At 71.4% G+C, this 40,602-nt stretch carries 36 protein-coding genes and 1 pseudogene; 18 read left to right on the forward strand and 19 right to left on the reverse strand.

Going from position 1 to position 40,602, the window contains the following annotated elements; all coding sequences use genetic code 11:
* Positions 1-3: 3 nt before the first annotated feature.
* The 7 genes and pseudogenes from ACFFCA_RS15050 to ACFFCA_RS15080 form a co-directional block, all read right to left on the reverse strand.
* Positions 4-3,330, reverse strand: a complete 3,327-nt coding sequence (locus tag ACFFCA_RS15050) for a glucodextranase DOMON-like domain-containing protein (protein WP_375486191.1) — start codon at positions 3,328-3,330, stop codon at positions 4-6.
* Between the two features lie 17 nt (positions 3,331-3,347).
* Complete coding sequence (locus ACFFCA_RS15055) at positions 3,348-4,181, reverse strand: putative protein N(5)-glutamine methyltransferase (protein WP_375486193.1); 834 nt, start codon at positions 4,179-4,181, stop codon at positions 3,348-3,350.
* Between the two features lie 8 nt (positions 4,182-4,189).
* Entirely contained in the window at positions 4,190-6,460 is a 2,271-nt protein-coding gene (locus tag ACFFCA_RS15060) for a SpoIIE family protein phosphatase (RefSeq protein ID WP_375486195.1), read from the reverse strand.
* Positions 6,457-7,068: a biliverdin-producing heme oxygenase gene (locus ACFFCA_RS15065; RefSeq protein ID WP_375486197.1), complete on the reverse strand. Its 612-nt coding sequence runs from the start codon at positions 7,066-7,068 to the stop codon at positions 6,457-6,459. Before ACFFCA_RS15065 ends, ACFFCA_RS15060 begins: the two co-directional genes overlap by 4 nt.
* A gap of 56 nt (positions 7,069-7,124) precedes the next feature.
* Positions 7,125-7,718 (reverse strand): TMEM165/GDT1 family protein, encoded by a 594-nt coding sequence (locus ACFFCA_RS15070; RefSeq protein ID WP_375486199.1) that lies wholly within the window; start codon positions 7,716-7,718, stop codon positions 7,125-7,127.
* An 88-nt stretch (positions 7,719-7,806) separates the two neighbouring features.
* On the reverse strand, positions 7,807-8,325 hold the full coding sequence (locus ACFFCA_RS15075) for a neutral/alkaline non-lysosomal ceramidase C-terminal domain-containing protein (protein WP_375486261.1): 519 nt from the start codon (positions 8,323-8,325) through the stop codon (positions 7,807-7,809).
* Positions 8,302-9,735: pseudogene (locus ACFFCA_RS15080) on the reverse strand (neutral/alkaline non-lysosomal ceramidase N-terminal domain-containing protein); the annotation flags it as partial. The gene ACFFCA_RS15075 and the pseudogene ACFFCA_RS15080, both read right to left, overlap by 24 nt.
* Positions 9,736-9,804: 69 nt before the next feature.
* On the opposite strand from ACFFCA_RS15080, the gene ACFFCA_RS15085 reads away from it, so the two are divergent.
* Genes ACFFCA_RS15085 through ACFFCA_RS15095 form a run of 3 tightly spaced genes read left to right on the forward strand, consistent with a single transcriptional unit; the run spans position 9,805 to position 12,537 of the window.
* On the forward strand, positions 9,805-11,040 hold the full coding sequence (locus tag ACFFCA_RS15085; protein WP_375486201.1) for an amino acid deaminase/aldolase: 1,236 nt from the start codon (positions 9,805-9,807) through the stop codon (positions 11,038-11,040).
* Positions 11,041-11,069: 29 nt separating this feature from the next.
* Entirely contained in the window at positions 11,070-11,618 is a 549-nt protein-coding gene (locus ACFFCA_RS15090; protein ID WP_375486203.1) for a GNAT family N-acetyltransferase, read from the forward strand.
* 16 nt (positions 11,619-11,634) lie between these two features.
* Positions 11,635-12,537: an NADP-dependent oxidoreductase gene (locus ACFFCA_RS15095; protein WP_375486205.1), complete on the forward strand. Its 903-nt coding sequence runs from the start codon at positions 11,635-11,637 to the stop codon at positions 12,535-12,537.
* Between the two features lie 33 nt (positions 12,538-12,570).
* On the opposite strand, the gene ACFFCA_RS15100 is transcribed toward ACFFCA_RS15095, so the two are convergent.
* Complete coding sequence (locus ACFFCA_RS15100; protein WP_375486207.1) at positions 12,571-13,011, reverse strand: nitroreductase family deazaflavin-dependent oxidoreductase; 441 nt, start codon at positions 13,009-13,011, stop codon at positions 12,571-12,573.
* A 132-nt stretch (positions 13,012-13,143) separates the two neighbouring features.
* Here ACFFCA_RS15100 and ACFFCA_RS15105 point away from each other — a divergent pair, with 132 nt between their 5' ends.
* Positions 13,144-14,610 carry a YdiU family protein gene (locus ACFFCA_RS15105; RefSeq protein WP_375486209.1) on the forward strand — a complete coding sequence of 489 codons (1,467 nt, stop codon included), beginning with the start codon at positions 13,144-13,146 and terminating at the stop codon, positions 14,608-14,610.
* Positions 14,611-14,621: 11 nt separating this feature from the next.
* On the opposite strand, the gene ACFFCA_RS15110 is transcribed toward ACFFCA_RS15105, so the two are convergent.
* From ACFFCA_RS15110 to ACFFCA_RS15130, 5 genes are read right to left on the reverse strand one after another with little or no spacing between them, the layout of a single operon-like run.
* The gene (locus ACFFCA_RS15110; RefSeq protein ID WP_375486211.1) at positions 14,622-15,149 is read right to left on the reverse strand and encodes a sarcosine oxidase subunit gamma; all 528 of its coding nucleotides are present in this window, start codon (positions 15,147-15,149) and stop codon (positions 14,622-14,624) included.
* Positions 15,139-17,739 (reverse strand): 2Fe-2S iron-sulfur cluster-binding protein, encoded by a 2,601-nt coding sequence (locus ACFFCA_RS15115; RefSeq protein WP_375486213.1) that lies wholly within the window; start codon positions 17,737-17,739, stop codon positions 15,139-15,141. Before ACFFCA_RS15115 ends, ACFFCA_RS15110 begins: the two co-directional genes overlap by 11 nt.
* The gene (locus tag ACFFCA_RS15120) at positions 17,736-18,017 is read right to left on the reverse strand and encodes a sarcosine oxidase subunit delta (RefSeq protein ID WP_375486215.1); all 282 of its coding nucleotides are present in this window, start codon (positions 18,015-18,017) and stop codon (positions 17,736-17,738) included. Before ACFFCA_RS15120 ends, ACFFCA_RS15115 begins: the two co-directional genes overlap by 4 nt.
* 10 nt (positions 18,018-18,027) lie before the next feature.
* Entirely contained in the window at positions 18,028-19,272 is a 1,245-nt protein-coding gene (locus tag ACFFCA_RS15125; RefSeq protein ID WP_375486217.1) for a sarcosine oxidase subunit beta family protein, read from the reverse strand.
* Positions 19,269-21,731: an FAD-dependent oxidoreductase gene (locus tag ACFFCA_RS15130; RefSeq protein ID WP_375486219.1), complete on the reverse strand. Its 2,463-nt coding sequence runs from the start codon at positions 21,729-21,731 to the stop codon at positions 19,269-19,271. The genes ACFFCA_RS15125 and ACFFCA_RS15130 overlap by 4 nt, the downstream gene beginning before the upstream one ends.
* Positions 21,732-21,781: 50 nt before the next feature.
* Between ACFFCA_RS15130 and ACFFCA_RS15135 the strand changes: the two genes are divergently transcribed.
* Positions 21,782-22,573 carry an IclR family transcriptional regulator gene (locus tag ACFFCA_RS15135; RefSeq protein ID WP_375486221.1) on the forward strand — a complete coding sequence of 264 codons (792 nt, stop codon included), beginning with the start codon at positions 21,782-21,784 and terminating at the stop codon, positions 22,571-22,573.
* A gap of 11 nt (positions 22,574-22,584) precedes the next feature.
* On the opposite strand, the gene ACFFCA_RS15140 is transcribed toward ACFFCA_RS15135, so the two are convergent.
* The 3 genes from ACFFCA_RS15140 to ACFFCA_RS15150 are packed head-to-tail and all read right to left on the reverse strand — an operon-like array spanning position 22,585 to position 25,312.
* Entirely contained in the window at positions 22,585-23,769 is a 1,185-nt protein-coding gene (locus tag ACFFCA_RS15140; protein WP_375486223.1) for an aromatic ring-hydroxylating dioxygenase subunit alpha, read from the reverse strand.
* Entirely contained in the window at positions 23,766-24,968 is a 1,203-nt protein-coding gene (locus ACFFCA_RS15145) for an NAD(P)/FAD-dependent oxidoreductase (protein ID WP_375486225.1), read from the reverse strand. The genes ACFFCA_RS15140 and ACFFCA_RS15145 overlap by 4 nt, the downstream gene beginning before the upstream one ends.
* The gene (locus tag ACFFCA_RS15150; RefSeq protein WP_375486227.1) at positions 24,965-25,312 is read right to left on the reverse strand and encodes a bifunctional 3-phenylpropionate/cinnamic acid dioxygenase ferredoxin subunit; all 348 of its coding nucleotides are present in this window, start codon (positions 25,310-25,312) and stop codon (positions 24,965-24,967) included. The genes ACFFCA_RS15145 and ACFFCA_RS15150 overlap by 4 nt, the downstream gene beginning before the upstream one ends.
* 294 nt (positions 25,313-25,606) lie before the next feature.
* Here ACFFCA_RS15150 and ACFFCA_RS15155 point away from each other — a divergent pair, with 294 nt between their 5' ends.
* From ACFFCA_RS15155 to ACFFCA_RS15175, 5 genes are all read left to right on the forward strand, one after another.
* Positions 25,607-26,614 carry an ABC transporter ATP-binding protein gene (locus tag ACFFCA_RS15155; RefSeq protein ID WP_375486229.1) on the forward strand — a complete coding sequence of 336 codons (1,008 nt, stop codon included), beginning with the start codon at positions 25,607-25,609 and terminating at the stop codon, positions 26,612-26,614.
* Between the two features lie 4 nt (positions 26,615-26,618).
* Positions 26,619-27,353, forward strand: coding sequence for an ABC transporter permease (locus ACFFCA_RS15160; protein WP_375486231.1), 735 nt, complete (start codon positions 26,619-26,621; stop codon positions 27,351-27,353).
* A 7-nt stretch (positions 27,354-27,360) separates the two neighbouring features.
* Entirely contained in the window at positions 27,361-28,170 is an 810-nt protein-coding gene (locus ACFFCA_RS15165) for an ABC transporter permease (RefSeq protein WP_375486233.1), read from the forward strand.
* The gene (locus ACFFCA_RS15170; RefSeq protein WP_375486235.1) at positions 28,170-29,180 is read left to right on the forward strand and encodes a glycine betaine ABC transporter substrate-binding protein; all 1,011 of its coding nucleotides are present in this window, start codon (positions 28,170-28,172) and stop codon (positions 29,178-29,180) included. The genes ACFFCA_RS15165 and ACFFCA_RS15170 overlap by 1 nt, the downstream gene beginning before the upstream one ends.
* An 89-nt stretch (positions 29,181-29,269) precedes the next feature.
* Entirely contained in the window at positions 29,270-29,764 is a 495-nt protein-coding gene (locus tag ACFFCA_RS15175; protein ID WP_375486237.1) for a DUF1992 domain-containing protein, read from the forward strand.
* A 31-nt stretch (positions 29,765-29,795) separates the two neighbouring features.
* Here ACFFCA_RS15175 and ACFFCA_RS15180 read toward each other — a convergent pair whose 3' ends face one another.
* On the reverse strand, positions 29,796-30,242 hold the full coding sequence (locus tag ACFFCA_RS15180; RefSeq protein WP_375486239.1) for a DUF1810 domain-containing protein: 447 nt from the start codon (positions 30,240-30,242) through the stop codon (positions 29,796-29,798).
* 55 nt (positions 30,243-30,297) lie between these two features.
* Here ACFFCA_RS15180 and ACFFCA_RS15185 point away from each other — a divergent pair, with 55 nt between their 5' ends.
* From ACFFCA_RS15185 to ACFFCA_RS15210, 6 genes are all read left to right on the forward strand, one after another.
* Positions 30,298-31,518: an MFS transporter gene (locus ACFFCA_RS15185; protein ID WP_375486241.1), complete on the forward strand. Its 1,221-nt coding sequence runs from the start codon at positions 30,298-30,300 to the stop codon at positions 31,516-31,518.
* 258 nt (positions 31,519-31,776) lie between these two features.
* Positions 31,777-32,481: a hypothetical protein gene (locus tag ACFFCA_RS15190; protein WP_375486243.1), complete on the forward strand. Its 705-nt coding sequence runs from the start codon at positions 31,777-31,779 to the stop codon at positions 32,479-32,481.
* 84 nt (positions 32,482-32,565) lie between these two features.
* Positions 32,566-33,966 carry a hypothetical protein gene (locus ACFFCA_RS15195; protein ID WP_375486245.1) on the forward strand — a complete coding sequence of 467 codons (1,401 nt, stop codon included), beginning with the start codon at positions 32,566-32,568 and terminating at the stop codon, positions 33,964-33,966.
* Positions 33,963-34,829, forward strand: coding sequence for a hypothetical protein (locus tag ACFFCA_RS15200; RefSeq protein WP_375486247.1), 867 nt, complete (start codon positions 33,963-33,965; stop codon positions 34,827-34,829). Before ACFFCA_RS15195 ends, ACFFCA_RS15200 begins: the two co-directional genes overlap by 4 nt.
* Before the next feature lie 258 nt (positions 34,830-35,087).
* On the forward strand, positions 35,088-35,681 hold the full coding sequence (locus tag ACFFCA_RS15205) for a hypothetical protein (protein WP_375486249.1): 594 nt from the start codon (positions 35,088-35,090) through the stop codon (positions 35,679-35,681).
* Between the two features lie 42 nt (positions 35,682-35,723).
* The gene (locus tag ACFFCA_RS15210) at positions 35,724-36,659 is read left to right on the forward strand and encodes a hydroxymethylglutaryl-CoA lyase (protein ID WP_375486251.1); all 936 of its coding nucleotides are present in this window, start codon (positions 35,724-35,726) and stop codon (positions 36,657-36,659) included.
* Positions 36,660-36,691: 32 nt separating this feature from the next.
* Here the strand turns inward: ACFFCA_RS15210 and ACFFCA_RS15215 are convergent, their stop codons facing one another.
* Positions 36,692-37,144 (reverse strand): YiiD C-terminal domain-containing protein, encoded by a 453-nt coding sequence (locus ACFFCA_RS15215; protein ID WP_375486253.1) that lies wholly within the window; start codon positions 37,142-37,144, stop codon positions 36,692-36,694.
* 36 nt (positions 37,145-37,180) lie between these two features.
* Between ACFFCA_RS15215 and ACFFCA_RS15220 the strand changes: the two genes are divergently transcribed.
* The gene (locus tag ACFFCA_RS15220; protein WP_375486255.1) at positions 37,181-38,146 is read left to right on the forward strand and encodes a carbohydrate kinase; all 966 of its coding nucleotides are present in this window, start codon (positions 37,181-37,183) and stop codon (positions 38,144-38,146) included.
* Here ACFFCA_RS15220 and ACFFCA_RS15225 read toward each other — a convergent pair.
* Positions 38,121-38,924 (reverse strand): hypothetical protein, encoded by an 804-nt coding sequence (locus ACFFCA_RS15225; RefSeq protein ID WP_375486257.1) that lies wholly within the window; start codon positions 38,922-38,924, stop codon positions 38,121-38,123. The two genes, ACFFCA_RS15220 and ACFFCA_RS15225, sit on opposite strands and share 26 nt — an antisense overlap.
* A gap of 140 nt (positions 38,925-39,064) precedes the next feature.
* Here ACFFCA_RS15225 and ACFFCA_RS15230 point away from each other — a divergent pair, with 140 nt between their 5' ends.
* Complete coding sequence (locus ACFFCA_RS15230) at positions 39,065-40,516, forward strand: hypothetical protein (protein ID WP_375486259.1); 1,452 nt, start codon at positions 39,065-39,067, stop codon at positions 40,514-40,516.
* Positions 40,517-40,602: the final 86 nt, after the last annotated feature.

A 40,602-nucleotide genomic window follows, 5' to 3' on the forward strand; every position in this document is an offset into this window, starting at 1 on the left:
GGATCAGGGGACGGGGACGCCCCGCAGCACGACCGACCCCTTGGTGGGATCGAGCTCGGTCGCCTGGCTGACGCCCGTCGGGGTGATCGTGTCCATCACCTTCGGCACCGTGTTCGGGTCGGACGAGCAGATCGCCGCGGTACCGCCGGCTGCGCAGACCCCGAAGTTGTACGGCTGCGGCGTCGGCGCGAAGGTCCGCGCCTGGTCCTGGCCACCCTGGCCGTCCTGCCCGGTGAGGGCCAGCGTGAACGTCCAGCCGCTGGTCGGGGTCCCGAACACCGACTGGGGCACGGAGATGGTGATCGTCTTGGAGGCCTGGGAGGCCACTACCGCGGCCGAGCCCACCTGCCCGCCGCTCGCGTCGACCCACACGGGTGCCGCGAAGCCCTGCACCTCGAGGCGCTGGGTCCACGCGTCGGCCGGCGCGATCGTGTAGTTGCGCGAGCTGGCCGTCGCCGCGGTCGACGTCGTGCCGGTGGGCTGATGGACGTAGACGTCGAGCAGCTGGGCGCCCAGCGAGCTGCCGAAGGTCGGGGTCAGGTCGCGCAGCGTCGTGCGCAGGTAGACGGTGCTGTCCTTCGTCACCACCTGGAAGCGGGTGATGTCGAAGGCCCCGTCGTGGAAGTCGCCGGCCGTCGGGTACTGGTACGTGCCTGGGCCGTGGTCGTCGCCCGTCGGGTCGGCGGTGTCGAGCACCGTCTTGCCGCCCACCAGGTCACCGACGACGCTGGTCTGCGCGTACCCGGTACCGGTCGACGTGGTGGCCGTGGCGGTGATGACGTCCGCGCCGAAGCCCACCGGCACCGACACCGAGTACGCCCCGGTGCTCGCGGCGGTGGTCGCCGCGAACGACGTCGTGCCGCCGGAGTCGGTGGCCGTGGAGCTGACCACGACGCGCGCGCCCGGCGCGGTCGTGCCGGTGACCGTCACCGTGCCCGACGCGCTCGCCCCGGAGGCAGGGGAGGTGATCGTGGTGGGCACGTTGGCAGGCGGCCCGTGCCGGACGTAGCGCTGCGTGGTGATGTCGGGGCGGTCCCCGATGCGGCCCCGTCCGAGGTCGCCGATCAGGCGCAGCTGCTGGGCCTGCGCCCAGGTCAGCGGGGACGCCGACCCGGCTGCGTGGCCGTCCTGGAAGCCGATGGACGCGGTGGTCGGGTCGCTGCCGTACGGGTCGGCCGCCACGTCGGCGTTCTCCCAGGCCTGCTCCGGCACGAGGCCCACGCCGGACGCGGAGCGCCGGATGAACGCGAGCTGCGAACGGGCCAGGCCGGTGTCGCCCAGCGCCAACGCCGACTCGGCCCGCTCACCCGACAGCACCGGCCACAGGTGCCCGCTGCCCGAGTCGGTCGTGGGCCAGGGCTGGCCCTCCTTCGGGCAGTCCGTCGGGTCGGCGACGTGGCAGTCGCCGTACCCGTCGACGCTGCCGTTCTTCGCGTCCTGCCCGTAGCGGTAGTAACCCGTGCCGCTCGGGGTCGTCTTGGCGAGCTGCTTGTCGAGCACGGCCAGGGAGTTGACGACGTCCGGGTCGGAGGCCGGCAGCTCGCCGAGCCGGACGAGTTCCTGGAAGCCGCCGTCGACGACCGAACGCTGGTCGGCGGTCACGCTGCCGTTGCCGAGGCCGTAGGTGGTGGCCGCGTTCGGGTCACCGTCCTTGGTCAGGCGCAGGAAGTACGGCTTGGGGCTGTACGGGCCGGTCGTGGTGACGGTCTGCGACTTGATCGTGCGCTGGAACTGGTCGGCGGTGGCCTGGTAGACGCGAGCTCTGGCGAGATCGTCGGTGTCGCCGAAACCCTTCGCGATGGTGGCGGCTGCGGTCAGCCCGGCGATCTCGGCGGCGATGGTGGACGGCGAGTAGCCCGACTGCTCCTCCCACCGCTCGTTGCCGAACGACGGGCCGTGCGCGACGAGGAAGTTCGCCGCCGGCACCACGTGGTCGCGGTACAGCGCGCGGTCGCGGGACAGTCCGGTCAGGTAGGTCATCAGGATGGGGTAGGCGGTCTCGTCGAGCTGGTCGCCGCCGGTGTCGGGTGCGACCTTGCCGTTGAGCAGCGAGTTGCGCGGCATCCGCCCGTCGGGCTGCTGCTGGCGCTCGAACAGGAAGCGGGTGGCGGCGCGTGCGCTGGCCACGTCGCCGTCGGCGAGGAAGCCGGTGACCCCCTCGTACAGGTCACGCGCGAAGACCTCGCGGTAGGACCCGAAGTACACGGGTTTGCCGCCCACCAGGTCTCCGGCGCTCACCGCCTGGCCCCAGGGGCTGGCCAGCGAGGCGACGAGGGCGCCGGGGAAGGTCTTGTCCTCGCTCGCCTTGAGGACGTTGGCGCTGAGGTAGTAGGACCGCAGGTCCGCGCGTGAGACGTGGCGCCCGGGCCGCCGCAGACCCGCGTCGTAGCGCGACCAGCCACGCAGGTACCGGGCCGCCGTGCGCCGGTAGGGATCGCGCAGCGACGCGGCCGCCGTCGAGCGGGCGCCGGACTGCGTGCGGCCGAACCCCAGCCCCAGCGTGATGTCCCGGCCGCCCCGCGGGGTCACGTCGGCAGTGGCGACGACGTGCCCGTCCGGCGCGTTCGCGTACGTCGGCGACAGCCGGTGCGTCGCGTCCAGCTGGGTCAGCCCGTCCGAGGCCGAGCCCGCGTAACCGACCGACGCCGAGCGCAGCGACGGCGAGTCCAGGGCCATGAAGGTGGGCACCGCGTAGTCGCGGTTGACGGCCTGGCTGACAACGCCGGTGTCGCCGACGACCGGAACGCCGCGGGCCACCGCGCCGGAGTCCGCGCCGCCGTTCGCGCTCCCGCCGCCGCCGTTGCCGTTGACGTGCGCGTCGAGCCGCACGTAGACGTTGAGGTGGGCCCGGGACCGCACCGACGTGTGCACGAGGACCGTGTCGCGCTCGGGGTCGGCCAGGTAACTGGTGGTCAGCCGGTAGCCGTGGGCCTTGCTGGTCGCGACGACCGTGCACTCCATGCCGGACGGGTCGGCGTGCACGGTGTAGGTGGTGTCGCGCTGCTGCAGGTCGGTGAAGGTGCGCCCGTCGGACACGACGTACTGCATCGACTGCACGTTCGTGTTGTCGATGGTCGGCTCGTAGACGTCGGACAGCACGCCGTCGGCCACGGTGAACCACACCTTGGAGCCGGTGCCGTGCGCGGTGCCGACGCAGTCCTTGCGGGCGAGGTCGAAGCGGGACAGCTGGCCGGGCCCACCCGGCGCCGCGGCCGGGGCCGCAGCGGCGGTCGTGGCCTGGGCCGTGGTCGGGACGGTCACCAGGCCGGCGACGGCGACCACCGCGGCGAACAGGGCGAGCGCGCGACGGCGCACGGGAACAACAGGCACGGGGGGCTCCTCGACGTCTACGGCGCGGCCCGCTGATTGTTCGCGCGCCGAACTTGCCAAGTCAATGGGTCAGGGTGTCTCGTCCCGAGCACCACGGTGGCGCCGAGCTCGTCGTTGCTCTCGACGCGTGACGCCAGCCCCGCGGCGGCCATCAGGGCGACCGCCGTGTCCTGCTGGCGGTCGCTCACCTCGATGTACAGCGTGCCGCCGGGCGCGAGCCAGCGCGGCGCACCGGCAACGACCCGGCGGTGGACGTCCAGGCCGTCCGGGCCACCGTCGAGGGCCGTGACGGGCTCGTGGTCACGGGCCTCGGCGGGCAGCAGCGGGAGCTCGCGGGCGGGCACGTACGGTGCGTTCGCGAGCAGCACGTCGACGCGGCCGTGCAGCACCCGCGGCAGCGGCTCGTACAGGTCACCCTCGTACAGCTCCGTACCTTTTGGTACGTTACGGCGCGCGTAAGCGAGCGCGACCGGTTCGAGCTCGGCGACGTGCAGTTCGGCCACCTGTTGCGGCGTGCGTTTCGTCAACGCGGCGAAGGCGGCGCCCAACGCGCCCACGCCCGCGCACAGGTCGAGCACGACCGGTGCCGGCGGGCTGATGCGGACGGCGGTGCGCACCAGGAACTCGGTCCGCCGTCGCGGTACGAAGGCCCCGGGAGCGACGGCGAGGCGCAGCCCGCAGAACGCGGCCCAACCCAGGACGTGTTCCAGCGGCGCCCCCGCGACGCGCTGCCGGACCAGGTGGTCGAGCTCGGCCTCGGTCGTCGCCGCGTCGAGCAGCAGCTCGGCCTCGTCCTCGGCCCACACGCACCCGCCGACCCGCAGGCGGTGGACCACGACGTCGCGGTCCACCGGGCGGGCTAACCCTCGCCGATGCGGTGCAGGGCGAGCACGGTGGTGTCGTCGGTGATGGTCGCCCGACCGACCGCAGTGAAGATCTCCCGGGCGGACGGACGGCTGTCGAGGCCGCCGATCAGAGCACCGACGCGGCTCAGGCTGTCGTCGATGTCCTCGTCCCGACGCTCGATGAGACCGTCGGAGTACAGGATCAGGCCGCCGCCCATCGGCACGTCGAACTCGCGGGAGCGGTACGTCGCTCCGCGGACGCCCAGCGGCGGGCTGATCGTCACGGGGGCGCCGACCGGCGCGTCGGACCCACCGGAGAGCAGGTACGGACGCGGGTGCCCGGCGATGACTCCCTCGGCCTGCCCCGTGGCCCGGTCGATGCGCGCGACCGCAAGGGTGGCGAAGGCGCCGGGCAGCGTGTCGATCGCGAAGGCGTTGAGCCGCTCGACGGCGTGCTCGAGAGCAGTGTCGTCGAGCAGGTAGGCGCGCAGGGCGTTGCGCAGCTGCGCCATCGTGCCGGCTGCTCCGATGCCGTGGCCGGCGACGTCGCCCAGGACCACGGCCAGCCGACCGTCGCGCAGGACGATCGCGTCGTACCAGTCGCCGCCGATGCGCCCGCCCGCGGCCGGCTCGTAGTGCGCGGTCAGCTGCCAGCCGTCGACCCTCGGCATGGGCGGCAGCAGGCTGCGCTGCAGCGTCTCGGCCAGGCGCGACTCGGTGCGCATGCGGGCGTACAGCGACTCGACGAGGTGATGGCGCAGATCGCCCACGACGGCGGACTCGCTGGGTGCCCAGGCCACCGAGCGGCCCTTGACGACCTCGCGCCAGCGCTCGAAGGACTTGCGCGGGCTGAGCCGGACGTGATCGCCCTCCTGCTCGGCGATGGCCTTGTTGTGCGGGTCGCCGCCCCAGTCGATCGAGTGGGCGTACTCGCCGCGCAGCCACAGGATGAACTGCCCGTCGGGCAGGTTGACGGCCATCAGGCCGCTCACCTCGGACGGGTCGACCTCGACGTCGATCGCGCTGTGGATGACCGAGTCGGTCGCCACGACGTCGTCGCCGACCCCGCGTGCCCACGACGCGAGCGTGCGCACGACGGCGTCCGGCGGCACGCGGCCGGCCGACCGGGTCTCACCCTGCACGAAAGCCACGACGCCGTCGGCGGGAACGAGGTCCAGCAGGTCTGGGGCACCGAACAGACCCTCGAGCAGCGGCACGGACTCGTCGACGGTGGTGGCCGTCAGCTTGGCCAGAACCGCCTGCCCGGCCAGCCGCAGCCGCAACTCGTCGTCCTCGGCCTGGTCGACCAGGCGCAGCGACAGCGCGGACCCGAGGAACTCGGCCGCCGCCCGCACGCCGTACGGCGGGGTATGGGTGGACGAGTAGTGGTGACAGGCGATGAGGCCCCACAGCTTGCCGTCGCGAAGCAGCGAGATCGACATCGAGGCGCGCACGCCCATGTTCTGCAGGTACTCGACGTGGATCGGCGAGACGCTGCGCAGCGTCGAGTGGGTGAGGTCCTGCGGACGGTCGGTCGGCGGGACGATCGGGGCGGGCGTGTAGTTGACGTCCGAGATCAGCCGGATCCAGTTCTTCTCGTACAGCGCCCGGGCCTGCGGCGGGATGTCCGAGGCCGGGTAGTGCTGGCCGAGGAAGGAATTCAGGTCGTCACGCTTGGCCTCGGCCACGACCTCGCCGTTGTACTCGTGGTCGTAGCGGTAGACCATGACGCGGTCGAACCCGGTCAGCCCGCGGATCGAGGCGGCCGTGATGTCGTAGAGCTCCTGCAGGGACGCCGCGCGGTTGAGGTCGCCGACGGCGCTGCGCGCGGCCTGGTAGGTGTTCGGGAACGAGATCGGGCGTGGCCCCTCGGCCGGCTCGAACTCGACCAGCAGCTCACCCTCGCCGCGGTACAGGATCGCGTCGAAGAGGATCGAGCGGCCGCGGACCTCGATCTCGACCTCGACGGGGTTGCGTTCGCGCAGGTCGCCGAAGGCGGACGTGACCCGTCCGAGTCGGGTGCCCACCCGCTCGCCGAAGGCCTCGCCGATGGTGTGACCGACCACGTCGTCGAGCTGACGGTCGAGCAGGTCGGCCACGTTGGACGACACCTGGCGCACCGTGAGCGACGGTTCGCTGACGACCAGCAGCACGCCCCGCGGCTGCACGCTGCCGGGGATGTGGATGGGTTCGCGCGCGCAGTTGTCGAGGTCGATCGGCGTGCCCACCGGCACGAAGACCGGCGGCTCGTCACCCCTCGGCACACCGCCCAACCCCGTGCTCATGCCACGGCCTCGCGAGCCAGCGGAGCAGTCCAGGCCTCGAGCGCGCCGAACGCCGCGACGCCCGCGTTGACGACCCGCTCGGTGCGCAGCTCGTCACCGCCCGCCCAGCTCTCGAGCCGGTCCTGGAACTGCTTCCACATCGGGCCGGGCCCCTCGTCGTACGGGGCGAAGAACTCGAGGTGCAGATCGGGGTGACGCCGGCGCAGCGCGCGGGTGATGACCGCGCCGCCGAGGGTGGAACCTTCGGCGACGTACAGCCAACCGAGGACGGCGGCGGTGTCGGCGACCTCGACGAACGGCGGCGCGGCGACCTCGGTGCTGCCGCCGAGCACCTCGACGTCGCGGGCCAGCCGGTGAGCACGCCGCCGGCGCGACCAACGCAGCGACGCCGACTCGTCGAGATGCTGGGCGGCCCAGCTGTCGATCACCGGTTCGGTGCCGGCCCAGAACGCGTGCAGGGAGGTCAGGACGTCACGCAGACGCGCCGGATCGAGCGCGTGGTCCGCCAGGTCCAGACGGGCTTCCACGCACTCGTGGGTGGCTGCAGTTCGCTCCTTGAGCAACCGCGCGACCGTCGTCAGCCCTGCCTCCTCGTCCGGTTCGTTCACCGAGAGTGACAGCGTAACCGGACGAGATCGAAAAGGATGCGTCTTGCTCGCCCTCGTCAGCCGGTGACGGCGGTGACCAGGCTGTAAGCGGCCAAACCGACCATCACGATCGCCGCGAACCGGACAATCCAGGCGATGGGCAGTACGCGCAGCAACGACTTGCCGCCCCAGATCGCCACGAGCGCCACCGCCCACAACGCCAGCACCGCGCCCACCCCGACCGACACGGGGTCGGCGTACTTGGCGGCGAGGTTGGCCGTCAGGATCTGCGTGAGGTCGCCGAACTCGGCAACCATGATGACGCCGAAGCCGACGCTCGCGATCTTCCAGAACCCTGCCCCCTCGGGCACGTCCTTCGCGTCGTCCTCCTCGTCGTCGCCGCCGGACGCCTCGCGCCACAGCAGGACGGCGCCGAGCAGGAACAGCACACCGACGACGGCCTCGACGGGCCGGCGTGGCAGCAGGGCGATCAGCGACCCGGCGGCGACGGCGATGACGACGTGGACCACGAACGCGGCGGCGATGCCGCTGAACACCCAGCGGGCGGGGTACTTGGTGGCGAGAACGAGGGTCGCGACAGCGGTCTTGTCGGGCAGTTCGGCGACGAAGATCAGGCCGAACACCGTGGCCGCCACGGCGACATCGAACACGACAGCGGCTCCGTTCGGGGGCGGCGTGGGCGCCAGACACGACGGCCGGCCCGGGAGGGTCCCGTTCGGAAGAGACTTTACTGTCGTGTCAGTCGACCGCGAACTCGCGGGTGAGGCCGTCGAAGGCGCGCAGGGCGCCGCCCCGTTCGCGTGCCGTACCGAGATGCCGCAACCGGTACCAGCCGGGTCGCACGTCACCCGGCACGTCCCACGTGATCGTCACCCGCGAGCCGTGGCGGCCGACGCGCTGCCACCGCACCCGCGTGCTCCAGTCGCCGTCGTCGGCCACCGTCACCCAGCCGTCCGCCTCGTTGCGCTGCACCTCGAGGAACGTGTCGCCCCGACGTACGTCGTTGGCCAGGTGCGCACCGACGAAGACCGCGGTGACCGTCTCGCCGGGGGCGTAGCGCGTCCGGGGCTCGATGACGACGCGGCCGTAGTCACCCGCGATCGGTTCGTCGTGCGCGGGCCGGCGTCGCCACCGCGCGGGCCGCCGGGACGCATCGCGGGGCGCCGGACCGGCAGGGGCCGGCACGCCGTCGACCATCGCGCGGGCGAGACCCACCGCGGTCTGGGTGAAGGCGCCGAGTTCCCAGCGCCCGAACATCGTGCTTCCGGCCTCGTAGCGCTGGCCGTCGTACTCCTCGGGCGTGGTGACGTAGTGGATGTAGGCGTTGACGTAGCCCGCGACGAGCACGTCGCCCACCTCGGCGCCGACCACCTCGGCCACCGCGCGGCGCAGACGCAGGCCCGCGACGATGGTCACCTCGCCCGGGATGCCGATCAGGTAGAGCCGACCGATGCGCACGAGGTGGACCGGCACCCGCTCGGCGACCATCGGGTGCACCTTGTTGACCCACTAGGCGGGCAGCACCACGGCCTTCGGGGCGTGCGCCTCGCGCAGCCGGCTCGAGGCGCGGAACCAGACCCCTCGGGACACCGCGTTCCACACCGGGTTGGCGGTGCCCTGGCGGAACCCGGCGAAGCCCGGCCCCTCGTCGGTGCCGGCGAACTGTGCCGCCGCGGCGACGACAGGTCCGGTGCGGTGCGCCCGCCCGTCGCCGGTGAACTCCGCCGCCACCTCGACGTCACCGAGGTCGACGTAGGTCATGCGCGTGTCGATGAGCGCCTCGAGCGGGTCGGCATCCTCGCAGACCAACGCGGCCGCCGCCTCGTACTGTCGCAGGCCGATGAGCCGGGTGTTCTCGACCTCGTCCTCGGTGGGACCACTGCCCGGCGCCAGGTTCAGGTTCGGCGACATGTCACCGGCGTTGGTCTGGGCGAACGCGGTGACGATGCCGGGGTCGGCGTCGGCGCGGTAGTCGACGCCGGCGACCAGCCGTTCCCAGTGGTACGCGGCGTAACCCTTGTTGTCCGAGCTGATCAGGTCGTTGGTGTTGGTCATGCTCGTGCCGTGGGTGGCGAACCAGTTGATCAACCCGACGAGCACGCCGCCGCGTTCGACGCGCAGCACCGTGGTGAGCGGGTCGACGGCGTCCGGGAAGTGCGCCCGGTCCGCGGGTGGATCGAGGTCGAAGGAGCTGCGCGAGCGGTTGGTGCTGGCGCCGTGCAACTCGCCCTGGGTAAGCCGCAGCTCGGCCGGAGCCACGTCGTCGTGCGCGCGGGTGATCGCCGCCATCGTCCCGTCGACGACGGCCGCGAACGTGACGGGCCGGAACCCGCCCGTGTTCGAGTTGTAGGTGGCGTGGTGCGAGTAACCGCCCGGGCCGCAGTGCGTGTGCGTGGCCGCGAGCAGCAGGTTGTCCTCGCCGTAGAGGTCGCCGTACCGCGCGGCCAGTCGACGCAGCACTTCCCGGGTGACGCTGTCCATCGGCAGCGGCATCTCGTTGACGACGAGCAGCAGCCGGACGTCCCCCGCCACCAGGACGAAGGCGCGTGAGCGCAGCCGCAGGTGGATACCGGCGGTCTGCTGGTCGGCCTTGCCGTACCCGAGCATCCCGCACTCGGCGGCCTCGCCGGTGATGTCGGCGACGCCTCGTCCGGCCAGGAAGGTCATGCAGACTGCCTACTAAAGCCGGGTGGCCTTGTCGATCCGAAGCTCCCGCACCTGCACTACGGTCGTGGCGTGCCCGCCACCATTCCCCTGGACGAGGTGCAACCGGCCCGGTCGAACGACTTCGCCGCACTCACACGCGCCACGGCCGACCTCGACCCGCCGTACGCGGTCGTCGACCTGCCCGCCCTGCGGCGGAACGCTCTGGACCTCGTGCGGCGCGCCAGCGGGACGCCCATCCGATTGGCGTCGAAGTCGGTACGCAGCCGGGCGTTGACGACGTCGGTGCTGGCCCTGCCCGGCTACCAGGGCGTGCTCGCCCTGACTCTCGCCGAGGCGTTGTGGCTGGCGTCGGGCGACGACGGCGTCGAGGACGTGGTCGTGGCGTACCCGACCGCCGACCGCGGTTCGCTGCGCCGCCTCGCAACGGACGAACTGCTCGCCGCACGGGTGACGTTGATGATCGACTCGACCGAGCACCTGGACTTCCTGACCGATGTCGTCGGCAGGACCGGGCCACCCCTGCGCCTCTGCCTGGATCTCGACGCGTCGTTGCGGCTGGCCGGTGGCCGCGTGCACCTGGGCGCGCGGCGTTCGCCGTTGCACAGCCCCGCCGACGCCGCGGCGCTGGCGCGCGAGGTCGTCCGTCGCCCGCGGTTCCGGCTCACCGGCCTCATGTCCTACGAGGCGCAGATCGCCGGCGTCGGCGACGACCCGGCGGCGTCGCCGGTGCGCAAGGCCGCCATCCGGGGCATGCAGCGCGCCTCGATCCCCGAGCTACGGACCCGCCGTGCCGAGGTGGTCGCCGCGGTCCGCGAGGTCGCACCACTGGAGTTCGTCAACGGTGGCGGCACCGGCTCGCTCGAGACCACGTCGGCCGAGCCGGCCGTGACCGAGGTCGCGGCGGGCTCCGGGCTGTACGGGCCGGCGCTGTTCGACACCTACCGGCACTTCCAGCCCGTTCCGGCCGCGTTCTTCGCCCTCTCCGTGGTGCGACGCCCGTCGCCCACGATCGCCACGGTCGGCGGTGGCGGTTGGGTCGCGTCCGGGACGCCCGGCTTCGACCGGCTGCCCGTCCCCGTCTGGCCGGCCGGCCTGCACCTCACCGCCACCGAGGGCGCGGGCGAGGCGCAGACCCCGCTGTTCGGCGACGGTGCGGCCGGCCTGCGCGTCGGTGACCGCGTGTGGTTCCGGCACACCAAGGCGGGCGAGCTCTGCGAGCACGTCGACGAGCTGCATCTCGTGGACGGCGACCGCGTCGTAGCCACCGTACCGACGTACCGCGGCGACGGCCATGCGTTCCTCTGACCCTGCATCGGCCTGACTAGGGTCGAGGCGTGTCGACCGCTCCGGACCTCGAGCCGCTGACCTTCCGTGCCGCCACGGCGGACGACGTCGCCGACGTCCTCGCCCTCGTACGCCTCGCCTACCGGGGTCCGGAGTCACGTCGGGGCTGGACGAGCGAGGCCGAGCTGCTCGACGACGAGCGCATCGACACCGCCGGCGTGCTCGCCAAGATCACCGCCCCGTCCGGGCTGGTGCTGCTGGCCGCCGCGCCCGCCGACCCGCTCGTGGCCTGCTGCGAACTCGTGCAGCGCTCGGCGTCGGTTGCGTACTTCGGCATGTTCGCCGTCCGGCCCGCCGCGCAGTCCGCCGGTCTCGGTCGGGTCGTGCTGGCCGAGGCCGAGCGTCACGCGCGCACGACCTTCGGCGTCTCGACGATGGAGATGACGGTGATCGGGCAGCGGGTCCCGCTCATCGAGTGGTACCTGCGACGGGGTTACGTCCTCACCGGCGAGCACCGGCCGTTCCCCTACGACGAGCTGGTCAACGGCCGCGCACTGCGCGACGACCTCTATTTCGAAGTCCTCAGCAAGACCTTGTGACCGTAGGGAGTCTGTCGTGCAGGCCGTGCAGTTCAGCCGCTTCGGCGGCCCCGAGGTCCTGGAGATCGTCGACCTGCCCGATCCGCACGCGGGCCCGGGCGAGATCCGCATCCGGGTCCGGGCCGCAGGAGTCAACGCCAGCGACTGGCTGAAACGCCAGGGCCTCATGGACCCGGACCTCCCGCAGACCCTCGGTTACGAGGCGGCGGGCATCGTCGACGAGGTCGGCGACGGCGTCCCGGCCGTGTCCGCGGGCGACCACGTCTTCGGGGCCTCGATGTACGGAGCGGCCCAGGCCGAGCTCGCCGTGCTCTCGTACTGGGCCGCGGTCCCCGAAGGTCTCGCCTGGGCCGAGGCGGCGGCCATCCCCGCCGCGGCCGAGACCGCGGCGCGCGCACTCGACCAGCTCGAGGTGCAGGCCGGTGACACCGTGCTGATCAACGGGGCCTCCGGCAGCGTCGGCAGCGCCGCGGTGCAGCTGGCCCGCGAGCGCGGCGCACGCGTCATCGGCACGGCCAGCCCCGCGACGCACGACATGCTGCGCACGCTCGGCGCCGAACCGGTCGCCTACGGCGACGGGATGCTGGCGCGCATCCGCGACGTCGCGCCGTCGGGCATCGACCGGGCCCTGGACGTCGCGGGCAACGGCGTCCTGCCGGAGTTCGTGACGTTGACCGGGGCGACGGCGCGGGTGCTCACCGTGGCCGACTTCGCCGGCGCGCAGCAGACCGGCGTCCGGTTCAGCCGCGGCGACACGGGCCGGGCCACGTACGCGCTCGCCCAGGTCGCGGGGCTGGCTGCGCAGGGCCGGTTCTCCGTCCCCGTCGGCCGCACCTTCCCGCTCGCGGACGTCGCCGAGGCCCATCGGGTCGGCGAGGCCGGCACCGTCCGCGGCAAGCTGGTGCTGCTCGTCGGGTGAACCGAGGATGCCGAACGCGGAACGCGGAAAGTCTCAGACGGGTTCGGCGACGAACACCGGGATCAACCGGTCGGTCTTCTCCTGGTAGTCGGCGTAGTCCGGGTAGGCCTCGACCGACCGGTTCCACCACTGCGTGCGCTCGTCGCCGTCGACGAGGCGGACGTGGTAGTCGTGCGGCTCGGGTCCGTCCTGGATCTCGACCGTCGGGTTGTCGCGAAGGCTGAAGAACCACTCGGGGTGTTCCGGCGCCCCGCCCTTGGACGCGACGAGCGCGTAGTTCCCGCCGTCCTCGACGCGCATCAACGCGATCTTGCGGATCTTTCCGGACTTGCGACCGAGGTAGGTGACGACGACGACCGGCAGTCCGCGGTCGAGCAGCGTGTTGGCCTGCGTTCCGCCGGACTTCTCGTAGGTCTCGACCTGCTCCCGTACCCAGTCGTTCGGGCTGGGCTCGTACTCACCTGTCAGCGGCATCGCGTCCTACCTTCGTCTCGTCCTCGACCTCGACCCGGCCTGCGCCGGGCCTCGTCCGACCCTACGTGCATGCAGTCGGGGGTCGGCGACGTCACCCGCTGCGTCAGTGCGTCCGTGCGTACCGTTGCTCCTGTGACCGGTTCGGCGACGTCCACCCTGCACCTGGGCGACCGGTTCGCCCGCGACCTGCCCGAGCTCGCGCTCCCGTGGCAGGCGGAGGACGCCACCGACCCGAACCTGCTCGTACTGAACGAGGCGCTGGCCACCGAGCTCGGCCTCGACCCGGACTGGCTGCGCAGTCCCGACGGGGTGCGGCTGCTCGTCGGTGCCGCCCTGCCCGAGGGCGCCGCCCCGGTCGCGCAGGCCTACGCCGGCCATCAGTTCGGCAACTACAGCCCGCGGCTCGGGGACGGGCGGGCCCTGCTGCTCGGTGAGTTCGTCGACCCGGCGGGCCACCTGCACGACCTGCACCTGAAGGGCTCCGGGCGCACCCCGTTCGCCCGTGGCGGCGACGGACTGGCCGCGGTCGGGCCGATGCTGCGCGAGTACGTCATCAGCGAGGCGATGCACGCCCTCGGCATCCCCACCACCCGCGCCCTGGCCGTCACGGCGACCGGCGAGCACGTGTTCCGGGAGACCGTCCTGCCCGGAGCCGTCCTGGCCCGCGTGGCGAGCAGCCACCTGCGCGTCGGCACCTTCTCCTACGCACGGGCGACGGGCGACCTCGAGCTGCTGCGACGGCTCGCCGACCACGCGATCGTCCGCCACCACCCCGAGGCGGCGTCCGCCGAGCGTCCCCACCTCGCGCTGCTCGAGGCCGTCGTTTCGGCCCAGGCCGAGCTGGTCGCCCGCTGGATGCTGGTCGGGTTCGTCCATGGGGTCATGAACACCGACAACGTGACCATCTCCGGCGAGACCATCGACTACGGGCCGTGTGCGTTCATGGAGGTATACGACCCGGCCACCGTCTTCAGCTCGATCGACGCGGGCGGGCGGTACGCCTACGGCAACCAGCCGGGCATCGCGCAGTGGAACCTGGTCCGCCTCGCCGAGGCGCTGCTGCCCCTGCTCGGCGCCGACCAGCCACAGGCGGTGGCCGTGGCGCAGGAAGCGCTGAGCGGGTTCGTGGGTCATTACAACCGGGCCTGGACGGCCGGCGTCCGCGCCAAGCTCGGGCTGGCCGACGAGGTCCCCGTCGAGGTCGTCACCGCCGTGGCCGACGACCTGCTGACCTTGCTGCACGAGGGCCACGTGGACTGGACGTCGTTCTTCCGCGCGCTGGGCACGGCCGCCCGGGGCGACGTCGAACCGGCCCGCAGTTCGGTGCTCGACCTCACCGGGATCGACGGGTGGACGCGCCGCTGGCGCGCGCTGGGCCCGGACGCCGACGCGATGGACCGCGTGAACCCGGTCTACGTCCCACGCAACCACCTGGTCGAGCAGGCGCTGTCCGCGGCGAGCGACGCCGTCGACCTCGGGCCGTTGCGGCAGCTGCTGGTCGCCGTCCGTGACCCGTACACCGCACGACCGGGTCTCGAGCGCTTCGCCGAGCCCGCCCCGACCGAGTTCGGCGCCTACCGCACCTTCTGCGGCACCTGAGGGTCTGCCGGTCAGTCGAGGTCGGTGCTCGCGTCCTCGAGCCAGCGGGCGAGGTAGGACGCGAACGACGAGCGGACGAGCAGCAGGATCGCCTCCGGCTCGACCAGGACGATCACCCCCGTCTGCGCGAGCAGGGTCGACACGCACGTTCCCACCGGTGCGACCGACGGGTCGAGGTCGATGGCGCACCCGCGCGCGAGCACGTCGCGCGCCCGGGGGCCGGTGAGTTCGACCGCCGTGCGCTGCCCCGAGACGTCGGTGACCACGCCGAACTCGCGCAACGTCGTGGTCCGCGACCCAAGGTCGGCCGTCGGGGTGAGGACCAGCCACTCGTCCGGGCCGAGGCGCAGCACCTGCTCGACCTGGCGCCGCTGGCTGGCGTGCGAACCCTCCGCGCCGAGCACGAGCCGCCGCAGGTCGCGCGGCGTGCGCACGCTCAGCTGCCCGAGCAGCGGACGCTCGCGCGCCGCCACGCCGTCGGCGTGCAGCTGCCAGTCCGCGAGTGGGCTGCGTGCGACCAGGTCCAGGTCAACCGTCACGGCGGGCGTTCTCCTTGTCGAACAGCACCGGTTCGGTGACCGTCACCGGGGTCAGCACGTCCTGCGACCAGGCGTACAGGCGCTCACCGATCCGTTCACGGCCCGACCGGACGAGGGCGAGGGCGAACGTGGACCCGAGGGCGACGCTGTCGTAGCTGGAGCTGACGTGTCCGAGCATCGGCACCGGTATCGCGGTGACGTCCGCGTCGGCGATCACCTGCGCGCCCTCGTCGATGGACACGGTCGGGTCGAGCGGTAGCAGCCCGACGAGGTGCTTGCGGTCCGGACGCAGGTTCTCGGGTCTGCCGAAGGACCGCTTGCCGACGAAGTCCGGCTTCTTCTTCGACACCGCCCACGCCAGCCCCAGGTCGTGCGGCGTCACCGTGCCGTCGGTGTCCTGGCCGATGATCGGGTACCCCTTCTCGGCCCGCAGCACGTGCATCGCGTCGGTGCCGTAGGGCGTGATGCCGTACGGGGCGCCGGCCGCGACGACCGCCTCCCACAGGGCGAGCCCGTACCAGGACAGCACGTTCAGCTCGAAGGCCAGTTCGCCGCTGAAGCTGATGCGAGCCACCCGCACCGGCACGCCGCCGATCGTGGTGTCCTGCCAGCTCATGAACGGGAACCCCTCGGCGGTGACGTCGAGATCCGGTGCCAGCGCCCCCACCACGGCCCGCGACTGCGGGCCGACCACGGCGATCGTGGCCCAGTGCTCGGTGACCGATGTCAGCGAGACGGACAGCGTGGGCCACTCGGTCTGGGCGAGGTCCTCCATCCAGTCCAGTACCGCCGCCGCGTTGCCGGTGGTCGTCGTCAGCACGTACTCGGTCTCACCGGTGCGCATCACGGTGCCGTCGTCGAACACCATGCCGTCGAAGCCGCACATGACGCCGTACCGGCAGCGCCCGACCTTCAGGGTGCTCATCATGTTCGTGTAGACGCGGTCGAGGAATTCACCGGCGTCGGCACCCTGCACGTTGATCTTGCCCAACGTCGAGGCGTCCATCATGCCGACCGTCGCACGCGCGGCACGCGTCTCGCGCAGCACCGCGGCGTGCGCGTCCTCACCCGGTTGCGGGTAGTACTGCGGACGCTGCCACTGCCCGACGTTCTCGAAGGCGGCGCCGGCATCCACGTGCCACGCGTGCATCGCCGTCGTGCGCACCGGGTCGAACAGGTCACCCCGGTCGCGGCCGGCCAGCGCCGCGAAGGCCACGGGCGCGAAGGGCGGCCGGAAGGTGGTGTGGCCCAGCTGGGTGACGTCGAGCTGCAGCGCCTCGGCGGTGATGCCGGCAGCGAGCAGGCCCGAGGTGCGGCCCTGGTCGTGGGCCGTGCCGATGGTGGTGTAGCGCTTGACGTGCTCGACGGAACGCAGGCCCGCCCCGGTGGCGCGCAGCACGTCGCCGACGGTGGCGTCGCGCTGCAGGTCGACGAAGCGGCTGTCCGGGCCGTCCGGATCCGGCAGGGGCACCGACCACACCGCCGCGCCGCCGGTCGGCAGCCCGTCGCCGTTCGCCGCGCCGACGACGCGCACGCCCGGCACCGTGGTCGCGGGCCGCAGAGCAAGGAGGTCCGCGTCCCACGCCAGGGCACCGCGGGCCTGGCTGTACAGCTGCGCGGCCGGGCTCCAGCCGCCGGACACCAGCAGCGCGTCGCACACGAGCTGCTCACCGCTGCTCAGCCGGACGCCGGTCACCCGTTCGGTGCCCAGCGCCTCGCTGACCAGGACGCCGTCGCGTGCGTCGACCACGCGGACGTGCGCGCCCGCCGCACGCAGGTCGTCGACCACATCGACGGTTCCGTCGTGGGCGGTGAACACGACGACCCGGTCGCCCACCAGCACGCCGAACCGATGGAGATAGGTGCGGGCGGCGCCGGCGAGCAGGACGCCGGGCAGGTCGTTGTTCGCGAACGCGATCGGCCGCTCCTGCGCACCGGTGGCCACGGCGACCTCGCGCGCGCGGATGCGCCACACCCGCTGGCGGGTCGCGGCGGTCTCCGGCCTCTTCTCCACGGCCAGGACGAGGTTGTCGTCGTACCAGCCGAAGGCCGTCGTGCGGGTGAGCACCCGGACGGCGGTGAGATCGGGCAGGTCGGGGCCCGCGGCCGTGCCGAGGGTCGCGCCGCCGAGCTCGGGCTGGTCGTCGACGAGCAGGACGCGACGACCACCCTCCGCGGCCTCGCGGGCGGCGGCGGTGCCGGCCGGTCCACCGCCGACGACGAGCACGTCGCAGTGCGCGTGCACCGAGTCGTAGCGGGCGGGGTCCTCGACGTCGGCCAGCGCACCGCGACCGGGCAGCCCGCGGGCGACGACGCCGTCGACGAGTTCGACCGTGGTCGCGGTGAGCATCGGTTCGGGGAACGGGGTGTCGACCTGCACGAGAGCACTGGCCTCGTCGCTGCCCGCGGCCATGACGCCGCGCGGGCGCCCGAGCGCGACACTCGTCGCGATGCGCGTGACGTCGTTCGCCAGCAGCGCCGACGCCAACGTGTCGCCGTGGAAGCCCTGGTACCGCACACCGTCGAAATCGAAGGCGATCTCGGCGGCACGATCGACCCGCCCGTACCCGTCGACCCGCCGCATGCTCATGCGCGCAGCTCCGGACGCGGCTCGCCGATGCGGTAGACGGCGAGGAACTGGTGGGTGGCGGTGTCGCGGACCGCGTTGAACCAGCGGCGGCAGCCAGCGCTGTGCATCCAGCGCTCGGCGAACGGCCCACGGGGGTTGTCGCGGAAGAACAGGTACTGCGCCCAGTCCTCGTCGCTGAGGGCTGCGGGGTCCTCGGGGTAGGCCACGTGGGCCTGCCCGCCGTAGTGGTACTCGGCCTCCTCGCGCGGGCCGCAGTACGGACACTCGATCAGCTGCACGGCGTCCCCATCAGTGGGCCACCGCGGCGGCGCCGTGCTCGTCGACCAGCGCGCCGGTCGTGAACCGCTCCAGGGTGAACGGCGCGACGAACTCGTGCGGCTTGTCGTGGGCGATGGTGTCGGCGAAGCACCAGCCGACGCCCGGCGTGGCCTTGAAGCCGCCGGTACCCCACCCGCAGTTCAGGTACAGCTCGTCGACCGGCGTCTGCCCGACGATCGGAGACGCATCGGGAGTGACGTCGACGATGCCTGCCCAGGTGCGCAGCAGGTGGGCACGGGCGAAGACCGGGAACAGCTCCAGCGCCGCGGCCATCTGGCGCTCGATGATGTGGAACGCGCCGCGCTGGCCGTACCCGTTGAAGCTGTCGACGCCGGCGCCCATGACCAGCTCACCCTTGTGCGCCTGAGACACGTACACGTGCACCGCGTTCGACATGACCACCGTCGGGTGCACGGGCTCGAGCAGCTCGGACACCAGCGCCTGCAGCGGGTGCGACTGCAACGGCAACCGGATACCTGCCATACCTGCGAGTACGGACGAGTGGCCGGCCGCCGCGAGGGCCACCTTGCCGGCGGCGATGGGTCCGCGGTCGGTCTGCACGCCGACGACCCGACCGCCCTGCACGTCCAGGCCGGTGACCTGGCAGTTCTGGATCAGGTCGATGCCGTACTCGTCGGCGCGGCGGGCGAAGCCCCACGCCACGTAGTCGTGCTTGGCGATGCCCGCCCGCGGCTGGTACGTCGCACCCATGACGGGATACCGCACGTCGGGCGAGGTGTTGACGATCGGGCACAGCTCCTTGACGCCGGCCGCGTCGACCCATTCCGCGTCGACGCCGTTGAGCCGGTTGGCGTTCACCCGGCGCACCGAGTCGCGCACGTCCTGCAGCGAGTGCGCGAGGTTCAGCACGCCGCGCTGGCTGAACAGGATGGGGTAGCCGAGGTCGTCCTCGAGGCCCTCCCACAGCTTGAGCGAGTGCTCGTAGATGGCCGAGCTCTCGTCCCAGAGGTAGTTGGACCGGATGATGGTGGTGTTGCGGGCCATGTTGCCGCCGGCCAGCCAGCCCTTCTCGAGCACCGCGACGTTCGTGATGCCGTGGTTGCGGGCCAGGTAGTAGGCGGTCGCCAGCCCGTGCCCGCCGCCGCCGACGATCACCACGTCATAGGACTTCTTGGGCTCGGGATTGCGCCAGAGGAAGTCGGGCTGCTCGGGCAGCGCCTCGGGCCGGCTCGGCTCCGCCAGGTGGCTGCTCATGCCCGGATGCGGGTCATGTCGGGGTCGACCAGCGGCTCGGCCGAGACGACGGCGGGCACATCGCGATCGAAGTAGCGGATGGTCAGCGCGGTACCGACGGCGGCGTGTTCGACCGGCAGCCAGGCGTAGGCGACACCACGGCCGATGGTGTAGCCGTACGCGGCGCTCGTGACATACCCGATGGTACGGTCACCCGCGAGCACCGGCTCCTTGCCCAGGACGTGGTCGGCCGGGTCGGTCAGCGTGAGGCAGGTCAGCGCGCGGCCGACGTTGTCCTTGCGCTTGGCCACGGCCTCCCGCCCGACGAACTCCTCCTTCTCCAGACGCACCGCGAATCCCAAGCCGGCCTCGTAGGGGTCGTGCTCGAAGGTCATGTCGGTGCCGAAGGACCGGTAGCCCTTCTCGAGGCGCAGGCTGTTGAACGCACCGCGACCGGCGGCGATCACGCCGTGTTCCTGGCCCGCGTCCCACAGCGCGTCCCACAGGGCCGCACCGTGGTCGGCGCTCGTGTAGAGCTCCCAACCCAGCTCGCCGACGTAGGACATCCGCAACGCGGTGACCGGCACCGTGCCGACGTCGAACCGGGCGGCACGGAAGTACTTCAGACCGGTAGCAGAGATGTCGGCGTCGGTGAGCGGCGCCAGCACGTCACGGGCCCGCGGGCCCCACAGGCCGATGCAGCACGTACCTGGCGTGACGTCACGGACCTGCACCGAGCCGTCGGCCGGCAGCCGACGCGAGAGCCAGTCGAGGTCGAGGTGGCCGTTCACGCCGATCTGGAAGCTGTCGGCCGTCAACCGGGCGACGGTGATGTCGCTGCGGATCCCGCCGTCGTCGTCGAGCAACAGGCAGTACGTCACCGAGCCGACGGACTTGGCGACGTTGCCGGTGACCAGCCGCTGCAGGAACTCCACCGAACCGGGGCCGGTGACCTCGAGCCGCATGAGCGCGGTCATGTCGTACATCGCGACGCGTTCCCGCGTCACCTGCGCCTCGGCGGCGACGATCGGCGACCAGTGCTGCGCCGCCCACGCGTCCGGCTCGACGATGTCGCGGCCCGCCACCAGGTCGGCGTTGGCGTCGTACCACTGCGGCCGTTCCCAGCCGTTGGCCTCGAGGAAGTACGCGCCCAACGCCTGCTGACGGGAGTAGAAGGGTGACGTCCGGATCGGCCGCAGGTCCACCGCCGGCTCCAGCGGATGCAGGATGTCGTAGACCTCGTCGAAGTTCCGGCACGACCGGGCCATCACGTACGCCGGCGCGAGCTGGTGCTCGACGAAGCGGTTGAGGTCGCACTCGTGCAGATCGAACGACGAGCAGTACCCGTCGACCAGCAGCTCGGCCACGGCACGCCCGACCCCGGCGGAGTGGGTCACCCACACGGCCTCGGCGACCCAGAACCCCGACACCGTCGGCGATTCGCCGATGAGCGGCAGGTTGTCGGTGGTGAACGAGAACAGCCCGTTGATGCCGTCGGCCACGCTGGTCTCGCGTGTCGCCGGCAGGAGGGCCTGCGTCTCGGCCCACGCCGGCTCGAAGTCGGCCGGGGTGAAGTCGAGAACCGACGGCATGGGCGTGCTCGCCTCCGCGGACCAGGCCGCGATGTCCTGCGCACGCACCGGCATCGCCTTGTGGCCGTAGTAACCCACGACCAGCCGCTCGCCGTCCTCGCGGTAGTAGAGGTCCTCGTCCTGGTGACGCAGGATGGGCAGCGTCGCCTCGCGGGCCGCGCCGGCCAGGGCGGGCACGGGGCCGGTGCGGGCGAGCTGATGGGCCAGCGGCACCAACGGCAGGGTGAGGCCGACCATCGCGGCCACCTTCGGCCCCCAGATGCCCGCACAGCACACCACGACGTCGGCCGGCAGCTCCCCGTGGTCGGTGACCACCCCGGACACCCGGCCGTCGTCGACGGTGATGGAAAGGACCTCGTGGCGCGGCAGCAGCACCGCTCCGCGGGCGGCGGCCTGACGGGTCTGCGCGTCGACCGCGCGCACGGCCTTGGCCAGACCGTCGGTGGGGATGGACAGGCCGGCGAGGACGCGGCCGCGATCGAGCAACGGGTACGCCGCCGCCGTCTCGTCCGCGGACAGGATCCGCGACTCGACGCCCGCCGCGGTGAGCCAGCCGTGCCGCCGCCAGAGCTCGCGCTCGCGCTCCGGGGTGGTCGCGATCTCGAGGCCGCCGACGGGCAGGAAGCACGGCTCGCCGTCGACGTCGAGGCCGTTGAGCTTGTCGACGGTGTAGCGCGCGAGCTGCGTCATGGTGCGCGAGCTGTTGGCCTGGAAGACCAGGCCCGGCGCGTGCGAGGACGAGCCGCCGGGCGCCGGCAGGTCGCCCTGATCGACGACGGTGACGTGCGTCCACCCACGCGCGGTGAGCTCGTCGGCCAGGGCCGCGCCGACGACGCCGGCGCCGATGATGACGACGCGGGTGTCGGCAGGACGGTCGTACGTGGTCATCGGGACCGCCTCGATTTCGTGCAACGTTGATCAACCCATACGGTGCTGGCGTGAGTGGTGACGGCGGTTCGGCCCGCGGTGAGTCGGGTGGCCTGCAGTCCGTCGACCGCGCCCTGAGCGTCCTGGAGATCGTCGCCCAGTCGGTGCAGGGAGCCACCGTCGGAGACGTCGCCGCCGAGCTGGGCGTGCACAAGTCCACCGCGTCGCGGCTGCTGAGCACCCTGGAGGGCCGCGAGCTCGTCGAGCAGGTCGGTGAGCGCGGCCGGTACCACCTCGGGTTCGGCGTCCTGCGGCTGGCGAGTGCGGTGCTGAGCCGGCTGGACCTGGTCAGCGAGGCACGCGAGGTGCTGCGGGACGTCGCCGTGACGGTCGGCGAGACGGTCAACCTCGCCGTGCTGCGCTCGCACTGGGCGGTCAACGTCGACCAGGCCCGCGGCCTGGCCGCGGTCGTCGCGCAGAACTGGACCGGTCAGCTCACGCCGTTGCACGCGACCTCCAGCGGCAAGGTGCTGCTCGCCCACGAGAGCCCGGCGAGCCGTCAGCTGCTGCTCGACTCCGGTGGTCTCGCCCGTTTCACCCGCTACACGCACACGTCGCGGCCGGCGCTGCTGACCGAGCTCGACCGCATCGTGGAGAGCGGCTACGGGGTCGCGCTGGAGGAGTACGCGGAGGGGCTGAACGCCGTGGCGGCGCCGATCCGCAACCACACCCGGGCGGTGGTCGCGTCCCTCAGCGTGTCGGGGCCCGCGTTCCGGCTCGACCGGCGGCGCATCGACGCCATCGTGCCGGACGTGCGCGAGGCGGCGCGACGCGTCTCCGAACGCCTCGGCCACGTCGAGTGATGCGGTGACGGTCACGACGGCACCGTTCCGGCGTCGTCGGTGAGGTGGGCGCGCAGCCAGTCGTGGAACCCGGCGATGTGGTGCTCGCTGGGCACCAGCACCCCGCCCTCGGCGTAGAGCCGCGACGACATCGCCGGCTGGCAACGCTCGCAGGCCTCGAAGTCCTGCCGGTTGACCCGGTCGAACAGCTCGACCGAGCGGTCGAGGTCGGCGCCGGACTCGACCACCGAGGGCAGGTAGAGCCAGTCGCACTCGACGACGGTGCGGTCGGGCGCGAGCGGGAACATCCGGTGGACGATCACGTGGTCGGGCACGAGGTTGACGAACACCTGCGGCTTGATGGTGATCGCGTAGTAGCGGCGGTCCTGCTCGACCGTCACCCCGGGCAGCCGTTCGACGCCGGCCGACCCGTCGACGGTGAAACCGTCGACCTCCGCCCCGAACTCCGCACCGTGGCCGACGTAGTACTGCGCCGCGTATCCGTCGGCGAACTCGGGCAGCACCTCGGTGAGCTCGGGGTGGATCGTCGCGCAGTGGTAGCACTCCATGAAGTTCTCGACGATGAGCTTCCAGTTGGCCGCGACGTCGTAGCTGATGCGCCGGCCGAGCTCGAGCCCGTCCACGGCGTAGGCGTCGATGGCGGACAGCTCGCCCAGCCGCTCGGTGACCTCGCGCTGCACGGTGTCCTCGAACGAGGGCGGCCCCCCGTCGGCGTCGGTCGCCAGGCACACCCAGACGTAGCCGAGCCATTCACGAACGGCCACCCGGACGAGGCCCCACTCGACGCGGTCGACGTCGGGCATGCTGGTGAGGTTCGGCGCGGCCAGCAACGTGCCGTCGAGGTCGTAGGTCCACGCGTGGTACGGGCACTGGAAGGCGCGGCGGACCTGGCCCGCCTCCTCGGTGCACACCCGCGCGCCACGGTGCCGGCACACGTTGAGGAAGGCACGGATCTCCCCGCGCCGGTTGCGCGAGACCAGGACGCTCTCGCGGCCGACCTGCACGGTGCGGAACGCGCCGGGGGCGTCGAGGTCGCCTGAGCGGACGGCGCAGAACCACATCCGCTCGAAGACGCGCTGCTGCTCGAGCGCGAAGACGGTCTCGTCGGTGTAGTAGAGCCCGGGCAGCGTCCGCAGCAGGCTCTCGGGCAGTACCTGGCCACCTTCGGGACTCGTGCGGGGACCTCCGGGACTCATGCGGGGACCTTCGAGACGGCAGCGTCGTGGCGGGCAGCGAGGTGCTTGCGCCAGCGCATGAACTCGCGGCTGCGACCCAGCGCCAGTACGGCGATCGGGTCGCCGTCACGGCGGTAGACGGCGAGGAAGTCGCGCTCGTCCAGCGAGCCCTCCTCGACGGTGACCTGGTCCGCGCCCGATGGGTGCCCGGCGACCTGCAGGGTCAGCCCGTACTGGTGGGACCAGAAGTACGGCGGGCGGGCCGGGCGCCGGGTCGTCCCGGCCGTCAGCAGCGTGGCGGCGGCCACCGCGCCGCGCTCCTTGGCGCTGCTCCAGTGCTCGAGCCGGTGGTGACGTCCCAGGGCGTGGTCGAACCAGGTGGCGCAGTCGCCGACGGCGACGACACCCGGCAGGTCTGTGGCCCCGAACGCGTCGCAGGCCACGCCTCCGACACCGTGGGTCAGGTCGAGACCGCTGCCGGCGAGCCAGTCGACGTTCGGGACGACCCCCATGCCGAGCACCACGACGTCGGCGTCGACGACGCGGCCGTCGGCGAGCTCGACGCCGGTGACCCCGCCGCGGCCCGACCCGGCAGCACGCAGTCCGCTGACCGCGACTCCCGAATGCAGGCGAACGCCGTGCGCGCCGTGCAGCCCCGCGACGACCGCGCCCAGTTCGGCGCCCAGGGCGCCGCTGAGCGGGGCGGGCGCGGCCTCCAGCACCGTGACGTCCACGCCGAGCCCGTGGGCGGTCGAGGCCACCTCGGCCCCGATGAACCCGGCGCCGACGACGACCAGCCGGGCGCCGGGGACCAGGTCGGCCCGCAGGGCGATCGCGTCGTCGAGGGTGCGCAGCGTGTGGACGTGGTCCGGGACCACCGCCCACGGGCGTCGGGGCCGGGCACCCGTGGCGAGGACCACCCCGTCGCAGACGAGCTCGGAGCCGTCCGCGAGACCCACCGAGCGCCGGGCACGGTCGAGACCGACCGCCGCGATGCCGGTCCGCCACTCGATGTCCAGAGCCTCGTCGTCACCCAGCAGGTCGAGGTCGGCGCGGTCGGCCGTGCCGGCCAGGAAGGCCTTCGACAGCGGCGGGCGGTCGTAGGGGAAGTGGGCCTCGTCGCCGACGACCACCAGTCGGCCGTCGTAACCCTGGGCGCGCAGGGCACGGGCCGTGGACACCCCGGCCAGGGACGCCCCCATGACGCCGATCGTCCTCATGCGCGTTCCTGGGCGACGTGCGGTGGCAGGTTCGGCGCCTCGGTCGAGAGGGTGAGGAAGACCTCCCCGTCGACGACCGTCACCTCGTGCGTACGCACCGGTCGCTTGGCCGGCGGGGCGTCCACCCGCCCGGTCCGCAGGTCGAAGCGCGAGGCGTGCAGCGGGCACTCGACCTCGCAGCCCTCGAGCCAGCCGTCGGCGAGCGAGGCGTCCTGGTGACTGCAGGTGTCGTCGATGGCGAACACCTCACCGTCGTCGGTGTGGAACACGGCGACGGCAGGCTGCAGGTCGATGCGCAGCGCCTCGCCGCGTGCGACGTCGTCCAGAGCGCAGACCCTGATCATCGGACTACCTCGCTCACTGCGGGAGAACCCTGCGGGCTATAAGTCTCAAACCCTACGACCGCTATTGCGCAGGGAACAATGACGTTGCGCTGACTGCAACTATTCGGCGTGTCGCTAACGAGGTGGTTAAGCAGTGACGAAGTCGACTCATTCGATAACGGTGCAGTCACGGGGGCAGAACGATCACGGCAACGGCCCGGCCGGCAGCTATAGTCGGGCAACTTTGCGACCGAGAGAGGTACGGACGAAAGTGAACGAATCGAACATCCTGCGCGCATCAGAGGCCCTCGCCCGGTGAGCAGTCCCAGCGCGGCCCCGCTGGAGTTCCAGAACGTCACCAAGCGATACGTCGGTACGGAGACGCCGGCCATCGGCGATCTCAGTTTCACGGTGCCCGCGGGTGAGGTCTGCGTTCTCGTCGGCCCCTCCGGTTGCGGCAAGACGACCGCGATGCGGATGGTCAACCGGATGATCGAGATGTCCGGCGGCGACATCCTGCTGGGCGAGAAGAGCGTGAACGCCCAGTCCGAGGTGACCCTGCGCCGCGAGATCGGCTACGTCATCCAGAACGTCGGGCTGTTCCCGCACCTCACGATCACCAACAACATCGGCACCGTCCCCAAGCTGCTGGGCTGGGACAAGAAGCGGATCCGCGACCGCTCGGCCGAGCTGCTCGAGCTCATCGGCCTGCCGGCCGAGATGGGCAAGCGGTACCCGAGCCAGCTCTCCGGTGGCCAGCGCCAGCGCGTCGGGGTCGCCCGCGCGCTCGCCGCGGACCCGCTGCTGATGCTGATGGACGAGCCGTTCGGGGCCATCGACCCCATCAACCGCGACAACCTGCAGAACCAGTTCCTGCGCCTGCAGCGCGACATCCGCAAGACGATCGTCTTCGTCACCCACGACATCGACGAGGCGATCAAGATGGGCGACCGCATCGCGATCCTGCGCGAGGGTGGCGAGCTGGTGCAGTACGACACCCCCGACAACATCCTGGCGGCGCCGGCCGACGACTTCGTCGCCCAGTTCGTCGGCGCCGACCGTGGCCTCAAGCGGCTGGCCCTGTCGCGGCTGTCCGACATCGACCTCGACCAGGGTGCCGACGCCGGCGGCCACGGCCAGACCATCTCGGTCGACGCCACGCTGCGCGACGCGTTGTCGCTGATGATGACCGACTCGCTGCGGCCGCTGCAGGTCCAGAACGGTGAGGGCCAGCGGGTCGGCTTCGTGTCCATCGAGCTGATCAACCAGGTGCTGCACCGCGGCCGGACGAACACGGTCGCGCCCGACCTGGCGAAGGGCTGACGCAGTGGTCGCCGCGACGATCGCGCTCGCTGACGGGCCGGTCATCCCGACCTTCGGCACGACGTCGAAGTGCGTCAAGGACAACGACACCTTCTGCACCGACTGGCTCAAGACGAACTGGAGCCCGGTTCTCAAGCCGGCGCTGATCCAGCACATCGAGCTGACGCTGATCGCGCTCGTCATCGGCTTCGCGATCTCGTTCACCCTTGCCGTCGTGGCCCACCGTCAGCGGTGGTTGGCCGCCCCGGTCACCTTCCTGGGCAGCCTGCTCTACACCGTCCCGTCGTTGGCCGCCTTCGAGATCCTCGTGCCGATCACCGGCATCAACCGGCTGACGGTGGAGCTGGCGCTGGTGTCGTACACGCTGCTCATCCTGTTCACCAACACCCTGGCCGGGCTGGCCGGTGTGTCCCCGGAGGTACTCGACGCCGCCCGCGGGGCCGGCCTGACCGACGGTCAGATCCTGCGCAAGGTCGAGCTCCCGCTCGCGCTGCCCACGATCATCGCCGGCATCCGGGTCGCCGCCGTCACGCTCGTCTCGCTCGTCACCGTCGTCGCCTTCGTCCTGCCGCAGGGGCTGGGCAAGCCCATCTTCGACGCGCTGAACAAGGGCAACTTCAACACCGAGTTCATCGCGGCCGGCACGCTGTGCGTCCTGCTCGCCCTGGTCGCGGACGCGCTGCTCGCCGGTTCGCAGCGCCTCGTCACGCCGTGGGCCTCGGCCCGGCGGAGCAGGTGACCGGCCGGTGAGCAACAACTTCGTCAAGGCGTTCAGCTTCCTCAACGACCGCCACACCTACGTCGTCAACCGGTTGGTCTCCCACATCGAGATCTCGGCCGAGGCGGTGGCGATCGCGATCGTCATCGGGGTACCGCTGGGGATCCTGCTCGGGCACCTGCACCGGTTCTCGTTCCTGGCCATCAACGTCTCGAACATCGGCAGAGCCCTGCCCAGCCTCGGTGTGCTGGCCCTGCTGCTGCCCCTGGTGGGCATCGGCGAGACCGACGTCATCATCGCGCTCGTGGTGCTCGCCGCCCCGCCGATCCTGACCAACACCTACGTGGCCATCGACCAGGTGGACGCGGACACCGTCGACGCGGGGAAGGGCATCGGCCTACGCCCGTGGCAGGTGGTCACGAAGGTCGAGCTGCCGCCGGCGCTGCCGCTGATCTTCGCCGGCATCCGCACCGCCACCGTGTTCGTCATCGCCACCGCCACGCTGGGCGGCATCTTCGGCGGCGGCGGCCTCGGCGACATCATCTCCAACGAGGCCTCCTACGGGGCGGCCGGCGTCATCGGCGCGTCCTACGTGCTGATCGTGCTGGCGTTCGTCTCGCAGGGCCTGTTCCTGTTGATCGAACGGCTGGTCACGCCGGCCGGCATGCGCATCTCGTCCGGTCGTGGCCGACGTCGGTTCGGCTCGTCGACCCAGACCAAGACGATCGTCGCCGCCGGCGGCGGCGACGCTCTCGAGTCCACGTCGGACGACGAACAGAACTCGACCGAAAGCGACGAGAACCCGTCGCTGCAACTCGAAAAAGGGAGATCCACCTGATGAAGAAGAACAGAGCGCTGACCCGGATCGCCGCTCTCGGCGCGGGTCTGGCCCTGGCTGCCACCATGGCGGCGTGCGGTTCGAGCGGAGGCGGCTCGGGGAGCTCCAAGGGTGCAGGCGCCTCGGGTGCGGGGTCGGCGTCGGCCAGCTCCGGCGGCGACACCACCGACTACCTCAAGACCCAGCCGGGCAAGGGCAAGTCGTTCATCCTCGGTGACAAGAACTTCGCCGAGCAGTACCTGCTCGGTGCGCTCTACCAGCAGGCGCTGCAGGCCGCGGGGTACAACGTCACGCTGAAGGGCAACCTGGGCAGCTCCGAGATCGCCGACAAGGCCCTGCAGTCGGGCAAGATCGACGGCATCCCGGAGTACACGGGTGTCATCTACACCGAGCTCGCGAAGCTCGGTGACCAGCCGAAGAGCGCCGCGATCACCCTCGCCGGTGCCACCAAGTACGAGAACGGTCGCGGGTTCGCCGTGCTCAAGCCCACGCCGTTCCAGGACGCCGACGGGTTCGCGGTCAACAAGTCCTACGCCGAGAAGAACGGTCTGAAGACCATCGGCGACATGAGCAAGGTGGGCTCGTTCACCTACGGCGGCCCGCCGGAGAACGCCACTCGCTTCCAGGGCGTCAAGGGCCTGAAGCAGGCGTACGGCCTGAACAAGATCCAGTTCAAGCCGCTCACCATCGGCACCCAGTACCAGGCCATCGACCAGGGCAAGATCAACGCGATCGCCATCTTCACGACCGACGGTCAGCTGGCCGGCGGCAAGTACGCGGTGCTCACCGACACCAAGGGCATCTTCGGGTTCCAGAACGTGGTCCCGGTGATCAACCAGAAGAAGCTGGCCCAGATGGGCCCGGCGTTCACCGCGATCTGCAACAAGGTCAGCTCGCTGCTCACGACCAGCGCGATCATCGCGCTGAACAAGGCCGTCCAGATCGACCAGAAGGAGCCGGCCGTCGTCGCCAAGGCGTTCCTCCAGGCGAACGGGCTCGTCAAGAAGTAACTGCACGACCACCATCGACGCCGGTCGACCCTCCGCGGGTCGGCCGGCGTCGCTGCGTCTGGCGGCCGCGCCGTCGTAAAATCGACACGGTGACCACCCGCAAGCCGTCGGACATGTCGGTCCCGGACTGGGTCGAGCTGCAGATCCGCGACGCCGAGCGCGCCGGCGCCTTCGAGAACCTGCCGGGCGCCGGGCGACCGATCCCGGGTCTCGGGCAGCCGCAGCACGAGCTGGCGTGGGTGGCGGCCTACCTGCGTCGTGAGGACACCGACATCACGACGGTGCTGCCGCCCGCACTCGCGGTCGCCAAGGAGGTCGAGACGCTGCCCGACCGCCTCGTCCGCGAACGCAGCGAGGTGCGGGTCCGCGAGATCGTGGCCGAGCTCAACACGCGCATCGACGTCGAGCACGCCCGTCCGCAGACCGGCGTCCCGTTCCGGGTCAAGCGGGTGCCGGTGGAACCGGCGGTCGAGCAATGGCGCGCCCACCGGGCCGCGCTCGACGAGGTACGTGCCGCGGCGGTCGCGGCCGAGACCTCCCCCGAACCGCCCGCCCGTCCGCGCCGGTGGCGCCGCCGCCGCTGATCGCGCTGCACCTCGCTCCGTACGAGGTGCGTCAACGACCAGACGATTGTTCCTCGAGGATCGCCACCGTGGCCGGGTCCTCGGCGCCGTCGAAGAACTTCGCGAGCACGACCGCGAACACCGGCTCGGCGCTGTCCGCGTGCAGGAACAGCGTCATCGACGAGCGCAGCTTGACCGCGTCGACGTCACCGAACACCACCGGTGCGCTGCGGCCCGTCAGCTCGGTGAGCGCCGTCGCGCTCTCGAGCAGCCGCGGGCCCAGCACGTCGTGGGCGAGGTAGGCGCGCGCCTCGGCCAGCGACTCGAGCGCGAAGTACTGCGCGGTCGCGCTGTGGCCGAGCCCGGCCACCTGGGGGAAGACGAACCACATCCAGTGGGTGACCTTGCGCCCGGCGCGCAGTTCGGCAAGGGCACGTGCGTAGGTGCCGCCGTCGTCCTGGGCCGTGACGAAACGGTGCAGGTCGGCTCCGATGCTCACCCGGACAGCCTGCCCGCATCAGGTGCGTCTCGATCGTCCGGCCATGATGGAGCCCGTGCCCACGCCCCGGACGGAACGTGCGGCGTGGGTCCGGGCCGCAGTCGCCATGTTCGCCGTCGGCTGGGGCGCCAACCAGTTTGCGTCGCTGCTGCTGGCCTACCGCGAACACGCCGGCGTCTCGGCCGGCGCCGCGGACGCGCTGTTCGGCAGCTACGCGGTCGGGCTCATCCCCGCCCTGCTCATCGGCGGCCCGCTGTCCGACCGCTACGGACGCCGCCCGCTCGCCCGGTGCGCGGTCGTCGTGTCGATCGTCGCGTCCGGCGTGCTCATCGCCGGCGTCGACGGGCAGGTGTGGCTCTACGTCGGCCGGTTGCTCGCCGGGCTGGCCTCCGGTCTGGTCTTCGCGCCCGGGACGGCCTGGGTCAAGGAGCTGTCGGCGCGGGTGCCGGACGGCGCCGACGCCGGCGCCCGCCGAGCCGCGATCGCGCTGTCGGCCGGGTTCGGGCTCGGCCCGTTGGCGGCCGGCGCGGTGTCGCAATGGGCACCGGGTCCGCTCGTGACGCCGTACCTCGTGCATCTCGTCGTGATCGTCGCCGCCGGCACCGTCGTGTGGACGGCACCCGAGACGGTCACCCCACACCGCGGATCGGTGTGGGCTCGTGTCGTCGTGCGGTCGGCTGCGGCACCGCGCTTCCGCGGTGTCGTCGCCCCGCTCGCCCCGTGGGTGTTCACCGCGGCGTCGATCTCGCTCACCGTGGGGCCGGCCCTGGTCAGTGCCCACACCGGTTCCTTGAAGGTCGCGTTCGCCGGATTGCTCGCCGGCCTGACGCTCGGCACCGGCGTGCTCGTCCAGCCGTTGGCCCGTCGCCTGGATGCCGACGACGACGTGCGCACCATGACCGTCGGTCTCGCCGCGTGCGTGGCGGGGTGCGCGGTCGAGGCGATCACTGCCGTCACCGGTCAGCCGTTGTTCGCCGTGGCCGCGGGCCTGCTGCTCGGAGCGGGCTACGGGTTCTGCCTCGTCGCGGGGCTGCTTGAGACCCAACGCATCGCACCGCTGGACGAGCTGGCCGCTCTCACCGCGGTCTACTACGCGCTGACCTACCTGGGTTTCGCGGTACCGATCGTGCTGGCCGGCCTGCACGGGTTCGCGTCGTACCGCGACCTTCTGCTCGCCGCTGCGGCGCTGGCCGCCCTCACCCTCGCCGTCGTGCTGATCAATGCCCGCCGGACCGCAGCCGGTTTGGGTGCGTCCGAGGCCGCCTCCCGCCGTTGATGACGCCGACCCGCTCGTCGTAGGTCGTCGGCCGACGCCAGGCTCCTGGCCGATTCCGACAACGCGGCGCGAACGCCGCAGGTCATCGTGTCTCTCGGTCTCAAAGTCCCGACGTCTCGGGATCAAAGTCTCTCGCCGACGCCATCATCCCGCCAAAGGTCCCGACTCTTTACAGAGACTTGACGTGCCCACTCCGCGTCAGTCATTGTTTTCTCAACCAAACACGAACTTCACTTCCACCCGAAAGGAGCCGGTCCCATGACCGACTCGGCCACCCCGAAGCCCCGCCGCATCCGCTTCGTCCCGCTCGCCTGGATCAGCGGCGTGCTCGCGGCCGGCCTGCTCGTGCTCGGCGCATCCGGCACCCTGTCGAGCTGGACCGCCGCCATCCTGAACAACAACAACAACACGGTGGCCACCACCAACGCCGTCGTCCTGCAGGAGGTTGCGACCGGCGCGAACCCCACCGTGTACGCCGACTGCCAGTCGTCGAACAGCGGGTTCACCAACACCTCTACGTGCACGGAGATCAACAAGTACGGTGGCACCACGACGCCGCTGGCCCCGGGTGGATCTCAGGCGTCCTCCGTCACCCTGACCAACATCGGTTCGGGCCCGGCGAGCAAGCTCATCCTGTCCGCACCGGCAAGCAGCTGCTCGCAGACTCCCGCAGCCGGCAGTGTCAGCACCGGGAACCCTGCGAACCTCTGCCTTGCCACGGCTACCGACCTCAACCTGGCTGTGAGCTGCGTGGACGGTTCGTCCGCCTCGGCCACCGGCGCATACACCGACCTGGCCTACAACGGGGCCGCGAGCGCCTTCACGTCCAAGACGCACACCGCGACCATCGCCAAGAATGCCTCGATCACCTGCACCTTCACCGTGTCCCTCAGCGCCACCGCTTCGCCCCTCGACGGCGGGATCACGGTCACCCAGGGCCTGCGGTGGGAGCTCGACGCCTGAGACACCGCTTGATGTACGGCGGCCTTGCGGGCAACCGCAAGGCCGCCGGCCACGTAGAACCAGCCCCCCACCAGGAAGCCAGGCATGGACCTCTCGCGCAGGATCACCAGGACGGCGACGTCCCTGTTCCTAGCCGCGGTCGCGCTGGTCTGGCTGAGCACGTCGGGAACCCTCGGCGGGTTCACCAAGGCCTACCTGAACAACACGAACAGTTCGGCCCGGACGGCAAAGCTGGCCATCACGAACAGCGCTGGCGGCAGCGGCTGCACCGCGACCGCGAGCGGCGCGACCGTCCCCACCGCATGCACCGACTCGCTGTATCCGGCCTCGGCCACCACGGCCGGCGCGGCCGGTCCGACGAATTCCATCACCAACAGCGGCACCGCGCCGGCCGCGGCGATGGTCTCGAGCTACAAGGTGGCCGGCTGCGGCGTGGTGTACGGCGCAAACACGGTGAGCGCCGGCGCGAACGGCATCATGTTCCCCCGCAACGGCGCCGCGTTCGTCGCGGGCAGCGGCAAGTTCGCCAGCAACGGCCTGCTCCTCGACGGCTCGACAGGTTACGCGGCCAGCGCCACGGCCAGCACCGAACCGACGAACAGCGGTTCGTTCACCACCAAGAACTACGGGCTGGGCATCTGGTTCAAGACGACGTCGACGTCCGCCAGCCCGCTGTTCAGTTTCAGCGCCAGCCCGCTCGTCGACACGACGATGACATCGGATCGAACGCTGTACCTGGACGCGGCCGGAAAAATCGGGTTCGTGCCCGAGTCCGGTAAGACCACGACTCCGGGCCTCGGCAGCGGGGTGTCGCGGTACAACGACGGCGCTTGGCATTTCGCCTACGTGGCGATCGCCGCCAGCATCGTCAGCTACTCGATCACGGTGTCGGTCGACGGCAAGTCCGCTAGCACCGGAAGTGCGAACTATCCCGCAGCTCTTGACAGTTACTCCGGATACTGGCACCTCGGCTGGGCTCCCAAGGCACCCGCCGCCGGCTATTTCGCCGGGTCGCTGGCCGGGTTCGTCGTCGATGATGACGGATCCGCACCGACGGGCGTCGTGGCGACACCGACGACCTACAGTTTCGATTCCGCACCGACCGAGCAGTGGAATCTGTCCGACTCGGGTGGCTCGTTCGACGGTGCTACGGTCAGCGGCGTCTACACGGCCAGCTATCCATCCGGTACCACCAACCCCTGCGCGACTGTGAACATCAGCTGGACCATGGCGAACCCACCAGCCACGGTGTTCCCCGGGTCGCCCACCTTGGCGTCGCTGCCCTCGTCCGGCTCGATTGCCGACCCCGAGCCCAACACCTCGCAGAGCTCGACCATCACGCTGAGCCACGCGTCGACCATCAGCCCCAACCTCGCCGGGCTGATCATCTACGCGCCGATCGTGGCCACCTATACCACCGGCTCGTGGCAGGTTTCCTTCATGTGGAACGCACCGACCGCCGGGTCGACGTTCGTGATCCGATGACCGGGACGACCGCAGCAGGTACACCTGCGCACCGCTTCCGGGTGCGGCAGGTGCTGACGGGCGCCCTGCTGCTGGTGGTGCTCGGCTTCACCGCGTTGGTCGGCTACTGGGTCGCCACGGGCGGCACCTGGTTCGTCGTCCGTACGCCGTCGATGGGCACCGCGGCGCCGGTCGGGACGCTGGTGTGGGTCAAGCCGGTGTCGCCGCACGACCTGCACGTCGGCGAGCTGATCACCTTTCATCCGCCCGGCTCGAAGGAGACCTACACGCACCGCATCCACGCGATGCACGCCGACGGCACGATCACGACCAAGGGCCAGATCACGTCACCCGATCCGTGGCGCATCACCCCGCGCAACATCGTCGGCGCGGTGCAGATGCGTTGGTGGGGGATCGGCTGGCTCGTCCGCGCGGCCCCGCTGCTCATCCTGGGCGGGCTGGCGGTGTGGTTCCTCGCCACCCGGCTGGCGACGGTGCGGTGGCGACAACCCGTGGCGGTGCTCGGAGCCTCGCTCGTGCTGTCGGCCGGCGTCATCATCTACCGGCCGTTGACGGGGGCGGTGGCGCTGTCCCTGGCGCCGCACGCCGGTGGCGCCCGGGCCTCGTACGTGTCCACCGGCCTGCTGTCACTGCGGCTCAGCGCACCGAGCGGTGCTCACGCCGACATGCGCCCTGGTCAGATCGGTACCGTCGTCTCGACGCACGTCCGCAGTGACGGGAAGTTCCCGGTGACCCTGCAGCCACACATCCCACTGTGGTTCTGGGTCGCGATCGTGCTCGCGTGCCTGCTCCCCGCGCTCTGGACCACAGTGCGAGGCCCACTCGGGACCGCACCGGGCCCGGCGCTGCAGCCTGCCGGCTGACCACGCAGCGCAATCAGATCTGCGACGATCTGTAACCGATATCATCGCCTGATCAGCCGACGGCATCGGCTCCGTGGGGTCGGCTGGCCTTACTCTCGCCTCCGTCGCGTCCGAAATGTTCGCCTTTCTCCTGACGACTCACGCGAATCGACGCGGCGTGGACAGCAGCGGGACCAAGGTCCCGGTTGCGTGTTTCAAAGGTCCCGATAGCGGGCATTACCTCACAGTCACTTAACACCAGTGGCAGGGGAGGTAGTCATGACGATCATCGGTACCGTTCTCGCCTCAATCGTCGCCGGCGGCAAGGCACTCACCGTCGCGGGCGCCTCGGCGCTGACCCTGGCCGCCGCCCTCCACGCGGGCACCGCCTCGGCGACCCCGACCGACGCCCCGTCCATCGCCCTCTCGCAGCACACGGGCGGACGGATCGAGCACTGCGAGAGCCAGGCCACCGAGATCGACCCGGCCGGATGTGCCGGCATCGACCTGCTCGGTGGCGCCCCGCTCGCCCCCGGCGCGTCGCACACCAGCGTCGTGGTGGTCCGCAACAGCGGGCACTCCTCCCTCGGCAGCCTCGAGCTCACCGCAGCTCCGTGCACGTCGCGAGCCGTCCGGCTGTGCTCGCTGCTGCACCTGCGAATCACGGAGAGCCCTACCGCCCGCGGCACCCAGACCACGCTGGTCGACCTGCCCCTGGAGGGCCTGCACACCCGGGCGCTGCACCTCATTGCCCCCGGCAGCCCCGGCCAGACGCGCACCGTCCGCTTCACCGTCACGCTCGACCGACGCACGCCGATGCACCTGCTCGGCGCCTCCGTGGCGACGCCGGTCAGCTGGCAGGCCGCGCACTGACGAACCCTTCGCGCCGATCGGCCCGCGGCGGATAATGGACACATGACGTCGCTCGCCCTGCCCACCGGTATCGACATCCGCGAGGTCGGCATGCGCGACGGGCTCCAGCTCGAAGCGCCCGTCCCGCTCGACGACAAGCTGGCCATGCTCGAGGCCCTCGTCGCGACCGGCGTCCGCCGTATCGAGGTCACCAGCTTCGTCTCGCCCAAGGCCGTCCCGGCGCTGGCCGACGCCGACGAGGTCGCCAAGCATCTGGGGTCGTGGCCGGACGTGCACTGGTCGGCGCTCGTGGCCAACACCCGCGGGGCCGTCCGGGCGGTCGACGCGGGCGTCCCCGATCTCGAGTACGTGGTCTCGGCCGCCGACTCGCACAGCCTCGCCAACGCCGGCCGTCCGACCGACGACGCCGCCGCCGCGATCGGCGAGATCGCCCGGCTCGCCCACGACGCCGGCGGCAGCCTCGAGGTCATCGTCGCCACCGCCTGGGACTGCCCCTTCGACGGACGCACGGACCCGGCCCGCACGCTGGACGTAGTGCGCCGGGCCGCGGAGCAGGGGGCCGATCAACTCTGTCTCGGCGACACCATCGGCACGGTCACGCCGCGCCGGGCCGTGGACCTGCTCGACGCGGTCCGCGACGCGGCCCCCGGCCTCGAGGTCGGCGCGCACTTCCACGACACCCGCGGCACCGGACAGGCCAATGCGCTGGCCGCCGTACAGGCCGGCGTGCGCCAGCTGGACGCAAGCATCGGCGGCCTCGGCGGCTGCCCGTTCGCACCGGGTGCCAGCGGCAACATCGCCACCGAGGAACTCGTCTACTGGGCCGAGGACTCGGGCATTGCGACCGGCCTCGACCTGGACGCCCTCGTGGCGGCCGCCCGCGTCACCGAACGCGCCGTCGGGCACCCGCTGCCCAGCTCGCTGGCCCGCGCCGGCGGCCGGTCGGTACCGCTCGGCCCGTACCGGCCGTCGGCCTGACCCACCTGGTCGCGCACGTCCGACGAGCCGGGTCAGCGCCCGAAGGGCCGGATCTGGTAGTCGCCACGGGTCCGCGCCACGACGACGCCGGCGTCGTCGGTGACCTCCGCGACGAGCTCGAAGTCCACCTTGGCATCGGGCGTGGCGGCCGATCTGATGGTCGCGATCTCGTCGTCGGTCAGGGACGTGGTGGCGGTGAGCGCACCGGTGCCCGGCTTGAGGAAGTCGATGGTCATCGACTTGACCAGCGGGTAGTGGGTCGTCGCGTCGAAGGTGGCGAGGTGCAGGGCGCCGCCCAGGGTCTCGGCCACCGTGAACGTCACCCCGGCGTAGATGACGCCGAAGTGGTTGCCGTTGCCCTCGAAGGGGACCTGGGCGCGCGCCAGGCCGGGTCGCAGTTCGAGGAAGCGGACCCCCATGTTCCAGGCGACGGGGATCGTGGTCTGCAACCTGGTGTTCGCGGCGTCGACCACGGATTCGCTCATGGGTCGGGAGCCTAGCCGCGCGTAGGCTCTGCGCCCGTGACGAGCACGCGCGGGCCGGTCATCGGGGTGCTCGGTGAGGCGCTCATCGATCTGGTCGAGAACGGCGACGACGAGCCACGCCTGGCCCGTCCCGGCGGCAGTCCCTACAACGTGGCCATCGGGCTCGCCCGGCTCGACCGCCACGCGGCGTTCATCGGCCGCCTGTCGCAGGACCCGCTCGGCACCCTGCTGCGACGGCACGCAGAACGTTCGGACGTCGACCTGACGCTGACCGTCCCGGCCCGCGAACCGACGACCGTCGCGCTCGTCGACCTCAGCGCGGGCATCGCCGACTACACCTTCGGCATCGACGGCACGGCCGACTTCGTGTTCACCGACGCCGAACTCGACCGGGTGCCCGCGACGGTGGACGCGCTGCACTTCGGATCGCTGACGTCCTGGACCCCGCCCGGCGACGCGGCCGTCGAGCGCCTGGTCGGTGCTCTGCACGGCCGGTTGCCGATCAGCTATGACCCGAACGTCCGCCCGAGGCTGCAGACCGATGCGCGGCTCGCTCGGGAGCAGGTCGAGCGGTCGCTGGCGTTCGCCGATCTGGTCAAGACCAGCGAGGAGGACGTCGCCTACCTCTATCCGCGGCGCGCTCTCGACGACGTCGCCCACGACTGGCTCGACCGCGGACCGAGCGTCGTGGTCGTGACCCGGGGCGGCGACGGCGCCTCGGGGTACTGCGCGGGCGGCGGCGTCGCCCGCCCGGTGCGCAGCATCGCCATGGTCGACACGGTGGGCGCCGGCGACGCCTTCATGACCGGACTGCTCGACGGTTTGGTGGCCCGGCAGCAGCTGAACACCGACGGTCTCGCGGGTCTCACGCCGGACGGCCTGGGCGAGCTGCTCGACGACGCCGGGTGGGTCGCCGCGATCACCTGCGCGCGGGCCGGCGCGAACCCGCCGCGACGGGCCGAACTGGACGCGGCGCTCAGGCAGGGCCTTCGGATGTCGTGACGCCGGCGTCACCCGTCGGGTGCGGATAGCGACGGTGCCCGGCGTCGAGCACGAAACCGACGAGAACGCCGGCGACGATAGCGGGGATCCATACCCAGATCAGATGGTGCACGGTCAGGTTGCCCATGACGGCGAGCACGACGACGTACACCGCGAACGGCACGACGATCGCGGCGATCGCACGGGCCCGCACGTCGCCGTGGCGCTTGATCAGGGCGAGGTCGTGACGGGTCGCGTGGCCGCCCGTCCGCGCGGGCTTGCCCTCGCGGCCGGCATCGGAGCCGGGGGAGGGCACGGCTGGGTCGTCGGTGACAGATTCGGACGGCTGCGGACGGGGCCGGTCGGCGCCGCCGGTGACCGGCGCGATCTTGGCGGTGGTCTCCTCGGGCAGGGCGCGGTCGTGCCGGGCGATGTCGGCGAGCCGGATCTCGGTCGTCGGGGCGTCGTGCCGGGGGACCTGCTGGGCCGACGACTCCTCCGGCCCCTGCTCGTCCGCCTGCTGCGGCTCGTCGGGCGCGCCCGCGTCGAACGCGTCGTGCAGGACGGACAGGCCGTCACCGTGCTCGGGCTCGGGCTGCTCGGGCTCGGGCTGCTCGGGCTCGGGCGGCGCGTCGTCCGCGCCGTCCGGCGACGGAGCGGTCGCCGCGGGGTCGCCGTCGCGGGAATGGCGCCCGCTCTCGCGCTCCGCGACCGCAATGCCGGCGCCGTCGGGGTCGACGCCGGGCTCGGCGAGGTCTGCGCTCTCGTCGGCGTCGTCGGGTGCCGAGTGCCGTCCCATTACGTCAGTCTTGCAAATCGGCGCTGGAGCGAGCGGCAGCGCGCCGCGTCCGTTTAGACTCCCGCCACGTGATCGGCACCGATCACGCTCCGCGTCCTCGTGGGTTGGGAGTCGCCGTGCGGCGTCGAGTGCACCGTTGGGTGAGAGCCACCGCCATCGCCGGGGTCGCGGCGCTGTGCCTGAGCGGCTGCGCGTCGGCGCTGACGGGTGAGCCCGCCGCCGTCAACGCGCCGAACTCGAACCTCAAGGTCATCGGCAGCGATTCGAGCAGCAGCTTCGACCAGACGGTCAAGAACGCGCTCAGCGACGTGATGGCCTTCTGGAAGACGGAGTACCCCAAGGTGTCGGGCGGGAAGCCGCTGGAGCCGCTCAAGGGCGGGCTCTACTCCGTCGACGGGTTGAAGGTCGCGACCACGGGCGAGGTCACCGGTCCTGCATCGCAGGAGGGCTGCATCAAGCGCAGCTCCAGCTTCATCGTCGACAACGGCGCCTTCTGCATCATCGACGACTCGATCGCCTGGGACCGTGCGCAGACCCACTTGTTCGCACAGCTCGCCAAGCAGTACGGCAGCCTGATGGTGGCGCTCATCTTCGCCCACGAGTTCGGCCACGCGATCAGCTACCGGCTCGGCGTCTTCGACCGCTCGCCGCGCCTGCAGACCATCTACACCGAGTCGCAGGCCGACTGCGCGGCCGGCGCCTGGGCGGCGTCGGCCCTGAAGCGGCAGTCCGCGCACTTCGTCGACACCACGCCGGAGAAGCTCGACAACGCGCTCGAGGGTTTCCTCGACGGCCGTGACCAGACGCCCGGCACAATCAACGAGATCTCGCACGGCAACGGGTTCGATCGGCTGTCGGCGCTCGCCGACGGGCTGCAGAACGGCGTCAAGTACTGCTACTCGGACAACTACTTCAAGCGTACGTTCACCGAGCGCCCGTTCAACGACCCGGCGGACTACGCCGCGGGCGGCAACCAGCCCCTGAGCGACGTGATCGACACGAGCAGCAGCAACGGGTTCGTGGCCGACCTCAACCGGTTCTGGAAGGCGGCCGGCAAGACGATCAACAAGACGTTCAAGCCGGTCTCGCTCAAGCAGGCCGACCACCCGAAGTGCGGCGGCACCCCGTCGAGCGAGTTCGGCTACTGCCCGAGCGACAACACCGTCTATTTCAGCAACAGCTTCGCCCGCGCCGCGTACTACAGCCTGCCCGGTGTGCAGTTCGACGAGGACAACGGCAACGTCACGCTGGTCTTCAACCAAGCGGCCGACTACGCGCTGGGCGAGCTGATCTCGGTCGGTTGGGGCCTGGCAGTGCGCCACCAGTTCTTCGGCGCGGACATGGACTCGACCAAGGCGTTGAACGCCGCGGTCTGCTACAGCGGCGCGTACGCCAAAAACGTCAACGTGCCGGCCGGGACAGCGGGACACAACTTCTACCTCTCGCCGTCCGACCTCGACGAGGCGGTGTCTGCGCTGCTCGACCTCGCCGGGCAGGACCGCGCGTTCGGGGCACGCGGCACCACCGGTCTCGACCGGATCCAGGCATTCAACCGCGGCTACAAGCAGTCGCTCTCCTCCTGCAACTACTGAGACTGTCTCCCGGCACGTCTCTGATCAGACGGGAATGGGCGTCTGGGTCGGGTCGATGGTTCTGGGTGGGGTCCATTGGGGTCGGG

It is taken from the genome of uncultured Jatrophihabitans sp. (assembly GCF_964252635.1).
Taxonomy (GTDB): Bacteria; Actinomycetota; Actinomycetes; order Mycobacteriales; family Jatrophihabitantaceae; genus Jatrophihabitans.

What these genes read in the sequence shown, in the direction of transcription:
- ACFFCA_RS15060 (WP_375486195.1), bottom strand. Translation starts at nt 6,460, where the DNA reads ATGAGCACGGGGTTGGGCGGTGTGCCGAGGGGTGACGAGCCGCCGGTC.
- ACFFCA_RS15075 (WP_375486261.1), bottom strand. Translation starts at nt 8,325, where the DNA reads ATGTTCGGGCGCTGGGAACTCGGCGCCTTCACCCAGACCGCGGTGGGT.
- ACFFCA_RS15100 (WP_375486207.1), bottom strand. Translation starts at nt 13,011, where the DNA reads ATGCCGCTGACAGGTGAGTACGAGCCCAGCCCGAACGACTGGGTACGG.
- ACFFCA_RS15115 (WP_375486213.1), bottom strand. Translation starts at nt 17,739, where the DNA reads ATGAGCATGCGGCGGGTCGACGGGTACGGGCGGGTCGATCGTGCCGCC.
- ACFFCA_RS15125 (WP_375486217.1), bottom strand. Translation starts at nt 19,272, where the DNA reads ATGAGCAGCCACCTGGCGGAGCCGAGCCGGCCCGAGGCGCTGCCCGAG.
- ACFFCA_RS15130 (WP_375486219.1), bottom strand. Translation starts at nt 21,731, where the DNA reads ATGACCACGTACGACCGTCCTGCCGACACCCGCGTCGTCATCATCGGC.
- ACFFCA_RS15140 (WP_375486223.1), bottom strand. Translation starts at nt 23,769, where the DNA reads ATGAGTCCCGGAGGTCCCCGCACGAGTCCCGAAGGTGGCCAGGTACTG.
- ACFFCA_RS15145 (WP_375486225.1), bottom strand. Translation starts at nt 24,968, where the DNA reads ATGAGGACGATCGGCGTCATGGGGGCGTCCCTGGCCGGGGTGTCCACG.
- ACFFCA_RS15150 (WP_375486227.1), bottom strand. Translation starts at nt 25,312, where the DNA reads ATGATCAGGGTCTGCGCTCTGGACGACGTCGCACGCGGCGAGGCGCTG.
- ACFFCA_RS15170 (WP_375486235.1), top strand. Translation starts at nt 28,170, where the DNA reads ATGAAGAAGAACAGAGCGCTGACCCGGATCGCCGCTCTCGGCGCGGGT.
- ACFFCA_RS15190 (WP_375486243.1), top strand. Translation starts at nt 31,777, where the DNA reads ATGACCGACTCGGCCACCCCGAAGCCCCGCCGCATCCGCTTCGTCCCG.
- ACFFCA_RS15195 (WP_375486245.1), top strand. Translation starts at nt 32,566, where the DNA reads ATGGACCTCTCGCGCAGGATCACCAGGACGGCGACGTCCCTGTTCCTA.
- ACFFCA_RS15200 (WP_375486247.1), top strand. Translation starts at nt 33,963, where the DNA reads ATGACCGGGACGACCGCAGCAGGTACACCTGCGCACCGCTTCCGGGTG.
- ACFFCA_RS15205 (WP_375486249.1), top strand. Translation starts at nt 35,088, where the DNA reads ATGACGATCATCGGTACCGTTCTCGCCTCAATCGTCGCCGGCGGCAAG.
- ACFFCA_RS15210 (WP_375486251.1), top strand. Translation starts at nt 35,724, where the DNA reads ATGACGTCGCTCGCCCTGCCCACCGGTATCGACATCCGCGAGGTCGGC.
- ACFFCA_RS15215 (WP_375486253.1), bottom strand. Translation starts at nt 37,144, where the DNA reads ATGAGCGAATCCGTGGTCGACGCCGCGAACACCAGGTTGCAGACCACG.
- ACFFCA_RS15225 (WP_375486257.1), bottom strand. Translation starts at nt 38,924, where the DNA reads ATGGGACGGCACTCGGCACCCGACGACGCCGACGAGAGCGCAGACCTC.